This is a genomic window from Lentzea alba (assembly GCF_011067745.1).
Lineage (GTDB): Bacteria > Actinomycetota > Actinomycetes > Mycobacteriales > Pseudonocardiaceae > Lentzea > Lentzea alba.
Genome location: NZ_JAAMPJ010000005.1, coordinates 394,308 through 448,975 on the forward strand (window position 1 = coordinate 394,308; position 54,668 = coordinate 448,975).

The following is a 54,668-nucleotide window of genomic DNA, read 5'->3' on the forward strand; positions in this document are numbered from 1 at the left end:
CGTCGGTCTTGGTCGACGGCGGCGGGGTCTGCGGAGGCGTGGTCGGAGGCGTCTCGGCGGGCTTGCAGCCCGTGTGCGCCGGGTTCGAGCGGCCGATGCCGTGGTTGGCGTCGCACTCGTAGCCCTTGTTCGCGTCCGAGCCGCCGGGCAGCTGCCCCTGCGGATTCTTGTTGTCCGCCTTGCCGACGCAGCCGGCGCACGGCTTGCCGACGGCTTCGCCGGTGCCGTTGCCGTTCAGCGACGGCGAGCCGTCACGGGTCGAGTCGTACGGACCGTGCACATTCGCGCCGTTGCCGCTGAAGTCCGCGTCGGACGGCGGCTGAGGCACCGAAGTGTCCTGAGTGGACTGTCCCGGTGGGACCTGCGGGTTGTTCGTGATCCCGTTCCCCTTGCCGTTGCCGGGATCGGCGAGCCCCAGTCCGGGGGCCAGCACCAGCGCGGCGGCTGCGGCGAGGGCAGGGAGGAGCCGAGTTGCTTTCATAGATTCAATATAGGACGGTCTGTGAGCTGCGTTACATCGCTACCCACAGACCGTCCGGAAAAACACGTTACGAACAGGTGATCCGCGGAGACGCCCAGTCACCGTGGTCGGAATTGATGCCGTCACCGGCGTCTGTGACCACCAAGCGCAGGTTCTCGGCTTCACTGAGTGACGCGGTGAGTTTCTTCGCCGGATCGGTTCCGGTCAGCCGTCCGGAATCCGCGACCTTTGTTGAATCCGCGAACACCTCGAAGACCACGGATCCCCTGCCCGCGGCCACTTCGTCGTCGACACCGACGTCCACAGTGACCGATGAGCACTTCTTGCCGACGTAGAACTCGATGGTCGAGGCCGCGTGCGCGCCGAACCCCTTCGAGTGCGTCACCCCGTTGATCGTCAGGGTCTTGCCGTCACCGGCGGCCTGGCTGCCGACCGACTTGTCGATCTCCACCGGGCCCCAGCCGTTCGTGGACGACGTGGCCTCGAACTCAGACAGGTCGGTCGTGCCGGCGGGCGGGGTCGGGCGCGGGCCACCGTCCGACTTGGACACTCGGTAGACCACGGTGGCGTGGGACGGGACCGAGGCCGAGATCGCGCCGGTGGTGGTGCGGACGGACTTGGTCCACAGGTCCTTCAGCTGCGCCGGGCCGGAGAAGCCGATCTCGGACAGGGACGTCGAGATCGTCTGCGTCGAGCCGGACTTGTTGAACAGCGCCACGGCCTTGTCGCCGTTGGCCAGGGGCTTCACGATCACGTCCACCCCGCTCTTGCCGGTCGTGCGGATCCGCTTGCCCTGCTTGCCGAGCTTGTCCTGGTCGAGTGCGATGACGTCCTTGTTCTCCAGGATGGTGAACGTGTCCGCGCTGACCTTGCGCAGGTCCGAGCCGATCAACAGCGGCGCGGCCATGATGGCCCACAACGAGAAGTGGCTGCGGTACTGCGTGGCACTCATCTTGCCGTTGCCGACTTCGAGCATGTCGGGGTCGTTCCAGTGCCCAGGGCCGGCATAGGAATCCAGCACCACGTTCTTCTCGTAGATGTCCATGGTGCGCGGCCAGGTGTCGTTGATGTCGCCGGTCGTGCGCCACAGGTGGCCCGTGTCGGAAGCCCACTCCCACGGTTTGTTCTGACCCCACTCGCACAACGAGAAGACGATCGGGCGTCCGGTCTTCTTCAACGCGTCACGCATCTTGCGGTAGCGCTGCTTGGCGTCGACACCCTGGTTGTTGCAGTTGTCGTACTTCAGGTAGTCGACGCCCCACGACGCGAACTGCTGGGCGTCCGACTCCTCGTGGTTCAAGCCACCGGGGAACCCGTTGTCCTTGTTGCACGTCTTGGTGCCGGCCGAGGTGTAGATGCCGAACTTCAGGCCCTTGGAGTGCACGTAGTCCGCGACGGCCTTGATGCCGTTGGGGAACCGCGTCTTGTTCGGCACCAGCTTGCCCTGAGCGTCTCTGGACTTCTCGGCCCAGCAGTCGTCGATGTTGACGTACTCGTAGCCGGCGTCCTTGAGGCCCTTGTTCACGAAGATGTCAGCGATGCCCTTGACCATCGCCTCGTTGAACTCGGCGCGGCAAGCGGTGGTGTTCCAGTTGTTGAAGCCCATCGGAGGCGTCAACGCCAGACCGTCCGGTAACGCCTCCGCGGCCGGAGCGACCAGGACCGCACTGACCATTGTGGACAGCACCGCCAGAGCGAGTGTGCGCATGGGGCTTTCCTTTCCGAGCATCACGCGGGTAGACCCCAGGGCTTGCCCGGGGTCGTGATGGCGACCGGCCTGACGGCCAGGTCGGGGCGGCGGCCCCTGGGGTGCACCAGGACTTCCTGCCCGCGGCGCAACGGGATCTCCAGCGTCCCGTCGCCGCGGTCGTGGTACCGGACAGGGCTCACCACGGACACCGGGCCCGCGATGCCGTGCCGCAGCACCAACGGCTCGCCCGCGCGGCTGCGGACGAGCACGAACTCGGTCTTGCCACCGGAGCGCCGGGCCGTGACCGAGAACCCGCCCTCGCAGGAGTGGTCGGCGATCATGACGTCCGGCCACGCGGACGGCACCGCCGGGAACACCCGGACGACGCCGCCCCAGCTCTGGCAGACGAAGTCGTGGATCGTCTGCGCGCCGGACAGCGGGGTCTCCACGACCGGGCCCGCCTCGGTGTACATGGTGTTCTCGAGCACCGGGTAGCGCTTGGTGGTGTCGAACATCTTCACGAAGTACGCGTAGGCCTCGTCGCCGCGGAACATGCGCGCCGCGATCGAGCCCGACCCGGAGTAGCTGTAGCCGCGGTGCGCGGGTTCGAGGGACATCCAGTGCCGCAACGACTTCTCGATCAACGCGCGGTTCTCCGGCTGGTCCCAGTTCACGGTCATCAGCGGGAACGTCGCCAGCAGATGCGAGAAGTGCCGGTGGGAGTTCACGAACGGCACCCCGGCGCCGATCATGAACCCGTTCTCGTCGACCGGGTACGGCACGAGGTCCCGCAGCACTTCGGCCCACTTCGGTGCCAGCGGATCGTTGATCTTGAGCAACCGCGCCGAGTCGATCAGCGTCTGGCAGCCCCACCGGATCAGCTGCAGGTCGTAGTTGCAGTCGGGGGCGTCGCCGTACTCGGGCGAGGTCGTGACGTCGAGGTGCAGCTTGCCGTCGTTGCCCTTCTTGAGGAAATGCAGGTAGTAGTTGATCGACCGGCGCAGCAGGGGGAAGACGACGTCGGACAGGATCCTGATGTCCATGCTGTGGCGGTAGGACAGCCAGACGTTGTGCAGCGCCCACGTGAGGTTGCCGAGCTCCTTGACGCCGGTGCCGCCCGTGCCCGGCTCGTACAGCGTCCCCGCGTTGGACGTCGAAGCGTCCGTGCTGCGGCCGACGCCCGCCGAGTCGTGCCGGTACGGCTCCTTGACGTTGCGGACGAGCTGGTCCTGGTTGTCCTTCAGCGTGCTGGTGATCGAGTCCAGCTCCAGGTGGCCGGAGCCGTGGATCAGCCAGTACTCCAGCTGCACGTTGAGGTTCCACCAGGCGGCGGCCCACGGCGTCTTCTCCAGCCACGGGCCGGTCGTCGCCATCACCGGGCTGCCGGCCCGTGATCCGGACGCCACCTTGTACAGCTGGATCCAGTAGAACGCCTGCAACCGCTGGTCACCGAACGACAGGAAGCTCTTCCGGTAGAAGGCGTTCCACCACTTCCGGTGCGACCTGGGCAGCAGCCCGCCGAGCCCGGCGGCGTCGCGCACGGCCTTCAGCACGATCTTGTCCGCCGCCAGTTCGGGGTAGGTGTGCGCGACCGACAGCAGCAGGCGCTGCACCCGTCCGGCCGTGCTGAGCCGGAAAGCGGTTGCCGTCTGGCCGCCCACGTTCAGCGCCTGGGTCACCAGCGTCTCGCGGCCGTCGGCTTTCGTCACGGGGTCGGGGTTGAGGACGTACCCGTCCGGAAGCGGGTTGAAGTCCGCCCGGGGCGGAATCGCCTTGGACGGCACGAACTCCAGCACGGGCTTCTCGGTACCGGTCGCGGTGACCTGCAACGACAACACCGAACGGGTGGAGTGGACGTAGACCACGAACTTGATCACGCCCAAGGTCGTGGTCACGGTCCCACGCAGTTCCGCGTTCCACAGGTCCAGGCGCCAGTCGACGGCCGTGACGGTGCCCGCCGCGGTCATCTTCAGGTTGCCGACAGGAAGTCGGCACACACCGAACTGGCTGCCACCGGTGGTGCGGTGGTCCTGCACGTCGGCGTGCTGAACGGTGAACCGCACGGTGTTGCCTTCGGCGTACACGACGCTGCCGAGCCGGCCGTCACCGAGGAACGGAGCCTGCCCGTACTGGGCCGGAGGCTTCTGCCAAACGAGATCCTGCGCCCCGACGAACTTTTCCCAATCGCGTTCCGACATGCCTTCGCAGCCGAAAACATCCGAGGACACGGTCTCTTTCCCGGTCGCCACCCCCGTCTGGGCGAGCACCACCGCTGCCGTGGTTCCCCCAATGAAACCCCTCCTGCCAAAGACCATTTCCGCTCCTCGTCCGCGCATGACGACTACTCACGTCCTGCTGCGCGGCGGTGCAGCCTGGTCCAGACAACTTGGAAAGGTAGGAGTTCTAGGTCACATCGCGCAAGACCCAACCAACCGCAACACGAAGCAACAACCGGGTGCTGCTCACCCTGCGACATGGGTAAGACGCCTAGGATGTCCCGCCAAAGGGGCGGGGAGACACGCATGAGCCGTGCCCTTGTACGAGGAGGTGGCATGGCCGTGTCGACAACGGCGTTCAACGAGGGCAGGGTCCCCCAGCGGGGCCGTCCTCGCGACGCCAGCAGGGATGACGCATTACGTCAGGCAGCGCTCGAGGTGATGGCCGAGGTCGGGTACCGGGCCCTCACCATGGACGCCGTGGCGGCTCGCGCGAGAGCGGGCAAAGCCACGATCTACCGGCGCTGGGAGTCGAAGCTCGATCTGGTGATCGACACGTGCACCCAGCTCGCCACGCAGAACCTCGCGGCACCGGACACCGGCTCACTGGCCGGCGACCTGCGCGAGTTCCTCTCGTCGTTCGCCGCGTTCCTCTCCGGACCGATCGGCAAAGCCGCCCAGGCACTCGTCGGCGAACTGCCGCACGAACCCGAGCTGGCCGCGGCGTTCCGGGAGACGTTCCTGATCTCGCAGCGCGACGTGCTGCGCGGAATCCTGGACCGCGCCGCCGAACGGGGCGAGCTTCGCGCTGACGCCCCGCGCGGCATGGCGGTCGAGATCGCCGGAGCGGCGCTGATCTACCGGCTGATGCTCACCGGCGACCCGCTCGACGAGCCGTTCGTGGAGAAGGTCGTCGAGCAGGTGCTCCTACCGTTGGTGCACGCTTAACGGAACAGCTTGCGGACCAGCGCGAAGCCGACCACCGCGCCGACCGCGATCAGCGTGTACTTCACCTTGGGCTGGCTCAGCACGTCGAGCACGGACGACTTGCCCTGCTCGACGAGCTTCTGCGGATTGGCGCGCTCGCTGAGCTCGTCCAAGGTGGCGGCCAGCGCGATGCGAGCCTGTTCGATCTCGCGCTGGATGGTGTCGGGATCGCGAGCCACATGTCCTCCTAGCAGCGGTTCTGCCCGCAACCGTAGTGGACGGCCGGGACCGCGGCTTCGAGCGACCCACGTGCGCGCCCCGAGAGAGCGAGTACATGAGGGGCCTATAGGCTTCCACGCGAGGGGTCGTAGCCCAATTGGCAGAGGCACTGGGTTTAGGTCCCAGCCAGTGGGGGTTCGAGTCCCCCCGACCTCACTCGATGATGGGTGAGCCCTGCTCGCGGAGGGCGCTCGCCGGATCATCTCGCCGTGTCTTGTGGGGGCCGAGCCCCCACACCCCAGCCGGGGGCTGCGCCCCCGGACCCCCGGCCGTCTCGGCGCTTCGCGCCATCGCGGCCACTCCTCCAGCTGACTCGCCAACTGGCGCTGGTCTGACGTGGGACGGAGGGCCTGGCCTGGCCGAGCGGTAGCCCGGCGAAGGCCTGGCGATGGGCGGGCGTGGGCTTAGCGCTTGCCCGGCGTGGCCCAGCGAGGGCTTGGCGCTGGTTGGGTGGCGGGCATCCTCCGGGCCGGTTCTGGCGAGCGGCTCAGTTCGACAACTCCGCGACCTTTTCGCGGCCGCTCCTCCAGCTGACTCGCCTGGTGCTGGTCTGGCATGGCCGGGCGATGAGCTGACGCTGGACGGGCGAGGGCTTGGCGCTGGCAGGGCGGGGGTCTGCCGCTTGCCTGGTGTGGCCTGGCGAGGGCCTGGCGCTGGTTGGGTGGCGGGCATTCTTCTGGGCGGTTCTGGGCCAGCGGCTCAGGGCGACAGCTCGGCTACCTTTTCGCGGCCGTACAGGCGGACTGACTCCAGCTGTTCGAAGCGGCCGCCGCCGGCCGGCGTGAGCAGCGACTTGGTCACGAGCGCGGACAGCAGCGCCAGCACCCGGTCCGCGGGCAGACCGCAGGCGGCCACCGCGATGTCCAGCCCGAAGCCGCCGGGGAACTGCGAGAGACACCGGAACACGTGCTGCTCGTCGGCGCTGAGGTGGTCGTAGCTCCACTCGATCGCCGCGCGCAGGCTCTGGTGGCGTTCGGCGGCGGTGCGGTTGCCGCGGTTGAGCAGCTCCAGGCGGTCGTCCAGGCGCGCCAGCAGCTCCGGCACCGGCAGCACCGTCACCAGCCGCGCGGCGAGCTCGATGGCGAGTGGCAGCCGGTCCAGGCGTGCGCACAACGCGGCCAGCACCTCCGAGTTGTCGAGCCGCAGGCCCAGCTGGTTCGAACGGGCGCGGTCGGTGAAGAGCTCCACCGCGTAGTTGAGCGGCAACGGGCGCACCGCGAACAGCACCTCGCCCGGCACCCGCAACGGTTCCCGGCTCGTGGCGATCACCCGCACTTCCGGGCAGCCGAGCAGCAGCGGCTCCAGCACGGCGGCACACTCCGCCACGACGTGTTCGCAGTTGTCCAGCACTAGCAGCAGTTGTTTGTCCGCCAGCGCGTGCACCAGGGTGCTCAACGGGGGTTCGTCGGCGACCTCGCCGATGCCGAGCGCCGTCACGCAGGCCCGCGCCACGCCTCGGTCCACCGGCGCGAGCTCGACCCATGCCGCGTCGCCCGCGAACTCCTTGGCCAGCCTGGTCTTCCCGACACCAGCCGGGCCGATGAGCGTGAGCACGCGAGTGTCCTGGAGCGTGGTGAGACAGGACAGCTCGTCGCCGCGGCCGATGAAACTGTCCAGTGCCGTAACGGGTTCGTTCACCCGCTGCCGATAGGCGCGCTGCCGGCAGGCGTTCGAGCAGTACCGCGCGTGTTTGCGCCGGGAGGTGGCGGTCGCGGCGCCGCAGTTCGCACACGTTCCCACCGATTCGGCCATCGAACTCATCGTAGTCACCCGGTCACCGGCCGGAAAAGCCTTTCCGTCCGGGTTGTGGACCAATGGCGCCGCAGCGCGTATACATCGGATCTGTCGCCGCCGCGACCGACGTCTTGGAGGACTGGACATGCGATTGTCTACCGTGCGCCTGCGCGCGGCGGGAGCACTCGTCATCGCCCTGACAGCGGGCGTCACAACCCCAGTAGCAGCAGCGCAAACCGCCGTCTGGCCCAAGGCCGTGGTGACCGTGCCGAACGGGGTGCCGACGCTGTCGGTGACCCGTGGCGGCACCACCGTCCTGGAGCCGAGCCCCCTGGGCGTGGCGACGGAAAGAGCGGATCTTTCCACCGGTCTGCGGTTGACTGGACGGACCGAACGACGCGTGGTCGAGCACTACACGGCCTCGTCCGGCAAGCAACGTCAGCGCACGGTGATGCACAAAGAGGAGCGCTACAGGTTCGCCGGTGCCGCCCGTCTGGACCTCATCGTGCGGACCGCGCGTGACGGCGTCGCCTACCGCTACGAGCTGCCGGCGGGCCTGGGCAACGTGCTGCGCGAGACGTCCGCGTTCGTCGTGCCGTCGAGTGCCACCGCGTGGATCGCCAAGTACCGGCGTGACTACGAAAACCCGTTCGTGGAGACCAACGCGGTGAACGCCGAGACCGCGGAGTACCTGCATCCGGCGCTGTTCGAGACGAACGGCGTGTACTCACTGCTCACCGAGTCCGCTGTGGACGGTCGGCACTCCGGTGCGCGGCTCGTGCACACGGCTGGGTCGTCGTCGTACGCGATCAAGTACTGGGACGAGAAGGTGCTCGTTGACGGCGCGTGGCAATCGCCGTGGCGCACCGCTGTTGTCGGTTCCCTGGCAGACGTGTCGTCTTCGACTCTCGTGGACGACCTCGCACCGCGGTCAAAGGTGCGCGACACGTCGTGGATCGAGCCCGGCAAGGTGTTCTGGAGCTGGCTCGCCGGTGGCCGCGAGGCAGGTCAGAGCCTCGCGATGCAGAAGCAGTACGTGGACTACGCGGCTGCGCACGGCTGGCCGTACGCGCTGGTCGACGCCGGCTGGTACTTCGACCCGAACTGGGACTACGACCCGACGTGGGAGCAGACGTCGTGGATCCCGCAGCTGGTCTCCTACGCCCGCGCTCGCGGGGTGAAGATCCACCTCTGGATCCACTACGACGAGCTCGACACGCCCGCCGAGAGCGCCGCCCGGCTGGCGTTGTTCGAGAAGTGGGGCATCGCGGGCGTGAAGATCGACTTCATGGACTCCGACGGCCAGGACCGCTACCGCTGGTACGACCGGATTCTCGCGGAGACCGCCCAGCACCACCTGCTGGTCAACTTCCACGGCTCGACGATCCCGCACGGCATTCACCGCACGTGGCCGCACGTCATGACGATGGAGGCCGTACACGGCGGTGAGAAGTCTTCCGGCCTCACCGGAACACACCTGACCGCCTTGCCGTTCACGCGCGGTGTCGTCGGTGGCATGGACTACACGCCGTTGGCCTGGCACCGCCCGTCACGCACCACCTCCGACGCGCACGAGCTGGCGCTGACCGTGATCTACGAGTCGGGCCTCGCGAACCTCGCCGGACGTCCCGAGGACTACGCCGCACGACCTGTCGCCGAGCGGTTCGTCGACCAGGTGCCGACGGCCTGGGACGAGACCCGGTTGCTGTCCGGCCGTCCCGCGGACCACTCGGTGTTCGCGCGACGGTCCGGGGACCGGTGGTTCCTCGGCGGCGGCTACTCCGGTGCGGCGCGGACCGTTTCGGTGCCGTTCTCGCTGCCGTCCGGGCGCTGGCTGGTGGAGATCACGCGTGACGGTCCCTCCGGTCTCGTGCGCGAGTCACGGACCGTGCGTTCCGGGGACGTGCTGACGCTGGACGTGGCGGCCAACGGCGGTTTCGCCGCTATCGCCTGCCGTGCGGGCTCACGCACGTGTGAGCGGCCAGTGTCTGCTGTGCCTTCGACCTCGGTCTCGGCTTCCGCTCGTGGGTTCACCGTGACCGGACTCTTCACCACTCGCACGGACGTGCGCGGCGTGACGCTGGCGCCGCGCGTGCCCGCGGGGTGGTCGGTGCAGGGTTCTCCCGTCTCTGCCCGGGTCGTGCGTCCGGGGCAGGCGTTGTCGGGCTCCTGGACCGTCGTGCCGCCCGCTCAGCCTTCGTCGTACGGCTACTTCGACATCCCTGTGGTGGCGTCGTTCAACGGCGGTGTGGAGTCCGAGAAAACCGCTCGGGTGCACCTGGTGCGGCCGCTTTCGGACTCCTGGTCCTATTTGAGCGATCGACCGTGGGTGTCGGCGACCGGCGGTGACGGTCCCGTCGAGAAGGACCTGACGAACGGCGGCACCGCGGCCGGTGACGGCCGGGGCATCGCTCTTCGCCGGGTGACCTACGGCAAGGGCCTCGGTACTCATGCATCGTCCGAGATCACTTACGCACTGGGTTCTGGTTGCACCGGTTTCGCCGCATCGGTCGGCGTCGACGACGAGGCCGGCCTGGACGTCGCCCGGCAACGAGTCGGCGGCACGGTGTCGTTCCAGGTGCTCGGTGACGGCGTGGTCCTGGCCGACACGGGCCTGCTGGGCGTGCGCACCCCGGCCCGCGATCTGGCCGTGGACGTGACCGGCGTGAGCACTCTCACGCTGCGCGTTCTGGACGGCGGCGACGGCTCCCAGAACGACCACGCATCCTGGGCCGACGCAAGGATTCGCTGCTCCTAGTGGTTTTCCCCGGAGATGGGGTGGGGTTTTCCCCACCCCATCTCTGCGGTTCACCCCAATGTCCCCGGTCCGTCCAATCCGTACCTTGGACCCCATGAACTTGGTCGACTGGGTCACCGACCTGATGCAAACGGCCGGCGCACCCGGAGCGGCCCTGGCCATCGCTCTGGAAAACCTGTTCCCGCCGCTGCCGAGCGAGGTCTTCCTGCCCCTGGCCGGCTTCACCGCGGCCCAGGGCAAGATGTCGCTGCTGGCCGCCATCGGATGGACCACGTTCGGCTCCGTGGCGGGCGCGGTACTCCTGTACTGGCTCGGCGCCCTGCTCGGCCGCGACCGGGTTCGCCGCATCGCCTCCCGCATGCCCCTGGTCCGCGTGTCCGATGTGGACAAGACCGAGGCCTGGTTCCTGCGCAACGGTTACCGCGCCGTCTTCTTCGGCCGCATGATCCCGGTGTTCCGCAGCCTGATCTCGATCCCGGCCGGCATCGAACGAATGCGCTTAGCCCCGTTCCTCGCCTACACCACCGCGGGCAGCCTGATCTGGAACACCGCCCTGATCCTGGCGGGCTACCTGCTGGGCGACAACTGGCACCTGGTCGAGGACTACGTGGGCCTGGCCTCCAAGGCGGTCCTGGCACTCGCGGTGATCGTGGTGGCCGTCTTCGTGGTCACCCGCCTGTCGAAGCGCAAGACAGCCGCTACCAAGCGTCCTTGAGCAACGGCGGTCCTTCCTCGTCGTCCTCGTCCGCCACCGGCGTCACCGGTGCCGGCCGCGTCAGCACCGCCTCGATCGCCTCGACGTCGAGGGACGCGACACCGGCGAGATGCTGGTCCAGAAAGGCCTGCGCCTGCTCCAGCGACCACTCCTGCGCGGCCTCCGGGGAGTCGCGGAACCGCTCGGCCTCGGCCTGCAGCTCGTCGATCCAGCCCTCGACCACCCAGCCGGTCGTCAGCAGCTCGCGCGGTTCGGCACGGCCGGCCACGACCTCCTTGGCGAAGTCCGCGAGCACCCCGTCACCCGACGCCGCCAGGATCCGGAACTCGGTGAGGCGGGCCTGGCGGCCCACCGAGGTGTCGAACGGGTTCAGCACGACTCAGACCCCCGGATGGTCGTAAGGAGCACAAGGCCACCGCGCCGCCACGACCTCGCCCTGTCCCTTGGCCGCCGCCACGATCCCCGAGAACTCGTGGGCGGTGGCGAAGATCAGGTCGGTGAGGGCGGTCGCCTCCCCCGCCCACACCTTCACGGCCTTCAGGAGGTCCTTGAAGTCCCCGGTCCCCGTCGCGAAGTCGAGCGCCTCGTCGACAGCCGCGGCGATGGTCGCCCGGATCGAGTTGATCTTCTTCAGCGAGATCAGTTCGCCGACCAGGTCGACGAGCGTGCCGAGCGCGGTCTCCAGCGACTTGGCGCGGTGGTAGACGGCCTCGGCGAGGTTGCGGATCTTCTCGGCGGCCTCACGGCAGTACGTGGCGTGCTCGCGGCAGGCTCGGGCGTACTCGTCGAGCCAGTTCTCGGCGGCCGCGGCGGCGTTGCCGTCCCAGGCCGACTGGATGTTGAAGCGGCCGCGGTCGATGTTCGTGGCGATGTGGTCGAAGGCCTTGCCGGTGTCGGCGATGATGAGGCCCTCGCGGTGGATCGCGTTCCAGTCGCCGGACACGAGCAGCGCGGCGCGTTCGAACGGGTTCCAGTGCGTGACGGTCTCGAGGAGCATGCCGATCTTCGCGCCGGTCGAGACGAGGTCGCCGAGGGCGTCGAGCCGCTCCTCCAGGTCCACTGGCCAGCCCAGGTCCTGTTCGAGGTCCACCGAGGTCGGCGGTTGGTAACCGCTCACGTCGTGCACGTCGCCGAAACCGCTCTGGGTCACCTCGCACGGCAGCGAGGAGCGCTCGCGGTCGACCGACGTGACAGGCCGGTACGTGCCGTCGAGGCGTGCTTCGACCGAGTTGTCGGTCGCCACGTAGAACGCGGCGGTGTCGCGCAGCTGCAGAGCCGAGTTCCCCGCCAGGCTCAGCGCCTGCCGGGTGTTGGCGTGGGCGTAGTAGCGCAGGTAGACGAGCTGGTTGCTGATCAGCTCGAAGAAGCCGTCACCCTGGTCGGAGAGCGCGTTGTGCTCCAGTGCCGTCAGGTAGCCGGCGATGCCCTGGCTTTGCCGTTGCACCAACTGCCCCAGCCCGGCGACGGCCGCGGGATCGACCTTGAAAGAGCCCACCGCCGCATCCTGGCACCCCGAACGGCGTCAGGTGGCGGAAACCCGTTGACCCAGGTAGCCCATCAGCTCGCGCACCGCGCTGCGTCCGGCCCGGTTCGCGCCGATCGTGCTGGCGGAAGGCCCGTAGCCGACGAGGTGGATGCGTGGATCGGCGACCACGCGCGTGCCGTCGACCTGGATGCCGCCGCCAGGAGCACGCAGGTGCAACGGCGCGAGGTGGTCCAGGTCGTGCCGGAACCCGGTGGCCCACAGGATGACGTCGGCGTCGAAGTGCTCACCGGAAGCCCAGACGACACCATCACGCGTGATCCGGTCGAACATCGGCTTGCGGTCCAGCACACCGGACGCGATGGCGACGCGCGTCGCCTCGTTCAGCGCCAGCCCGGTCACGCTCACCACGCTGCGCGGGATCAGCCCGGCGCGGACGCGTTCCTCGACCATGCCGACGACCCAGCGGCCGTAGTCCTCGGTGAACGGTCCCTCGCGCCACACCGGCTCGTGGCGGGTCACCCACCGCGTCTCCTGTGCAACTGGGGCGATCTCCATGAGCAACTGCGTCGCCGACGCACCACCGCCCACGACCACGACCCGCCGGCCGGCGAACGACTCGGGCCCCTGGTAGTCGGCGGTGTGCACCTGACGGCCCCGGAACGTCTCCTGGCCGGGGTAGTACGGCCAGAACGGGCGGCGCCACGTGCCGGTCGCGTTGATCAGGCCCCGCGTGGTCCAGACGCCGTCGGAGGTCTCGACCTTCAGCAACGCGCCGTCGTCCAGCACCTGCGTGACGTTCACCGGCCGCACCACCGGCAGGTCGAACAGTTGCTCGTAGCGGGCGAAGTAGGACGGGATCGCCTCGTTCGCGCGCTCTTCCGGCGCCGGCTGCTCGAACGGCATGCCGGGCAGCTCGTGAATGCCGTGCACGGTCCTCATCCGCAGCGAGGGCCAGCGGTGCAGCCACGCGCCACCGGGCGAGGAGTTCGCGTCCAGCACGACGTGGTCGACGTCGCGCTTGCGCAGGAAGTACGAGGCGGACAGGCCTGCCTGTCCGGCGCCGATCACCACCACATCCGTCACGTCATGGTCAACCGAAAGCGCGCTCCGGTCCGTGCCCCCGTGTGACGAACGAGTCATTCACCGCTAACTTCCGGCAGCGTGCACCTAATCCTGACGCTGGCGATGATCGCCGGAGCGCCCGCACCCGTCGAACCCGCGCCCACCCCGTCCGAGTCCTACGCGGTCTACGACCGGATCACCCACCGCCTCACCGGCAAAGATGTGCACAAGCCGATCAGGTCCGCCTCGCTGGTGAAGATCCTGATCGCGATCGAGCAGTTGGAGACGCGCGGTGACGACCCGCGCATCGAACCGATGCTGCGCTCCAGTGACGACAACGCGGCGAGCGAGCTGTGGGTCGAGAACGGCTGGGAACAGCTTGTCGTGCGCACGGCCGAACGCATCGGCCTTGAGGACACGCGTCCGCCGGAGCGGCGCGGCATGTGGGGCTACACGGCCGTGAGCGCGTCCGACGTCGTGAAGACCTATCGCTACGTGCTGGAGAAGGCGAAGCCGTCGGTCCGGCGCACGATCATGGGGCACCTGCAGCGAGCGACGAAGTGCGCCTCTGACGGTTTCGACCAGTCGTTCGGGCTGCCGTCGGCCACCTTCAAGCCTGCGTTCAAGCAGGGCTGGTCGGGCTTCGGCGACCCGGAGGAGCCGTGCGTCGCGAAGCGACGCCCGCGCCTGCTGCTGGACGCGGACGAGCCGGAGCTGGACCTGAAGTCGCCTGCCATGCACACGTCCGGGACGTGCCTGTTCAGCATCGTCGCGGTGCTGACCCTGCACCCGGAGGGCACCACCTGGCAGCAGGCCTCGAAACGAGTTACCCGGGTCACGGAAGAAGTCACCAAGTATCGGTGTTGATCGATGCATGAGCCGTCTGAGTGAGATCCCGCTGTCCGTTCTCGACCTCGCCCCGATCACGTCGGGATCGGACGCCACGACCGCGCTGCGGAACTCGCGGGAACTCGCTCAGCAGGCCGAACGACTCGGCTACCACCGCTACTGGTTCGCCGAGCACCACAACATGCCCGGCATTGCGTCCTCCGCGCCCGCCGTCCTGATCGGGCACATCGCGGACGCGACGTCGACCATCCGCGTCGGTTCGGGCGGCGTCATGCTGCCCAACCACGCCCCTCTGGTGGTCGCCGAGCAGTTCGGCATGCTCGAGGCGCTGCACCCCGGCCGCATCGACCTCGGTATCGGCCGCGCGCCCGGCACCGACCAGAAGACCGCGCGGGCGCTGCGGCGCACCGAGGCCGGTCTCTCCGCGGAGAACTTCCCGCAGGAGCTGACCGAGTTGATCAAGTACTTCGAGGGCACCGCGGAGCTCAACGCCGTGCCCGCCGCCGGCAACAAGCCGCCGATCTGGCTGCTCGGCTCGTCCGGCTACAGCGCGCAGGCCGCCGGGATGCTCGGCCTGCCGTTCGCGTTCGCCCACCACTTCAGTGCGCAGAACACGCTGCCGGCGCTGGAGCTGTACCGGCGGCACTTCCGGCCGTCCGAGGTCCTCCAGGAGCCCTACGCGATGGTGTGCGCCTCGGTGATCGTGGCCGACACCGACGAGCACGCCCGCTACATCGCGGGCCCCGGCGCGCTCTCGTTCGTGCGGCTGCGCCAGGGCCGCCCGGCGCCACTGGCCACGCCGCAGGAGGCCGCGGACTACCCGTACACCGAGATCGACGAGCTGGTGATCGAGGACCGGATGGCCACCCAGATCATCGGGTCCCCCTCAACGGTCCGCGCCGGACTCGACGAGTTGATGGAGTCGACGGCCGCCGACGAGCTCATGGTGACGACGATCGTGCACGGGCACGAGGACCGGCTCCGTTCCTTCGAACTGCTCAGCGATGTGGCCGAACGGATGCCGTCGATGGGCCGTTCAGCCGCACATACGTGAGTCGGCCAGGCGTGACCTTCACGTTTCGTACGACTGACGCTGGTCTGAACGGGTGATAAACAGCTCCGCTTGTAGCGCCAGACACACCGTGGGCGATGATCGGTGTGAGCGCGCACGCCCCCCGACGCGCTCCCTAGCTTCTCCAAGCGGAAGAAGCCGCTGGACGGCGTGGGGCCGGCGCACTCTGTGGCGCCGCCCACGCCGCCCATCACGAGACGGCCACGGCCTGGCACCAGGTCCGCGTCAAGGCCCCTTTTCGGTCCCCACCACCCCTTCGGCACCGTCACAGTTGACGGGAGTCGTTCACACCCACCGCCGGGGTGGGAAAGGGGAGTTCGTGAAGTTCGCCAAATCGGCCGCGGGCCTGTGCCTGCTGCTGGCCGTGGCGGGATGTGCGGGCCCCAGCGTCGCCGTCACCACGGACGAGAACCTGACCGTCGAACAACGTGCCGAGACGCCCAGCGCGTCCGGCGCCGCCGCTTTCGGCACCCAGCGCGTGTGGGCCTCGGGCCTGTCCGTCGTGGTGTCCGCGCCCAGATCCCTGTCACCGTCCGAGACGGCCATCCCGCCCGCCAAGCGCACCGCGGTCTTCACCATCACGGTCTACAACGGTTCCAAGGCGTCCTACCGCCCGTCCCAGCTCTCCGTGCGCGCGACGGCGAACGGCGACCCGGTCCCCGAACTGGTCGACTCCGTGCAGGGCCTCAACGGCCTCGCCGCGGCCGTGGCGGAACTGCCGCCGGGCCGCGACACCCAGATCCAGCTGGCGTTCGCGGTGTCCGAGCAGCCGGTGCAGATCCAGCTGAGCATCCAGCCCGGTGGACAGGGGCAGGACGCCGCCACGCTCTTCGAGGGCCAGGCCTAGTCTCTTCAGGCATGACCAGTCGTCTCGAGCCCGGCGACACCGCGCCCGCGTTCACGCTGCCCGACAGCGAGGGCAAGCCGGTGTCCCTGTCCGACTACCTCGGCAAGTCCGTGGTCGTGTACTTCTACCCGGCCGCGAGCACGCCGGGGTGCACCAAGCAGGCCTGCGACTTCCGCGACAGCCTCGCACAGCTGGGCGACCTCGGCTACGCCGTCGTCGGCATCTCGCCCGACAAGCAGGAGAAGCTCGCCAAGTTCCGCGACGCGGAGGGCCTGACCTTCCCGCTGCTCGGCGACCCGGACAAGTCCGTCCTGGTCGAGTGGGGCGCGTTCGGCGAGAAGCAGAACTACGGCAGGACCGTGCAGGGCGTGATCCGCTCGACGTTCCTCGTCGGCCCCGACGGCAAGATCGTCAAGGCCATGTACAACGTCCGCGCCACCGGCCACGTCGCCAAGCTGTTGCGCGAACTCCCGGCCTGAATTTCCACCGAACGTGATGCCGCCCGCCGCAAGTCTTGCGGCGGCGGCCCCTTCCTCGGGTATGGTCGAGGTGAGGGCGTGCAACAAATGCCGCCCCTTGTTCCGGTGAGGGTGATACACCGTGTGTCGCTTGACGGCACCTCGCGGTCCCGACATCCCGTCTGATTTCGTCTTGCGCGTCCACTTTCCCACGCGCGGCGGTTGACCTGGGCGTTTGAGCCCTGTCGTCCGTTCGTACTCAAACACGCATGCGTCCGGCTGCGTGCATTTCGTGCTGGGAAAATTCAATGCTCAAATGGATGTTGCTGACCGTGGCCGTGGGCGCGGAAGTTTTCGCAACCCTTTGTCTGAAGTACTCCGACGGTTTCACGAAACCGTGGCCGGTCGTCGGTCTCGGCGCCGGGTTCCTCACCGCTCTGTACCTGGAGTCGGTGGTGATCCGGATGGGCCTGCCGGTCGCCATCACGTACGCGATCTGGGCCGGCGCGGGCATCGCGCTGGTCGCCATCACCAGCCGGGTGCTGTTCTCCGACCCGCTGAACCTCGCGATGCTGGGCGGCATGGCCCTGATCGCGGCGGGCGTGTGCGTGGTGTCGGTCGCGTCCCACGCACACGCCGCAGCGTGAACTAACCCAGCTTGCGCAGGTACGGGACCAGCAGCTTCAACGCGCGGCCGCGGTGCGACTCCGCGTCCTTCTCCTCGGGCGTCATCTCCGCCGAGGTGATCTCGTAGCCCTCGGGCACGAAGATCGGGTCGTAGCCGAAGCCGCCGGTCCCGCGCCGCGCGCGCAGCAACGTGCCGCGCCACTCACCGCGCACGACGACCTCCTCGCCGCCGGGCACGACCATCGCCACGACCGACACGAACGCCGCACCACGGCGTTCGTCCGGCACGTCGCCGAGCTGGCCGAGCAGCAGGTCCAGGTTGGCGTCGTCGTCGCCGTGCTTGCCGGACCACCGCGCGGACAGCACGCCGGGCATGCCGTTCAGCTCGTCGACGGCGAGCCCTGAGTCGTCCGCGACCGACACGAGGCCGGTGGCCGCGGCGGCGTCGCGGGCCTTGGCCAGCGCGTTGCCCTCGAAGTCGGGCGCGGTCTCGGGCGCCTCGGGGAACTCCGGCACGTCGGACAGCGACAGCACCTCGATGCCGTCGAGGCCCTCGGCGACCACGATGCGCTGCAGCTCGCGCAGCTTCTTCGCGTTGCGCGAGGCCAGCAGCAGCTTCATCGCTTGCTCGCCTTGGGCTCCGGCAGCACGCCGGGGTACGGCTCGGCCAGCGCGGCGGCCTGCAGGCGGTTGAGCTCGGCGCACCCGAGCAGCGCCACGTCCAGCATGCGGTCCAAAGTAGACCGGGCGAACGTCGCGCCCTCACCGGTGCCCTGGACCTCGATCAACGTGCCGGCGTCGGTGGCGACGACGTTCATGTCGACCTCGGCCCGCGAGTCCTCTTCGTACGGCAGGTCGAGCCGCACCCGTCCGTCGACCACGCCGACGGACACGGCGGACACCGCGCACGACAGCGGCGACGGGTCGGCCAGGCGTCCGGCCGCGCCCAGGTACGTCACCGCGTCGGCCAGCGCCACGTAGGCACCGGTGATCGCGGCGGTGCGGGTGCCGCCGTCGGCCTGGATGACGTCGCAGTCGATGACGATGGTGTTCTCACCGAGCGCCGCCAGGTCGATGCAGGCCCGCAACGAGCGCCCGATCAGGCGCGAGATCTCGTGCGTGCGGCCACCGATGCGGCCCTTCACCGACTCGCGGTCGCTGCGGGAGTGCGTGGCGGACGGCAGCATCGCGTACTCGGCGGTCACCCAGCCGAGACCCGAGCCCTGACGCCAGCGGGGAACGCCTTCGGTGACACTCGCGGCGCACAGCACGCGGGTGTTCCCGAACTCGATCAGGACCGAGCCCGCGGGCCAGGTCTGATATCCACGCGTGATCCGGATGTCACGCAACACGTCATCGTTTCGGCCGTCGCTTCGCACCACGGGCCCTACCCTAATGAACCCTGCGGAGCGTGATGGCGTAGGGAGAGACATGCTGACGATCGACGGTATTCCGCTTCATCCGTTGCTGGTCCACGCGGTGGTCGTGCTGCTGCCGCTCGCGGCGCTCAGCTCGGTCGCGATCGCGCTGGTTCCGAGCTGGCGGCGCAAGTACGCGTGGCCCGTGCTCGGCGTGACCCTGGCGGGCGTCGCGGCGGTTCCGGTGGCCAAGCAGGCCGGTGAGGATCTGATGGCCACGCTCGAAAGCCGGGTCGGGCCCAACCCGGCCATCCAGACGCACGCCGACCTCGGCACCACGCTGCTGCCCATCGCCCTCGGCTTCGGGGTCGCGGTGATCGCGTTGCTGGTCGCGGGTCGGCTCGCGGACCGGGAGCGCGGGGCCGAGGCACCCACCACGAAGACGTGGCGGGTGATCTCAGTCGTGGTGTCCGTGCTGGTGGTGCTGCTCGCGATCGGCACCGTTTACCAGACCGTGCGCGCCGGTCACAGCGGGTCGGAAGCGGTCTGGAGCGGCATCGGCAGCTGAAGTGGTGCCGTCGCCGACTGCTTCAACGTCCGCGTGACCGTGCAGAACTGCTCCACGGCGCGCCGGACGACGGTTTCGAGTGCCTCCGGGTCGTCCACGGAGGACAGGTCGTACGAGAGCGTCACCGGGATGGAGATCACCTCGTTGCCGCTCTCGGACTGAACCGCGTCCGCGACGGCGGTGAGCTGATCACCGCCCGTCCGGCGCAGGATCAGGGTTTCCGACGTCACCATCGCGCACCCCGCGGCGGCCGCGACGAGCAGTTCGACCGGGCTGAACGAGCCCTCCTGACCCTTGCGCCCGATCCGGACCGACGCGCCACGCTCGTTGGAAGCGACGAACTCGTGCTCGCCGACGCGCTCCAGCTTGATCATGCCTGCTCCCCCACCTCGTACCGGCCGCCTTCTACGACCAGCTCACACGGCCCGCCGAACGCCGACTTGGCCTCCCTCAGCACGTCCTCGCGCGACGTCCACGGCGGCACGTGCGTGATCAACAGCCGACCGGCACCCGCCCGCGCGGCGAGTTCGCCCGCTTCCAACCCGGACATGTGCAGGCCTTCCACCCGATCGGGGGCATGCGTCCAGCTCGCCTCGCTCAGCAGAACGTCGACGCCGGACGCCAGCTCGTCCAGCGCGGGGCACGGCCCGCTGTCCCCGGTGTAGGCCAGCGACACGTCACCGCAGGAGATCCGGAACCCGTAAGCCTCGCAAGGGTGCGCCACCAGAGCGGACTCGACGGTGAACGGTCCGATTCGGACGGTGGACCCCAGCTCGTGGAAGTCGAAGACGTCGGCGAAGTCCAGCGACGAACGTTCCACCTCGTTGGGCGCGTAGGCGGCGACGAACCGCGACGGGGCCTCGGCGGGCGCGTAGACCGGCAGCACCTCGGCCGGCGGCGACGGGTGGTACTTCCTGGCCACGTAGAGGGAGGACACGTCGATGCAGTGGTCCGGGTGCAGGTGCGACAACACCAAGGCGTCCATCGAGAACAGCGGGCGTTCCTCCTGGAACCGCGACAGCACCCCGTTCCCGAACTCCAGCGCCAGCGTGAACCCGTCGGCATCGAGGAGATAACCCGACGCCGCGGCGCCGGGTCCGGGAATGCTGCCGGAGCAGCCGAGCACGGTCAGCAGCACATCAGCCCCATTGTTCAAAGGTAGGCAGGAACCGGGCCGCCAGCTTCGCGAACCGCTCGGGCGGACCAGTGCACGTCACCCGGTGGACGGGTGGGTCGGCGGCGAAGTCGTCGCGCTCGGTCAGCAACCGCACGACGTCCTTCACCGTCTCCTCCGCGCTCGACACCAATGTCACAGCCTCGCCCATGACGATCTGGATCACGCCCGTCAGCAACGGGTAGTGCGTGCAGCCCAGGACCACCGTGTCGACCTCGGCGCGTTGCAACGGCTCCAGGTACGCCTGCGCCAGCCCGAGCACCTGCCGTCCGGACGTGATGCCGCGCTCGACGAAGTCGACGAACCGGGGGCACGCCGCCGCCGTCACCGTGACGTCGCGCGCTGCCTGGAAAGCGTCTTGATAGGCGTGCGAGTTGATCGTGCCGACCGTGGCGATCACGCCGACGCGTCCGCTGTGGGTGGTCCGCACCGCTCGGCGCACGGCGGGCAGGATCACCTCGACCACCGGGACGTCGTAGCGCTCACGGGCGTCGCGGAAGCACGCGGCGGACGCGGTGTTGCACGCGATCACGAGCATCTTCGCGCCCTCGTCGACCAACCGGTCGCAGATCTCCAGCGCGTGCTTGCGCGCCTGTGCGATCGGAAGTGGCCCATAGGGACCGTTCGCCGTGTCGCCGATGTAGTGCACCGACTCGCCCGGCAACTGGTCCATGATCGCGCGGGCGACGGTGAGGCCGCCGACGCCCGAGTCCATGATCCCGATCGTCACGGCGTGAATGTAGCCGGTGCTCTGCTGGTGCGGCGGTTGTCCCTCGACACGCCCCACGCGGCCAGAACGCCACCGATCGCGCCGAACAGGTGGCCTTCCCACGACACGCCCGGCTGACCGGGCAGCACACCCCACAGCGCCGCGCCGTACAGGGCGAACACGCCGACCGCGATCAGCAGTTGCAGCCACGACCGCGCGAAGATCCCGCGCACCAGCAGGAACGCGAGGAACCCGAACACCAGCCCGGACGCACCGATGTGGCTGCCGGGGCTGCCGAACACCCACACGCCCAGCGCACTCGTCAACCAGACGACCACGGTGACCTGGAAGAACTGCTTGAGCCCACCCGAATTCGCGAGGAACCCCAGCAGCAGCAACGGAACCGCGTTGCCGGTGAGGTGGCTCCAGTCGCCGTGGATCAACGGCATCCACAGCAGGTTGTCCCACTCGCTGAAGTCGCGCGGCCGTACGCCGTCGCCCTCCAGCGAGCCACCGGTCGCGACGTCGAAGGCCTCCACGACGTAGAGGAAACCGACGAACCCGAAGACGACCAGCAACGACAGCACTGGATGCGGCGGAATGACCCGTTTCGCGAGGGCGGTGCGGTCCACGCCTCCAGCGTACGTGGCCATAAGCTGATGTGGTGTCGATCGAAGTAGCGGTACGCGCATCGGCCCAGCTCGGCGAGGGGCCGACGTGGGACCACAGCAGCTCCACGTTGCTGTGGGTGGACATCCTGGCGTCCGAAGTGCATCGGTACGCCCCCGCGCGTGACGACGACGCCGTGCTCGTGCTGCCTCAGCACGTGGGCGCCGCGAAACCGCGCGCGATGGGCGGCATCGTCTGCAACCTGCGCGACGGCATCGCCCTGGTCGACCGCGACGGCACCAAGAGCTGGCTCGTCTACTGGGCTCGCGAGGGCGTGCGCGGCAACGACGCGGGCGTCGACCCGTCGGGCCGGCTGTGGGCCGGCACCATGCGCTACGACCAGGCCGCGGACGAGGGCTGGCTCGCCAGGATCACCGGCGAGGGCGCCGCGAAGGTCATGGTGGACAAGGTGAACACCAGCAACGGCGTCGGCTGGAGCCCGGACGCCACGCTGATGTACTACGTCGACACCCCGACGCGGCGCATCGACGTCCTCGACTTCGACAACGCCACCGGCACCGTCGCGAACCGCCGCCCGCTCGCCCACGTCGGCAACACCGACGGCTGGCCGGACGGACTCTGCGTGGACGCCGACGGTTGCGTGTGGGTCGCGCTGTGGGGTGGCCGCGCCGTGCGTCGCTACACGCCGTCCGGTGAGCTCGACCGCGAGATCGAACTGCCGGTGGACAACCCGACCGCGTGTTGCTTCGGCGGTCAGGACTTCACCGACCTCTACGTCACGTCCGCGCGTGTCGGGCTGTCCGACCAGGCGTTGATGGACCGGCAGCTGAACGGCTCGGTCCTGGTGCTCCCGGCTCTGGGCGCAGGCCTTCCGGGCGTCGCCTTCAACGGCTGACCGTTCCCGTCACGGGCTGTTCAGCTGGGCTCCGTCGCGCAGATAGGTGAGTGTCGCGAGCACCCGCCGGTTGCGATCATCACCAGGCGTGAATCCCAGCTTGGTGAAGATGTTGCCGACGTGTTTGTTCACGGCGGCCTCGGAGACCACGAGTTTCCCGGCGATCGCGGCGTTGGAGTACCCCTCCGCCACCAGGCCGAGGACCTCGCGCTCGCGGTTCGACAAGGTCGCCAGTGGGGTGCGGCCGCGTTTCAGCAGTTTGCGCACGACCTCCGGGTCGATGACCGTCTCGCCCGCCGCTACCCGGTGCAGGACGGAGACGAACTCACCGACGTCTCCGACCCTGTCCTTCAGCAGGTAACCGACGCCGCTTCCGCCGCCGGAGTCCAGCAGGTCGGAGGCGTAGCTGGGCTCCACGAACTGGCTCAGTGCCACCACCGGGAGGTCCGGGCGGTCCTGGCGCAGCTGCACCGCTGCCCGCAGGCCCTCGTCGGAGAAGCCGGGAGGCATCCGGATGTCGGTGACGACGAGGTCGGGGGCGTGTTCCGCGACCGCCGCGACCAGCGCTTCCGCATCGCCCACGGCGGCCACCACGTGGAAGCCGAATCTGTCGAGCAGGGCGGAGAGTCCTTCCCGCAGCAGCGCGCCGTCCTCGGCCAGGACCGTGCGGATCACCTCTTGCCGGGACCGCATGGGAACTCCGCTCGCACGATGGTCGGTCCGCCGACGGGACTGGACAGGGACAAGGTGCCACCGATGGCCGCGACCCGGTCTGCCAGGCCGGTGAGGCCGGTGCCACCGCCGACGTCCGCACCGCCGCAGCCGTTGTCGGTGACCTCCACGGTGAGGACGTCGCGCCGGACCTTCGCCGCGACCTGGATTTCGGTGGCACCGCTGTGTTTGCTCGAGTTGCTCAGCGACTCGGCGACTACGAAGTAGCCCGCGCTTTCCACTGCCGCCGACGGTCGCTGCGGGATGGCGCAGTCCACCCTCACCGGGGTCACCGAACGATCCGCCAGCTCCTGCAACGCGGCCGGCAGCCCCAGATCCGACAACGCCTGCGGGTGAATCCCGTGGATGAACTCCCGCAGCTCCGTCAGCAGCAGCTGGGCCTGCTCGTGAGCGTTGGCCACCGATTCGGTGCCGGGAGCGTCCGGCGGCATCTCCACCTTGGCCAGGCCCAGCTGCAGGATGAGACTGGTCAGGCGTTGCTGAGCGCCGTCGTGGAGGTCCCGCTCGATCCGCCGTCGTTCCGCCTCGAACGCGTCGACCAGTCGTCGCCGCGACTGGGACACCTCCACCAGCTCGGTTCTCAGCTGGTTGCCGCCGGACAGCAGCCTTCTGGCCGCCGCTGCCTGGAGTCCGGCCGCGCCGGCGACCAGGTACAACGTCACGGGGAACAGCGCCACGCCCAGGAGTGAGTACGGCAGCGCTTCTCCCACCGTGCTCGCCTGTCCGAAGCCGAGTGCGAGGGGCCTGTCCGGCCTGACCAGCAGCGGGCTGATGATCAGTGAGATCACCGTCGTCATGGCCAGGACGAGCGCCGCGTTCGGCAGCGCCGCCAGCGTCACGACGGCCAGGTAGGCGAGTTCCCGCCAGGTCGCCGGCTCGGTGTACCGGCGGTGCAGCCAGCCGATCCAGCCTCCTCGCGTGGTGACGTGCGGGCTGGGCGCCGGTTCGGCGTGCACCAGCAGCAGGCGCAGCCGTTCCACCTGCGCCACGGGCAGCGCCACCAGCGGTCCCGCCGCCACGATCAGCACCAGCCCGCTCAGCCCCGCCAGCACCACCTCGCCCAGCGCGACCGGCTCGGGTCCGGGCAACCGGAGAACCAGGTACACCCAGGGCAGGCACAACGCGGCGACCGGAACGCCGGCCAGCATCGCCACGACCGGCGTGCTCAGCACGTACGACAGGCCGCGCCACGGCCAGCCGGTCAGCAGAAACCGGCGGAGCGCCATCGACTCCCAGATGGTGCGCACGGACACGACGTCCACCGTAGCCAAGATCGACACCGGAGACCGGAGGTAGAGGTTCTGCTACCTCCAGCACGGCAGTTGAGAGCAGTGACGGCAGCTGCCTCGCGCGGTTGGCTGGTGACCGTGTTGGATCACAGACTCGCGACCCGTTCGGCCGTGGAACTGCATCAGGTGACGCGGCTCTACGGAGCCGAGGACACCGGCGTGGCCGCGCTCGACAACGTCAGCCTGAGCTGCCCGGCTGGTACGTGGACCGCCGTCATGGGCCCGTCGGGTTCCGGCAAGTCCACGCTGCTGCACTGCGCCGCCGGTCTCGACCGGGTCACCAGCGGTCGTGTCCTGCTCGCCGGCCGTGACATCACCGCGGCACCGGACAGCACGCTCACCGAGCTGCGCCGCCGCACGATCGGCTTCGTGTTCCAGAACTTCAACCTGATCAGCTCGCTCAGCGCCGAGCAGAACGTCGCGTTCCCCTTGAAGCTCGCCGGGGCGCGAGTGTCCAAAAGCGACGTTCGCCGGGTCCTGGCCGGCGTCGGGCTCGCCGACCGTGCGGGTCACAAGCCGCGCGAACTCTCCGGTGGCCAGCAGCAGCGGGTCGCCATCGCTCGCGCGATGATCTCGCGTCCCGCCGTGTTGTTCGCCGACGAACCCACCGGCGCGCTGGACTCCCACTCCGCGAAGGTGGTCCTCGAGTTGCTGCGCGACCTGGTGCGGACGGCAGGCCAGAGCATCGTCATGGTGACCCACGACCCCGCGGTCGCGGCCGGCGCCGACACGGTGGTGTTCCTGGCCGACGGCCGGATCGTCGACCGTGTGGACAGGCCGACCACCTGGGACGTCGCCGAACGGCTCGCGCGGCTGGAGAGCTGAACCGTGTTCCAGATGTCGTTCAGCACGTTCCGGGAACGGTGGGAACTGTTCATCGGAGCCGTTCTCAGCGTGGCCGTCGGTGTCGCTCTCGTGCAGGCCTCGCTGCTGGTGCTGGCGGCCACGGGCGAACCTCGGATCCCCGCCGGGTTGTCCCGCCAGGCCGAGGACAAGATCCGTGAGGGGTTCGTCGCCGCCGCGACCGTCATGGGCATGACCGCGTTCCTCGCCATGTTCCTCGCGGTCTTCATCGTGAGCTCCACGTTCAGCTTCACCGTCGCGCAGCGCCGCCGCGACCTCGCCCTGCTTCGTCTCACCGGTGGCAGCCGCACCCAGCTGCGAGTGTTGCTGCTGTCGGAGTCCCTTCTGCTCGGCCTGGTGGGATCCGCGCTGGGCGTGCCGTTCGGGGTGCTCGCGAAGTCCGCACAGACGTGGCTGCTCGTCGAGATCGGCCTGGTGCCGGAAGGTTTCACCGCTCCGTGGCGACTGTGGGCCGTGATCGTCTCCGGTGTCGTCGGCGTCGGCGTGGCCCTGACGGGCGTGTTCACCGCCTCGCTGCGAGCGGCGCGGATCCTGCCGCTGGAGGCGTTGCGGGAGACGGGCGAGGCCGCCAGGGTGATGACCCCGTCGCGGTGGTTCTTCGGCTTGTCCTTCGCGGCCTGCACCCTCGCCGTGGTGACGTGGGCACAGGGCGCCAACCTGATCGGCGCGATGATGGCGGCCCTCGGCATCTCGATGTTCGGCGCGGTCGCCATGAGCTTGCTGAGTCCTCTGGTCGTGCCGTTCCTGGCGTGGCTGTTCGGGGTGCTCGTGCCCGGCAGCACCCTGGTCGGGCTGGCGCGGGCCAACCTGCGGGACGGGGTGCGGCGCAGTGCCGCGACCGCCTCCCCGTTGATCGTGCTGGTCTCGCTGCTGCTCGGGCTGGCCGGCACCTTCGGCTCGCTCTCCGCCGCCGGCGGTGAAGAGGCGAAGCGATCCCTGAACGCCCACCTCGTGGTGACCTCGACCGGCGAGGAGGCGGAACGGCTGCCGGGAATCGAGGGCGTGGCCGTCGCGTCCCGGCAGAACGCCGTGGACATCACGATCACCACGCAGAAGACGCGAAACCAGCGAGTGATCACCAGGAACTTCTACAGCGGGATCGTCGCGGTGGACGCGGCCGACTACGCCCGCACGCACACCTTGCCCCCGGCGAGAGGCGACCTCACGGCGCTGACCGGCGACACCGTGTTCACCGGTCCTGCCCGCAACGCCGACCGGATCGACCCCGGCGAGGTGCTCCTGGCCGAGGCAGGCGGACAGCCGCTGCGGCTGACCGTGGTCGGCGGCCTGCCGGAGACGCTCGAGACGGGGGACAGCTTCCTGGTCCCGCGCCAGGCGTTGCCCAGGCAGGTGTGGGCGGGCGCGCCGACCGAGACCGTCGTCCAGCTCGCGCCGGGGCAGGACCCCGACGACGTCGCGAAACGGATCGAGCAGGCGGGCTTCGGTCAGGTTCGGACGGTGTCCGACTGGGCGGTCGCCCGTGCCGGCGACGCCCAGGACGGCAACGTCAAGATCCTCACGGTGCTGATGGGACTCGCCGGCCTCTACGCGCTGATGGCCGTGGTGAACGCGGTGGTCATCGCCGGTGCCGAACGCCGCCACGAGTTCGCGGTCGCGAGGGTGACTGGGCTGACCAGGCCGCAGGTGGTCCGCTCGGCGGTGGTCGAGGCCGTCGCGGTGGCGCTGATCGGCCTGGTGCTCGGGTGCGTGGTGGCCGGAGCGGGCCTGGTCGGGATCGGCGGCGCCGTGCGCAAGACGATCGGCACCACAGTGGTGTTCGTCCCCTGGCTCCTGCTGACCATCACTGCGATCGGCGCGATCGCCGTCGTCGCGGTGACGTCCGCGATCACCGCGGCCATGGCGACCACGGCCCGACCCGTATCCCAGGTCACGACGAAAGAGTGATGAGGGGAGCTTTCATAAACCTGAGGTTTATGAAAGCTCCCCTCATCAAGAACGCAGGAGGGTGGGTTACGCCCAGAGGTGGCCGTCCAGCCGGGCCGCCGCCTCGTCCAGGGTCCCCGCGTAGGCGCCGGTGGACAGGTACTTCCACCCGGCGTCCGCCACGATGAACACGATGTCGGCGCTCTTCCCCGCCGTCTCGGCCTTCTGCGCCGCGGCCAGCGCGGCGTGCAGGATCGCGCCGGTCGAGATGCCGGCGAAGATCCCCTCGCTCTCCAGCAGCTGCCGGGTGCGGCGCAACGCGTCGTAGGAACCGACCGAGTACCGCCCGGTCAGCACCGACTCGTCGTACAGCTCCGGCACGAAGCCCTCGTCCAGGTTCCGCAGGCCGTAGACCAGCTCGCCGTAGCGGGGTTCGGCGGCGATGATCTGCACGTCCGGCTTGGCCTCGCGCAGGTACCGGCCGACGCCGACCAGTGTGCCGGTGGTGCCCAGGCCCGCGACGAAGTGCGTGATCGTCGGCAGGTCCTTGAGGATCTCCGGGCCGGTGCCGCGGAAGTGCGCGTCCGCGTTCGCCGGGTTCCCGTACTGGTAGAGCATGATCCAGTCCGGGTTCTGCTTGGCGAGCTCCTTGGCCGTGGCGACGGCCTGGTTCGACCCTCCGGCGGCGGGCGAGAACACGATCCGCGCGCCGTACGCCTGCAGCAGCTGACGCCGCTCGGTCGAAGTGTTCTCCGGCATCACGCACACCAGGCCGTAGCCCTTGAGCTTCGCGGCCATCGCCAGCGAGATACCGGTGTTGCCGGACGTCGGCTCCAGGATCGTCGCGCCGGGACGCAGCACGCCGTCCCGCTCCGCCGCCTCGATCATGGCCAGCGCGGGCCGGTCCTTGATCGAGCCGGTCGGGTTGCGGTCCTCGAGCTTCGCCCAGATGCGCACGTTCTCGGACGGCGACAGCCGCGGCAGGCCCACCAGCGGTGTCCCGCCGAGCGCGTCCAGGAGCGAGTCGTAGCGGGCCATCGGAAGATCAGCCGCCCGCGACGGCCGGGAGGATGGTGACGTTGTCGCCGTCCTTCACCGCGGCCTCGAGGCCACCGGAGAAGCGCACGTCCTCGTCGTTGACGTAGACGTTGACGAAGCGGTGCAGCGCACCCTCCTTGACCAGGCGGGCCTTGAGGCCGCCGTGGTTGTTCTCCAGGTCGTCGATGACCTCGGCGAGCGTCGCGCCGCTGGCGGACACCGACTTCTCGCCCCCGGTGTGGGTGCGCAGGATGGTCGGGATCGACACGGTGACGGCCATGATGGTTCTACCTCCGGGGAAATGCGACTCAGGACTCGATGATCTTGACCGGTTCCTCGGTCACGACACCGTCGACGATGCGGTACGACCGCAGCTCGTACTCGATCGGATCACGCGTGGAGACCAGCACGTAGTGCGCCTGGGGCTCGTTCGCGAACTTGATGTCCGTGCGGGACGGATAGGCCTCCGTCGCGGTGTGCGAGTGGTAGATGACCACCGCTTCCTCGTCGTTGGCCTGCATCTCGCGGTACACCTTGAGCTGCTCGGCGGCGTCGAACCGGTAGAACGTCGGCGACCGCTCCGCGTTCTCCATCTCGATGATGCGCTCAGGGCGATCGGAGCCCTCCGGCCCCGCGATCTGCCCGCACGCCTCGTCGGGATGGTCACGGCGCGCGTGAGCCACCATCGCGTCCACCAGGTCACGGCGAATCACCAGCACGTGCTCAATCCTACGGGCTGGCGGAAGTTGTCTCGGTATGCGAGATAACACCGAACGCACCTGGTTTAACCTGGCCAAATGCGGTTCACGAAGGAGATTGTGCTCAACCAGCCGATCGAGCGCGTGCGGGTGCTCACGTCCGACCCGGCGCACGTCCACGAGTGGCAGCCGGACCTGGTCAGCATCACCCAGCACAGCGACACTCCGGGCGCGGCGGGCTCCACCGCGACGCTCACGTACCGGAAGTTCACGCTGGAAGAGACCGTGCTCACCGCGAACGCCGACGAGCGGACGTCCCGCTACGAGACGCGCCGCATGATCCACACGATCACCAACCGCTACCGCGCGATCGACGACCGGCACACGTTGCTGGTGTGCGACAGCGAGATCGAACTCACCGGTCTGCTCAAGCTCGGCCGGAAGGTCCTGGAGAAGTCGCTGCGCGAGCAGTCCGAGCGCAACCTCGACAACTTCAAGGCCTTCATCGACAGCGCAACGCCCTGACCAGGCACCACGTCGCGGCAGCCAGTGCGCCGAGCCGGAACACTCCTCCACGGCGTTCCTGCTCGGACAGGGAGGCCCACTCGGCGACTTCCACCGCGGCCGCCACCGTGGTGGCGCCGAGGGCGACGCGCAGCAACGCGGTGTTGCGGCCGTGCAGCGGATGACGGCGGACGGGCGGCGGCACGAGTTCGGCGACGACTCCGGCCGCCTGGTCGATCACATCGGTCATGCCGGGCGGGTACCCCGGCTCACAGGTCGCGGAACGCCGTGACCCCGCCCAGCGAGGTGGCTTCGCGGGCACCGGACACCACGGCCTCCGCGAACATCTCGGCAGCGGCCGCGCACAGGGCGTCCAAAGCGAACGGTCGTGGCTCGGCCAGCGGCACGGCACCGGTGGCCAGCGCGAACACCGTGTCACCGTCGAACATGGAATGAGCGGGCCGCACCGCGCGGGCGAGCCCGTCCTGCGCGGCCATCGCGAGCCGCTGACACTCCGCTTTGGACAGTGCCGCGTCCACCGCGACCACACCGATGGTGGTGTTGAGGCCTTCCGGCTTGCGTTCGGGCAACGTGACAGCGGTCGTGCCCAGCGCCGGCAGCCACGGCAGACCCGTTGTGCGGTCGACGACTTCGCCGGCCGCGTTCACCACGGCCAGCGCGCCGACCTGGTGCTCGCCGACCTTCGTGGTCGCCGTGCCGACGCCGCCCTTCAGCGAACCGACCCGCGCACCGGCGCCCGCGCCGACGCAGCCGAGGGCGAAGTCCTCCGCCGCGGCCTCACAAGCCGCGTAGCCGAACGACGCGTCCGGCCGGTTTCCCCACTCCGACATGGGCAGATCGAAGATCACCGCGCCCGGCACGATCGGCACGACGTGGTGCGGTCGAGCACCCACCTGGAAGCCGATCGAACGTTCCGAGAGCCACCGCATGACGCCGTCCGCGGCCGCCAACCCGTAGGCCGAGCCGCCGGACAGGCAGATCGCGTGCACCTGCTGCACCAGGTTGGCCGGGTCCAGCAGGTCGGTCTCCCGTGTGCCGGGCGCGCCACCACGTCCGTCGACCGCCCCGACCGCGCCCTGTGGCACGAGCACGACGGTCGTGCCGGTGGCCCAGCCGGGTTCGACGCGGTGGTGGTGGCCGACGAGCACACCGGGAATCACAGCGCCACCGCGATCACGGCATCATCGCTTCGACCAGGGTGTCCTGCACCCAGGTCAGCCAGTGGTACACGCCGAGATGGGGCGACCGCGGGTCCTCCGGCGGCAGCTCGTCCGGCATGTCCTCGGTGACGTCCAAGGCAGTCCCGAGGGCCAGACGCACGTCGTTCAACGACGACAGCCACGCCTCGGCCTCACCGATGCTGAGTCTGATCTCGCCGCCGTCCGGTGAGCACGTTTGCAGCACGATCTCCGCCGCGCCCGTCTTCTGGTCGAGCAGCTCCGGTTCGTGCAGCGAGCGCAACGCCGCGGCCGAGTTGACCTCGTCCGGGTCCGGCGCGTCGTCGTCCAGCCGGTGGAAGTCCGGGAGCAGCCGGCCGAGGATCGGGTCGTCGGGAGCTTCCGACGACCCGGTCCGGATGCCGGTCAGCTCGGCCAGTTCGTCCTGCGGTGCTTCCTCGGCGCGAGCCAGCAGCATGTCCTGGATCTGGCTGACCAGACCGCGCACGACCGCGGCCTCCTGGCGGTCGAGCCTGCCGACGACGACGTCACCGTCGCGGATCCACCGCTTCACGAGGCCCGCTGCATGGTCGCCCAGAGCCCTGCCGCGTGGAGCTTCGCCACGTCGGCCTCCACCTTGTCCTTGGTGCCCGATGTCACGATCGCCTTGCCCTTGTGGTGCACGTCGAGCATCAGCTTGGTCGCCTTGTCCCTGCTGAAGCCGAACAGCTTCTGGAAGACGTACGTCACGTACGACATGAGGTTGACCGGGTCGTTCCAGACCACGGTCTGCCAGGGTCGGTCCTCGGCTGCGATCTCCGCGCCTACGGCCTCCGGCTGCGTCCGTTCCTGTTCGACGGGCGTGGTCATACCGCCAATGGTGTCATGTTCGCCGCAGTGGCGGAGACCGCATGCGGCTAAACCGGATGCGACCTTAGGGTTGGCGACCATGAACTCGACGGCGTTGCTGACCGACCACTACGAGCTGACCATGCTCGCGGCCGCGCTGCGTGACGGGACTGGTGACCGTCCGTGCGTGTTCGAGGTCTTCGCCCGCAGACTCCCGGACGGGCGTCGCTACGGCGTCGTCGCGGGTGTGAACAGGCTGCTGGACGCGATCGCGGACTTCCGCTTCGGCGAGGAGGAGATCGACCAGCTGCGCCGCAACGCCGTGGTCGACGATTCGACTTTGGCATGGCTCGCGAACTACCGGTTCTCCGGCGAGATCGACGGCTACCCCGAGGGTGAGCTGTACTTCCCCGGATCGCCGGTGCTGACGGTCCGGGCGTCCTTCGCGGAGGGAGTCGTGCTGGAGACGCTCGCGCTCTCGATCCTCAACCACGACAGCGCGATCGCGTCCGCCGCCGCCCGCATGGTCACCGCGGCGAACGGCCGTCGCATGATCGAGATGGGCTCGCGCCGCACGCACGAGGAAGCCGCCGTGGCGTGTGCCCGCGCGGCGTACCTGGCGGGCTTCACCGCGACGTCCAACCTCGAAGCGGGCCGCCGGCACGGGATTCCGACGGCGGGCACGTGCGCGCACGCGTTCACGTTGCTGCACGACTCCGAGGAAGAGGCGTTCCGCAGCCAGATCGAGGCGTTGGGCGTCGGCACGACGTTGCTGGTCGACACCTACGACATCACCGAGGGCATCAAGACGGCCGTGGCGGTGGCGGGGCCCGATCTCGGCGCGATCCGGATCGACTCGGGCGATCTCGGCGTGATGGCGAGGCAGGCACGTGACCTGCTCGACTCGCTGGGCGCCCGCAACACCCGGATCGTCGTGTCCAGCGACCTCGACGAGTACGCGATCGCCGCCCTGCGCGCGGAGCCCGTCGACGCCTACGGCGTGGGCACGTCGGTCGTGACCGGTTCCGGTGCGCCGACCGCCGGCATGGTTTACAAGCTGGTCGAGGTCGACGGCCGGCACGTCGAGAAGCGCAGCACGTCCAAGCAGTCGCGCGGCGGCTGGAAGAAGGCGTTGCGACGACACAAGGACACCGGCACGGCACTGGAAGAGATCGTGTTCCAGGCTTCGTCCGAACCCGAGCTCGGCCAGTACGACCGGCTGGTGCAGATTCCGCTGATGCGCGCCGGCCGGCTCACCGACGAGGTCCCCACGCTGGAGCAGAGCCGCGAACGCCTGCGCGCGGCCCTGGTGAGCGTTCCGTGGGAGGGCCTCAAGCTCTCGCGCGGTGAGCCCGCGATCCCGACGACCTACCTGGAGAGCTGACATGACCAAGGCACTGATCGTCGTGGACGTGCAGAACGACTTCTGCGAGGGCGGTTCGCTGGCCGTCACCGGTGGCGCGGCCGTCGCGGCGGCCATCTCCCGGCACATCGCTTCCTCGTCGTACGACCACGTCGTGGCGACCCGGGACTACCACGTGGATCCCGGCGCGCACTTCTCCGAGACGCCGGACTTCATCGACTCGTGGCCCGTGCACTGCGTGGCCGGGACGCCCGGTGCGTCGTTCCACCCGGAGCTCGACGTGTCGGCCGTCGAGCAGGTCTTCTCGAAGGGCCGGTTCGCCGCCGCCTACTCGGGTTTCGAGGCGGAGAACGACCTCGCGGGGTGGCTGACGGACAGGGGGGTGACCGAAGTGGACGTCGTCGGCATCGCGACCGACCACTGCGTTCGCGCCACCGCCCTCGACGCGCAACGGAACGGCTTCCGCACGACGGTCCTCGTCGAGCTGACGGCGGCCGTCGCCCCGACCACCCGCGACGCCGCTGTCGAGGAGCTGCGCGCCGCGGGTGTCGGTGTCGCGTAACGGTTTGCGGCCTTACGGCGTCGGCGTGCAGGCCACGCTGCCGAGGGTGATGCTGCCCGTGTAGCCGGACGGCGGCTCGAACGAGATCTTCAGCAACGTCATGCTGAGGCTGCCGTCGTTCGGCACCGGGAACACGGTGTCGGTGAACTTGGCCTTGGCGAGCACGGTTCCGTTGCTCGCCTTGATGTCGTGCACGTACCCGGACGGGATGGTCTGCGGCAGCCCGGTCCAGCCGGACATGCCCTTGAGCACCCAGCCCGCCTGCGTGCCCAACTCGTCGGCGTCGCAGTTGATCTTCCACTCGGCGATCTTGAGCCGCGGTCCCTTCGCGGCGACGAGCGCGGACAGCTCGAACGCCGTGCCCGAGGCCGAGGACTTGGTCTTCGTGATGAACTCGTCCGGGTTCACCACCTCGGTCGTGCACGCCGACGACGTCTCACCGATCTTGAGCCCGCTCCTGCTCACGGCGGGGCTGGCCGCGGTCACGGTGCCCGCGGCGTCCGGGTTGACGTTGCACACGGCGAGCGGCTCGACCTTGTACGTCTGGTCCGCCTTGGCGAACTCGGCGGATCCGGAGCTCGCGGTGCCGGGCGGGTTCGCGGCCAGCGCGGGGACCGCGGTCGCGAACGCCAACGCGGCCACGGCTCCGGCGATCACACACTTGCGCACTTTGTGCCCTCTCCCCATTGCCTTGATTACCACCGACCGATAATGGGTGTGATGCGCGGCGGTGATAACCGCTCAGCGCCCAAGTCACCCGTTCGTGTAGTCCTCAGCGGACACCCACAAGGGTGGCGAACGGCTCCCGGCGCGGCAGAGCGGTCGGGAGGCCTGCCAGCCTCTCCAACGCGGAGCACACCCGCACCGCGGCACGCCCGTCGCCGAACGGGTTGCGCCCCAGGGGAAGCCGCAACCGGGAGCCGAGCACCCAGCCCGCCTCGGCGAGGATGCGGGTGGTGTCGGTGCCGACGAGCCAGGCGCACCCGGCGTCGACGGCGAGCATGCGTTCGGTCGTCTCGCGCAGCACCAGCACCGGCACGCCGAACGTGGGCGCCTCCTCCTGGATGCCGCCGGAGTCGGTCAGCACGAGGGCCGCGCGCTTGAGGACCCGCACCAGGTCCGGGTAGTCCAACGGATCGGTGATGACGACTCGTTCGTGTCCGCCCAACAGCGACACGACCTGTTCGCGCACACCGGGGTTCGGGTGCGCGGGGATCAACACGTGCAGATCGGGGTGCCGGTCGGCGATGGAGCGCACGGCGTTGAGCACGCGCATGAGCGGACGACCCCACGACTCACGGCGGTGCACCGTGACGAGCATGAGCCGGCCACCGTTGGCGTCGAGGCTGCGTTCCAGGGCGACCAGGTCCGGGCTGGACGCGGGGACGTCGGCGGCCGCGACGCGCTGCACGGCGTCCACGACGGTGTTGCCGGTGACGACGATGTGGCTGTCCGGCAGGGATTCCGTGTTCAACGCGTTGGCGGCGTCGTCGGTCGGCGCGAGGTGCAGCGAGGTGATGCGGGAGATCATCTGCCGGGTCCCCTCTTCGGGGAACGGGCCGTAGAGGTCACCGGTGCGCAGACCGGCTTCGAGGTGCGCCACGGGGATTCCGCGCCAGAAGGAGGCGAGCGCCGCGGCCAGCGTGGTGGTGGTGTCGCCCTGCACGAGGGTGACGGCGGGGTCGCGCTCCTCCAGCACGGCGTCGAACTCGGGCAACAGCCGGGAGACCAGCTCGGCCTGCGTTCCGGTGTGCCGCGGCACGTCCAGCCGCAGGTCGGGCACCAGGTCGAACGCGTCCAGCGCCTGCTCGACCATGCCGGAGTGCTGTCCGCTGTGGACGATCGTGGGACGGAGGCCGGGGTGCCCCCTCAACGCGATCGCGACGGGGGCGATCTTCACGGCTTCCGGCCTCGTGCCGGCCACCAGCAGAACTTCTTTCCTCACCGTTGTCCTCTTCTCGCAGGAGACCGGGAGGCTCGCCCGGGAGCGGGGGCAATCCCGGGCGAGCCGTGTCAGCCGGCTCGGTTCGGTCTGGTCTTGACGGGGACCGCACGGCGCCTCTTCCGCGTCGAGTGCAGGAGGAACGCACCCGCGACGAGGAGGACGATTCCCGCGACGATCCACCACGTCACGTCCGCGCCGGTGACCGCGAGGGCACCCACGCCCGTGCCGACACCGATGCCGGTACCGGGGACCTTGTACATCTGCCGCTCCTTAAGCCGCGTTCAGCGACGCGCGGCGGCGCAGCGCCACGAAAGCGACCGGAGCGGAGACGACTCCGAGCAGGCCGAGGCCGATCCACAGGCCCGCGCCCGACGCCATCGGGATGGGCAGGCCGGCGGGGCCGCACGTGGCGGACGAGATGATCACGTCGCCGGTGCCGATGGAGCCGAGCACGCCCTGCAGCAGCTTGATGTGAATCGCGTTCACGGTGAGGCTGCCGTCGTTGTTCTTGATCTGCTCGTTGAAGATCACTTCAGCGATCTTGATGCCGGCCAGCTGGACGTCGAGCTTGGTGTTGGCCGCTGGATCGGCGTTGACCTGGCCGAGCTTGCCGAGGTTGACGCCCGCGAGCTTGGACTTGCCGACGAGACCCTTCTGGGTCGCCGCGCACTCCGCCTCCACCAGTTCGGCGGAGATCTTCCCGGTGACCTTGGAGAGCAGGTCGACCCGGACGTCCGCGGTGCTCGCCCGCGAGTACACGCCGCCGGACTTCTCGTCCCGCGACGCGGAGGCGTTGATCAGGCCGGTCTTCAGAATCCCGGTGAGATCGACGCCGGCGAACGTGTTCTGCGTCGGCCCGTTCGCGTTGGCGGCGGCGAACGGTTCCGCGTTGACCGCGGGGTTGCCGAGCAGCGTCACGTTGAGCCTCGCACCGTACGCCGAGGCGTCCCCCGGAGCGGCCGAAGCAGGTGCGGCACCGACCAGGAGTGCGGCAATCGCGATGACCCCAGCCAGTCCCGTCATTCGGACACGCATGAAACTCCTTCCCTTGATTCCTCCGGCCCCAGGGCACGCTGATACCACTGTGGTTTCACGCTTTCCGGGGGCAATTACCGGCATCGGCTTTCTTTCGAGGGAACTGAGGGTTACTCCCCGTATCGGGCGACACGACCACTCGACTCGCCCAATCGGCGCCACTCATCGTGGGTTTTTAGATCAATTTCCGGTTACGGCGTCACCCGATCCGGGGGTGAGGTCTGACGTTCCGTCTACCGATGGAACGTCAAGTAGCCCGTCTGGGCGCTCCCTCATCGGTGGAAAGGATCCTCGGGTGACGCTTGCCGTGCGCCGCACCGCATTCCCGAGCCGGGTGACGGTGGTCGTCCTGCTCGCCGTTGCCGCGGGACTCGTGTTCGCACACCGCCTGTACCGCACGGCGGAGATCTCGCTGTCCGGCGCGGTCCTCAGCGTCATCAGCTCCTACGGCGTGGACGTGGTCCCCGAACGGCAGACCGTCTACTTCGGACTGGGCTCGGACACGCCGCTGGGTCTGCGCATGACACCGGAGTGCACGTCCGCGTTCCTGGTGCTGCCGTTGATCGTGGTGGGAGCGGTGATGATCGCCCTGCGCCCGCGCATCCAGTCGCGCGTGCTGTTCGCGTTGGGGGTCGCGGCGCTCGCTGTCGTGATCGTGAACCAGTTCCGGGTGTTGACTCTCGTCGGGCTGGTGCAGTGGCTGGGTGTCGACACGGGTTACTACTGGGGCCACACGCTGCTCGGGTCGATGGTGAGCGTGTTCGGTGGCGCGGCCGCGTTGGTCGCGTTCGTCTGGCTGGCCACGCGCAAGTGAGCCTCGACCTCGTTCTCGGGTTCACGCAGGCACTCGCTCTGACGATGAGCGTCGCCTTCGTGACGTACGTGTTCGTGATCGTGGTGCCGTACTTGCGACGCAAACCGGCACCTCTTGGCGAGCCTTCGTCGTTGGAGTGGCACTTCTTCGTGCCGTGCCGCGACGAAGAGGCAGTCATCGGCGACACGATCCGGTACCTGCGCGAGACGTTCCCCATCGCGCACGTGTGGGTCATCGACGACGACTCCGACGATCGCACTGCCGGAGTCGTACGGACGTTGAAGCGCAACGGCGGTGTGCGAGATCCTCAGATTCATCTCGTGCAGCGCCAACGCCCGTATGCCCGTACTGGCAAGGGCAACGCGTTGAACGATGCCTACCGCACGCTGAAGATGTGGATGGGCCGACGCGCGGACGCCGACCGTGCGATCGTCGTGGTGGTGGACGCGGACGGTCGTCCGGCTCCCAACTGCCTGGAAGTCTGTGCGGCCGCTCATCTTTTCGGCAATCCGCGGATCGGTGCCGTGCAGGTGGACGTGCGGATGATCAACGCGGGTCAGCGGCAGCCGGGTGTGTCGTGGTGGCGGCGCGCGTTCGGTGCCGGCCTGGTGCGAATGCAGGACCTGGAGTTCCGCACGGCCATCGCGGCGATCCAGATGTCGCGCGGCGCCACCGGCACGATCTCCATGGGCGGCAACGGTCAGTTCACCCGGCTGTCCGCTTTGGACTCGATCGCCGGGCCGACCGGCAGTCCGTGGCGCGGGTCGTTGCTGGAGGACTTCGAACTCGGCGTGCACCTGTTGACCGCGGGTTGGCACACGGGGTTTTCGTTGGACACTCACGTGAACCAGGAGGCGTTGTACTCGTTGCGCCGCTTCTTGGCCCAACGCACCCGTTGGGGCCAGGGAACCATGCAGTGCATGCGTTATCTGAGGCGCATCTGGGACTCCGAGCACCTGACGACTCTTGGTGCCGCGGAGATGATGTACTACCTCGCACAACCGTGGATGCAGTTGCTCGGCACGCTGATCTACCCGATCCCGATGGCCATGATGGCGTACCGGTTCGTCGTGTCGCCGTCCGAAGTCGTGGCGTGGTTCTTTGACGGCGCGTGGATCCTGTTCACCGTGTACGGCGCGTTCGGGCTCTTGCCGTTCGTCCTGTGGGGACCGGTCTACCGTGCACGCTGTGTGCCCGTTGGGTTCTGGAAGAGCATTGGGTACGGGTTCGGCTACGCGCTGTACATCTACACCTTCTACATCACGTCGTGGCGCGCACTGATCCGCTTGGTGCGCGGCAACAACGGCTGGACCAAGACCCGTCGCAACGAGGAGCGCACGGCCGGCAAGGTCGCACTCGATGTGTAACCGGTCACTTTGTAGAGATCGAACAAAGACGTTCTCGAGTTTCCATGGTTAACCTCAGGTCCTCTCGATTCCGCCTGGGAGGGACCGTGACTCTCGCACTAGCGCCTCGTCGCACCGTGCTCGCCGACTTCGTGCCGGGCGCCCTCGTCCGCGACCTGACCCTGGTGGTCGCCGGCGCCGCGCTCACCGGCCTCGCCGCACAGGTGGCGCTGCCGATCCCCGGCAGCCCCGTGCCGCTGACCGGCCAGACGTTCGCGGCGTTGCTCGTCGGCGCTGCCCTGGGTTGGCAGCGCGGCGCCACCTCGATGCTCCTGTACTTGATCGCGGGCGTCGCGGGCGTGCCGTGGTTCCAGGGCGGTACGTCCGGTGCGCCCGTGTCGCTCGGTTACGTCGTTGGCTTCGTGTTCGCGGGTGCGCTCGTGGGCGCGTTGGCCGGACGTGGTGGTGACCGCACGCCTCTGCGCGTGGTGGGCACGATGGCCCTGGGCAACCTGGCGATCTACTCGGTCGGCGTGCCCTGGCTGATGGCGGCGACGGGCATGTCGTTGTCGAAGGCCGTTGCCGTTGGCGTGCTGCCGTTCCTGCTCGGCGACGCGCTGAAGATCGCGTTGGCCGCGGGCGTGCTGCCGGGCACCTGGGCGTTGCTGCGCCGTCGGTAGCTTGGGCGCGCACGTTTATGGCTCGTGCGTGATGTGAGGTCTCGTCCTACTGCCGTGACAACCTCGTCAGTTGCTGGAAGCCCTTGTTCGACCGAATCCTGGCTGACGTAACGACGTGAGCCCGGCGGTCGAGAATTCCACGTGACCCCTGAGGAGCTGGGCTGCCTGGCGGGCGGCCCGGCCCGCGCCGCCGAGGTGGCGCTGGCCAGACTGCTGCACGCCGGCCTGGTCCGGATCTCGCGCGACGGCGTGGCGAGCGCCGTGAACGTGCCGGGCCGCGGCCCTTCCTCGCCCCTGGAAGCCCAGATCCTGAACGGCCTGCGCTACGGCCGCCCGCTGAACGACGTCCTGCACAGCGCGGCGGTCTCCCCCGAGGCAGCGGGCCTGCGCGCCCACCTGGCCGACCGCGGCCTGCTCCGGCGCCGCCGCTCGTGGCGCCCGAGGCTGTACCCGTGGCTGTTCCTGCTGGGCGCCGGCCTCGTGCTGGCCGGGGTCCTCCGCCTCGTGGCCGCGGAGCTCCTGCTGGAACTCCCCGTGCCACGAGTGACCGAGCACCCGTTCTGGTACTTCTTCGCGGCCGGGGCACTGGTGTTCGTCTGGGCCTCGGTGCTGAGCGCGCGCGATCCCGGCCGCCTGCGGACCCGATCCGGCTACCGCCTGGTGAAGCGCACGCAACGACGGGTGAGCCCGCAGGACCCGTTGGGCGCGGTCGCGTCGAGGGGGCTGCGGGGCCGCGCCGGCGGTCTCGCGATCGCCGGGATGTTCGGCCTGACCCCGGTGATGGTCGGAATGGTGCCGCATCGCGACACGTCGTCCAGCAGCAGCTGCGGGAGTGGCTGTTCGTCGAGTTCGTGCGGCAGTGACGGCGGCGGCGACAGCGGCGGTGGTTGTGGTGGCGGGTGCGGCGGAGGCGGGGGCGACTGAGCCGTCAGCGGCGCGCGGCGGCGGCCCGTGCGTGCGACACCATCAACCGTGTGGCGGCCAACTAGGCGTCGACCCGCGTGATCAGAGACGGCTCACACCGCCTCACGCCGTCCGCCGCCTCGCCCACCCCAGGGCCCCGGCAAAGTCGTTTCTGCTGGTGGGGCGTCTGCAAGTACTACCAACCCTTGATCAAATCGCCGTCAACTACACCCAACATGTTCGACAGTTACCGAACATGGCTAAGCCGGGCGCTGCGTGGGGGCGAGATGAGCAAGACCAGTTTGCAGTAGCAAAGTGCTTGTTGATGTTGAGTTGGTGGTACTTGCAGACGCCATTGGCAGGCAGATGGCCTGACGGGACTTTGCCGGGGTCCTGCCATACACACACCGGACCTGCCAGCTCGCCGGTGGCGCGGACCGGTCCGCGACGCCTGACGGGGACTGTCGGACCTGCCGGGTACGGTCTGTCTCGTGCCTGAAGTTCCCCCCACCCTGAGCCTGCTCGAAACCGCCGTCCACGCCGTCGGCGGCGCGGAGCGTCCCGGTCAGGTGGAGATGGCCGAGGCCGTCGACCACTCCATCCGCACGGGCGAGCATCTCGCGGTGCAGGCGGGCACGGGCACGGGCAAGTCGTTGGCGTACCTGGTGCCGTCGATCCGGCACGCGGTGGCGGAGGACGAGACGGTGGTGGTCTCCACGGCCACCATCGCGCTGCAGCGGCAGCTCGTCGACCGGGATCTGCCGCGGCTGGCCAAGGCCCTGAAGAAGGATCTGGGGCGGGAGCCCACGTTCGCCATCCTCAAGGGGCGGCGCAACTACCTGTGCATGCACCGGGTGCACAACGGCGCGCCCGAGGAGCCGGACGACGCGGCGCTGTTCGACCCGTTCGCGGTCTCGAAGATGGGGCGCGAGGTCAAGCGGCTGCACCAGTGGTCGTCGGACACCGAGACCGGCGACCGCGACGAGTTGGTGCCCGGCGTCAGCGAGCAGGCGTGGCGGCAGGTCAGCGTCACGGCCCGGGAGTGTCTGGGCGTGTCGAAGTGCCCGATCGGGTCCGACTGCTTCGCCGAACGGGCGCGGGCCGAGGCGGGCAAGGCGGACGTGGTGGTCACGAACCACGCGATGCTCGCCATCGACGCGTTGGAGGGCTACCAGGTTCTGCCGGACCACGACGTGGTGGTGATCGACGAGGCGCACGACCTCGTCGACCGCATCACGTCGGTGGCCACCGAGGAGCTGAGCGGGGCGTCGGTCGCGATCGCGGCCAGGCGCTGCGGAAGGCTCATCGACCAGGACATCGCGGACCGGCTCGCCGAGGCCGGTGACGGACTGGCGATGATCCTCGAGGACATGCCGGCGGGCCGCCTCGATGCGCTGCCCAGGGCACTCGCGGGCGCGCTCGCCGCCACCCGCGACGCCTCGCACAACTGCATGTCGGCGATGGGGCCGGAGCGCAAGGAGGACCCGGACGGGGCGACGGCGCGCAAGCTCGCGCTGGCGTTGCTGGAGGAGGTCCACGACTGCGCGGTGCGCATCCTCGAAGCGTTCGACGAGGAGCGCGACGTCGTGTGGGTGTCGGGCGACTTCAACCAGAAGGCGCCAACGCTCCGTGTCGCACCTCTGGGCGTGGGCGGGTTGCTCAGAGAACGGCTGTTCGCCAAGCGCACCACCGTGTTGACGTCTGCGACGCTCACGCTCGGCGGCGCCTTCGACACGATGGCGCGGCAGTGGGGGCTGCCACCGTCGGAGAAGGTCAAGAAGATCGAGGGCGCGGCGACGGACAAGGACATCGACGGTCCGAAGTGGTCGGGGCTCGACGTCGGCAGCCCGTTCCAGCACGGGTCGAGCGGCATCCTCTACGTGGCGAGGCATCTGCCTCAGCCGGGGCGCGACGGGTTGCCGCCGGAGTACCTCGACGAGATCGAGGGCCTGGTGAACGCGGCCGGCGGCCGGGCGCTCGGGCTGTTCTCGTCGACGCGCGCGGCCAAGGCGGCCACGGAAGCGTTGCGGGACAAGCTCGACCACCCGATCCTCTGCCAGGGCGACGACGCGACGGGCCTGCTGGTCAAGAAGTTCAGCGAGGACGAGCGCACGTGCCTGTTCGGCACGCTGTCGCTGTGGCAGGGCGTGGACGTGCCGGGCCCCAGCCTGCAGCTCGTGATCATGGACCGGATCCCGTTCCCGCGCCCGGACGACCCGCTGGCCTCCGCGCGCCAGAAAGCCGTCAACTCGCGTGGCGGCAACGGCTTCCTGACGGTCGCGGCCACCCACGCGGCGCTGCTGCTCGCCCAGGGCGCCGGCCGGTTGCTGCGGTCGATGTCGGACAAGGGCGTGGTGGCCATCCTCGACCCGAGGCTGGCCACGGCCCGTTACGGCGGCTTCCTGCGCGCCTCACTGCCCCCGTTCTGGACGACCTACGACCCCGAGGTGGTCAGGGCCGCGCTCAAGCGGTTGGACGCGGCCCAGACTCCTCAGACCCCTTGATCCGCTCGTTCAACTCGTCGCGGTACCCCTGGGCTTCCACGAGCCCGGGATCGGCCGCGTCAGCGCGACGAAGCGCGCCTTCCAAGATCTTCAACGCCTGACGCTCGTCACCGCGCGCGTCAGCCTGCCGCGCGGCGTCCTCCATGGCCTTGGCGAGCTTCGAAGTCGCTTCAGGCTCCTGAACCGCCTTGTTGATCCGGATCCAGTTGCCGCCCGGATCGACCACGGTGAACCCGGTGTACCTGTCGTTGCGCAGCCGCGGCCGGGTCATCCGCGGAATGCCGGACATGAGCAATTTGCCGTGGACAGAACGCATCCCCGCCGCGAACGCCTCGAACAGCGGGCCGGTGTCCTGCACGATGATCACGCACGTGCTGTACGACTGCGCCGGGTCGTAGTCGTCCATCCCGAAAAAGTGCAGATTGATGTCTTCACGCCGTAGAGCGACATACGGGTTCGGCCGCGTCTGCCGGTAGGTGACCGAGAAGCCGAGCATCTCGTAGAACGACGCGATCTCGTCGATGGAAGGACAGGGCAGGAGCGGAATTGTCAGTTCGTTCGCCACCGCCCGAAGCTAAGCCCGGTCCCGCCGAAACGACACCGAGCAATTTGCTCAAGCAAACAACATGACAACGCCGCCCAGCAACAACAACGCCGACACAACAGCAATGGCGAGCACACGCCCACGCGACGTGCCGGCGTGCTTCAACGCCATGCCCAACGGGCCAATCCCAGCCACAGCAACCCCTTTCGAAGGCATGGAAACGACAGCGCGCAACGCCCCGAACGCCACCCCCAACGGCGACATGCCGAGCCCGCGCGCCCCGACAACATCCGCTTCCCACTGCTCGCGATAGCGGTCATCACCCACAACCGCCGCCGCGAACCGCACCAACAACAACGCGCCTCTCATTGCGCCGCCCTGGGCACGAACCGAGGCGCCGGAGCAGCCCGCGCCACGACCTTGCGAGCCTCCGCGGCCCCCTCGGCCGTCAGCCGGTACATCCGTCGGCGCGGCCCACGCCGTTCGGCGTCGTCATCCCACGTCGACGTCACCCAACCGGCCCGCTCCAGCCGGTCCAGCAACGGATAAACGCTGCCCGACGGCCGCCCGGTCAGCTTGATGATCTCCAGCCCCCAGCGCGGCTCGTCGGTGCCGAGCAGCACCTCGAGCACGTCAACGGTGGCCTTGCCGATGCGTTGCAGTGGCTCCACGCCACCAATACTACCTATGTAGATTAAGCCGTGGCAACATCGACGACGACCTTCTCCGCCCCGATCCGCCGGATGCGTTCAGCACCCCACTCCCCCAGAGCGGCGAGCGCGGCGTTGAGAGAGACACCGTGCTCCGTCAGGGAGTACTCGACCCTGGGCGGCACCTCGGCGTACACCTCGCGGTGCAGGAGGCCGTCCTCCTCCATCTCCCGCAGGTGCTGGATCAGCATCTTCTCGCTGACGCCCGGCAGCCCGCGCCGGAGCTCGGCGAACCGGCGGGTGCCGTAGTGGTGCAACTCCCACAGGATCAGCGACTTCCACTTGCCGGAGACGACGTCCATCGCGGCGTCGATGCCACAGATGTAAGGACCACGTCGTGCTGCCATTCCAACCCCCAAGACTTACTCGCTGGTGCGTACCCCACTAAATAGTCCGTACTGGTCAACGCTTTCCGTGCCGGAGAGGATTCCTCCGAACGACGAACACGAGGGGAAATCCGGAAAATGACAGCGGACAACAGCGTCCAGGTGAGCGTTCTCGGGCTGGGCGCGATGGGCAGCGCCCTCGCTACCGCCCTGGTCGAGGCAGGACATCCGACGACGGTCTGGAACCGTTCACCGGGCAGGGCGGACGCCCTCGTCGCGCTCGGCGCCAACGCCGTGGCCACGGCCCGTGACGCGGTTCGGGACAGCCAGGTGGTGATCGCCTGCCTGTTCGACGACGCTTCCGTGCACGAGGTGCTCGATCCGCTCACCGACGAGCTCGCCGGACGAGTGTTGATCAACGTGACCACGACGACGCCGGCCCAGTCACGGAAGGCAGCCGTCTGGGCGGCGGACGCCGGGATCGCTTACCTGGACGGCGGCATCATGGCCGTGCCGCACATGATCGGCCAGCCGGGGTCGTCGATCCTCTACAGCGGGTCGGCCGAGGTGTTCCACGAGTACCAGCCGTTGCTCGACCTGTGGGGCACCAGCACCTACTTCGGTGAGGACGCCGGGCTGGCCTCCCTGTACGACCTCGCCCTGCTCTCGGGCATGTACGTCATGTTCGCCGGGTTCCTGCACGGCGCCGCCATGGTGGCGCCGGCCGGCATCACAGCGCGCGAGTTCGCCTCGGCGGCCGCACCCTGGCTGACCGCCATGACCGGCGGCTTCCACGGGTTCGCCGAGGTCGTCGACGGCGGCGACTACACCGTCCCAGGGCAGCAGAGCCTGGAGTTCTCCGACCTCGGCAACATCCTGGCCGCCAGCGCCGACCAGGGCATCAGCACCGAGATGGTCGCCGCGGTCCAGCGGCTCATCCAGCGTCAGATCGACGCGGGCCGCGGCAAGGAAGGCTTCGCGCGGATCATCGAAAGCATCAAGCAGCCGGTCTAATACCTGAGCCCGAGGCGTTCGAGCAGTTCGTCGCGGAACTCCAGCGCCGACTCCCGTTCCTCCTCCGAGGCGTGCACCTCCCGCACCAACGCCCCTTCGAGGATCTTCAACGCCTGCCGCTCCGCCCCGTGCGACCCGGCCAACGTCACCGCGCTGTCCAACGCGCGCGTCAGCCCGTTGCTCGACACGGGCTCCCGCATCGCCGGCACCACCCGGATCCAGTTCCCGCCGGGGTCGACCATCAGGAACCCGTCGCGGCGTGGCCGGGTCATCCGCGGAATCCCCGTGAGCAGCACCTGCCCGTACACCGCGCGCATGCCGTGGGCGAACGCGTCGTACAGCTCCCGCACGTCCTCCACCTGCACCAGACACGAGCTGTACGACGCAGACGGGTCGTAGCCCGGTATGCCGAAGAAATGGAGGTTGATCTCCTCGCGTTGCACCGACAGATAGGCGTTCGGCCGGTACTGCCGATACGTGACCGTGAACCCGAGCATCACGTAGAACTCGGCGACCTCGTCGATGGAGGCGCACGGCAACAGCGGGATCGTCACCTCGTTGGCCACGTCGCCAAACTAGCCCCAGAGATCAGCCGTCGACCAGCAATCCACGTAACGGTCCTTGCAACCTTCCGGATCGCCGCGACACCCCGGGCAGCGGCATCACCCGCGAACGCCCCTCCAAGGCGGGTCTCCACACGCCGTCCACCACCTCGTCGACCGGCCCCGACACGTCGGCGCCGAGGTGCTCCGACCACAACCGCAGCCGGGTCGACCGAGCGACCTCCGGGTCGTCGGTCACCACGTTGACCTCGGTGTCGTTGAACAGCGAGTGCTCGTTGAGGTTCGCCGAGCCGACCGAGAGCCATTCATCGTCCACAATGGCCAGCTTGGCGTGTACGTAGACCGGAGCATCGCCGTGTGCGACAAGGGTTGCAGCGACGAGCCGCCGATCGACGTCGGCGTCGAGCAACCGGCCGAGCTGACCGCGCGTGGTGTCGGCGCCGTTGCTGGGTTTCTGCGGCAGCACCAGCACCATCCGGAACTCCGGTGTCGGCGGCCGGCACAGCTTCTCGATCAGCACCTCGGTGATCTCCGGCGACCACAAGAACTGGTTCTCCACGTAGATCAACGACTTGGCCGACCGCAACGCCCGCAGGTACGAGTCGAGCAGGCTGAAGTCGCCGTGCGGGGCGAAACCGTAGGTCCGTTCCGGAATCGTGCGCACCAGCTGCACCGACGACGGTCCGGCCTCGGGCGGCACCTCGGGTGCGGGCAGGGTCTCGCCCGCGATCTCCAGCCACCGCGCGGCGAAGTGTCCCGCCACCTCGGCCACCACCGGGCCCTCCAGCCGCGCCACGTGGTCGTGCCAGCCGAGGTCGCGCGGCGGGTGCTCCGGCGAGTCGTGCCGGTCGCCCTCCACCGCGGTCATGTCGAGACCGCCGACAAACGCCACGTCGTCGACGATCACGATCTTCTCGTGGTGGCAGTGCAGGGTTCGTTCCCGCGCGTCCAGCTCGCACCGGACGGCACCGCACTCCCAGAACGCCTTCTGCGCCGCCAGAGCGCGCTTGCGGGTCGGTTCGAAGAACGGGATCGGCGGGCCCGCCCACAGCAGCACGCGCACCGGAACCCGTTCCGCGGCAGCCGAAAGCAGCTCGCGCAGCTGCGGCGCGCCCGGCTCGCGGGTCAGCCGGAAGTCCGGCGAAGCGTGCCAGTTCGCGATGTGGACGTACTTCTGCGCGTTCTCGATCGCCTGCGCCACAACGGGAAACGCCGTGGCGCCGTCGATCAGGACCTCGATCTTGCTGCCGTGCTGGACAGTCCGGCGCGGGGTGAACCACCCCGTCGCATCGCCGTCCATCACCTCGCCCCACCCGAGCCGCCGCAGCCGGCGGGCGTGGTGGGAGCACAGCACGTTCTCCAGCCCGTCACCGAGCCTCGCGTCGAGCACGTCGAGTAAGCCCACGAGCCGGGGATTTACCCGATCAGGCCCATCTCAAACAGCAAGTACCGTCGTCGTGCCCGGCTCGACCTCCGTGAACCCCGCGTCCCGCACGGCCACGACGTCGCCGCGGTGGATCAGCGAGTCCCATTCGGCCACGGACGGTGTCCGCACGGCACACCGGTAGTCCAGCGCGGCCCACGCCTTCAGCTCGGACACCGAGAGGTGCGGCGCCAGCAACATCGACGCGTGCCCCACCTGTGCCGCGAGCTTGCCCGCGGACATCTCGACCCGCGGGTTCACGTACAGCAGCCGCGCTCCCTCAGGAACCGCCCCTGGCTCGTCCGCCGGCAGGTCGGAGCCGGAGATCTGCAGCTTCGCGACCTCCCGAGGCGTCTCGGACACCAGCACGGGCAGCAACGACCGCACCGACGCACTGTCCACGGTGATCGTCACGCCCGGCAGCTCCTGCACCGCGTCCCACTGCACGCCACGGGCCCGCCGCGACACCTTGCGAATCCGCCCGGCCACCCACGCGCGCACGGCCTCGTGCCACTCCCCGCCGACGTCGGCACGCGGGTCGAGGCACACCGCGACCGCCGAAGCGGCCGCGGCCTCCAGCAACGCCGTCCGGGAAGGCGGATCCACGCGTTCGATGCGCAACACCATCGGCATCGCGCGGACTTCCGACTCCTCGGCGTAGTTCCGGGAGGCGATCAGGTCGAGAATCATCACAGCCGGGTCAGCTCCAGGCCGTCGGCGGCGTCCGCGGCCTCCACCTCGGCCCGCGTGACGCCGAGGATGAACAGCACGGCGTCCAGGAACGGGTGCGACAACGCGGTGTCGGCCACCTCGCGCAGCGCGGGCTTGGCGTTGAACGCGATGCCCAGACCGGCCGCGTTCAGCATGTCGATGTCGTTCGCGCCGTCACCGACCGCCACGCACTGCGCCAGCGACACGCCGGCCTCCTGCGCGAACCGGCGCAGCGCCACGGCCTTGCCCGGCCGGTCGACGATCTCGCCGACCACCTTGCCGGTCAGCTTGCCGTCGACGATCTCCAGCGTGTTCGCCGCGCAGAAGTCGAGCTCCAGCTCGTCGGCGAGTCCCGTGATCACCGACGTGAAGCCGCCGGAGACGACACCGCAGAAGAACCCGAGGCGCTTGAGCGTCCGGATCGTCGTGCGCGCGCCGGCCGTGAGCTCGAGCGAGGCGCCGACCTCGTCCAGCACCTTGGCGTCGAGTCCCTCCAGCAACGCCACGCGGCGGCGCAGCGACTCGGCGAAGTCCAGCTCGCCCCGCATCGCGGCCTCGGTGATCTCGCGCACCTGCTCCTCGCACCCGACGTGCGCGGCCAGCATCTCGATCACCTCGCCCTGGATCAGCGTGGAGTCGACGTCGAACACCACCAGGCGCTTCGCCCGGCGGGTCAGGCCGGCCCGCTCGACCGCGATGTCGAGGCCCACCCGCACCGACACGTCGGCCAGCGCGGACCGCAGTTCCGCGTCGTTCTCCAGCGTGTCGTCGGCGACGGAAACCCGCAGCTCAAGGCCCGTGACGGGGTAGTCGGCGACACCGCGGATCGCGTCGATGTTCACGCCGAGCGACGCAAGCCGGCGCGCCACCTCGGTGAACGCCTTCGCCGTCACCGGGCGGCCGAGCACGATCAGCACGTGCGACGACTCCAGGCGCGCGGTGCGCTTCGAGTCGGCGCCGATCTCGATCTCCACGTGCATCGCGACGGTGGCCATGGCCTGCTCGACCGACTCCTGCAGGCCCTCCGGGTCGTGGTCGGTCGAGACCAGCGCGCCGAGCACCAGCCGTCCCCTGATCACGACCTGCTCCACGTCGAGCACCTCGACGCCGTGCCTGGTCAGCACGGCGAAGAGCACCGAGGAGACACCCGGCTTGTCGGGGCCGGTCACGGTGATGAGCACGGGCGTTTTCACGTCGTCGTCTCCTCGTAAGACGCAACGAGCCCCGGCAGCGCGCAGCGGCCGGGGCTCGTCGTTGAACCTGTGAACTGCAGGTTACTTGTCGTGCTCCGCGTCGTCCTTCTCGGACGCCGTACCCGACTTGATGGCCGCGGCCGCCAGCTCCGAGGGAGCGGGCTTGGCGTCCTTGTGCGCGATCGTCTTGCCGGTGAAGGTCACGTGACCCTCGTTCCGGATGCGCTCGATCATGTGCGGGTAGTGCAGCTCGAACGCCGGGCGCTCCGAACGGATCCGGGGCAGCTCGGTGAAGTTGTGCCGCGGCGGCGGGGACGACGTGGCCCACTCGAGCGAGTTGCCGTAGCCCCACGGGTCGTCCGCCGTGACGACCTCACCGAAGCGGTAGCTCCGGAAGACGTTCCAGATGAACGGCAGCGTCGACGCGCCCAGGATGTAGGCGCCGATCGTCGAGATCATGTTCAGCGTCGTGAAGCCGTCGGACGCGAGGTAGTCGGCGTACCGGCGCGGCATGCCCTCGTTGCCCAGCCAGTGCTGGACGAGGAACGTCGCGTGGAAGCCGAGGAACGTCGTCCAGAAGTGCAGCTTGCCGAGCGGCTCGTCCATGAAGCGGCCGGTGATCTTCGGGAACCAGAAGTAGATACCCGCGAAGGTCGCGAACACGATCGTGCCGTAGAGCACGTAGTGGAAGTGCGCCACGACGAAGTACGTGTCGGACACGTGGAAGTCGATCGCGGGCGCGGCCAGCAGGATGCCGGACAGACCACCGAAGAGGAACGTGACGATGAAGCCGATCGAGAACAGCATCGGCGTCTCGAACGTCAGCTGGCCCTTCCACATCGTGCCGATCCAGTTGAAGAACTTCACACCGGTCGGAACAGCGATGAGGAACGTCATGAAGGCGAAGAACGGCAGCAGCACGGCGCCGGTCGCGTACATGTGGTGCGCCCACACCGCGACGGACAGGGCCGCGATGCCGAGCGTCGCGTAGACCAGGCCGTTGTAACCGAAGATCGGCTTGCGGCTGAACACCGGGAAGATCTCCGACACGATGCCGAAGAACGGCAGGGCGACGATGTAGACCTCGGGGTGTCCGAAGAACCAGAAGAGGTGCTGCCACAGGATCACGCCGCCGTTGGCGGGGTCGAACACGTGCGCACCGAGATGGCGGTCGGCCAGCAGGCCGAGCAGCGCCGCGGTGAGGATCGGGAACGCGAGCAGCACCAGCACCGACGTCACCAGGATGTTCCAGGTGAAGATCGGCATCCGGAACATCGTCATGCCGGGCGCGCGCAGGCAGACCACGGTGGTGATCATGTTCACCGCGCCGAGGATGGTGCCGAGACCACCGACCACCAGGCCGGAGATCCACAAGTCGGCACCCGCGCCGGGCGAGTGGATGGCGCTCGACAGCGGCGTGTACGCGAACCAGCCGAAGTCGGCGGCGCCACCGGGGGTGACGAAGCCCGCCATCACGATCAGGCCACCGAAGAGGTAGAGCCAGTACGAGAAGGCGTTCAGCCGCGGGAACGCCACGTCGGGCGAGCCGATCTGCAGCGGGAGCACGAAGTTCGCGAAGCCGAACACGATCGGGGTCGCGTACAGCAGCAGCATCACGGTGCCGTGCATCGTGAAGAGCTGGTTGAACTGCTCCTGGCTGAGGAACTGCATGCCGGGCCGGGCCAGCTCGGTCCGCATCAGCATGGCCATCGCGCCGCCGACCATGAAGAAGGCGAACGAGGTGACCAGGTACATGATGCCGATTTGCTTGTGGTCCGTGGTGCGGAACATCCGCAGCAGGAAGGACCCCTTGACCGCAGTGCGCGTCGGATAAGGACGCGTTGCGATCGGCTGCGGGGCTACGGCCGTCACGGTGCCTCCAGGCCTTGGTGGGACCAGTTCGTTCGGGAAACTCCGAGGGATATTAGACGGAGCCGATCAGCTCCATTCGGGTGGGCCATGCCCGGTGGCCAGCGGCGTAGCGCAGGTCACACGTATTCTGCCGCCGTGCTCCGATTGTCCGCTGCCGCCGCAGTCCTGATGTTGGCCGCCTGTGGTTCCCCCGCCACGCACAACTCGGCGGACGTCGCGTTCGCCCAGGGCATGGTCCCCCACCACGAGCAGGCGCTGGAGATGAGCGACCTGGTCGCCTCCCGCACCGAGAACCCGCACGTGATCGACCTGGCCAAGCGCATCGCGGGCGCGCAGAAGCCCGAGATCGACCGCATGAACGGCTGGCTCCGCACGTGGAACGCCCCCGTGCAGGCCTCCTCACACACCTCGCACGGCCACTCCGAGTCGCACGGCATGGTCGACCTCGGCAACCTCGCCGACCTGGACGGCACCGAGTTCGACCGCCAGTGGCTCTCGCTGATGATCCAGCACCACCGCGGCGCCGTGGAGATGGCGCAGAAGCACCTCTCCGCGGGCACCGACCCGGAGACCCGCAAGCTCGCGCAGGACGTCGTCAGCCACCAGGAGAAGGAGATAGCGGAAATGGAGTCGCTCCTCCCACAGGGCTGATGCCAGCCTTCTTGCCGTGAGCACCTCTGCAGCCGTGCGCGTCGCAGTGTCGTTGGCGGCCTCTCACGGCGTGGTCTGCACAGACCCGGTCGTCCTGAAAGACGGCAGCAACGTCATCGTGCACCTGCGCCCGGCACCGGTCGTCGCCAGAATCGCGCGCCGCACGGCCCTGGTGCGCCCGTCCGTGGCCTCACACCTGGCCCGCGACCTCTCGGTGTCAGCCTTCTTGGCCTCACGCGGCGTACCCGTCGTGACGCCTTCTAAGGAACTGCCTGCGGGGCCTCACACGGTGGACGGCTTCGTGCTCACGTTCAGCACGTACGTCCCGCACGATCCCTCTGTCGAGCTGAGCCGTCCGGACGTGCTCAAGCTCCTGCCCGACCTGCACGCCGAACTGCGCCTCTACGAGGGTGACCTACCTGTCCGCGGCCCTCTCGACGACGTCGAGAACACGCTCGCCCACCTGGAGAGCATCGGCGTCCCCGAGCTGGCGCCGTTCCGCGAACGACACGCCGAGCTGCTGGCGGAGTGGGACGCGCACTACAACGACGTCCAACCGCTGCACGGCGACTCGCACTACGGCAACGTGCTGATGACCGCCGCCGGCCCGGTCTGGAACGACTTCGAGGACACCTGGCGCGGCCCCGTGGCGTGGGACCTGGCCTGCCTGGCCGGCGCCAGAGGCGCAGAAGCCGCCCAGCGCGCCGTGGAAACCTACGGCGGCGGGGCGGCTCCTGAAGACGTGGAGTTCCACGTCGAAACCCGCATCAACTTCGGCACGCTCTGGGGCGTGCTGATGGAGAACTCCTAGACGCGACGCCTGCGCAGCACCAGCAGCACGGCGGCACCGGCGGCCAGCAGCGCCGCACCGAGCCCGACCAGCCAGGCGGACCCGAACCCGGTCGACGCCAGACTCTCACCCGCGGCCACGGCCGCGGCGGTGGTCGTCGTGGTCGCGGCAACCTGCGACGACGTCGTAGCCGTCTCGGTGGCGCTGGTGGTGGTCGTGGTGGTCGTGGTCTCGGACCCCGACGTGGTGGTCGTCGTCGTGGTGGTGGTCGTGGTGGTCGACGTGTCCTTCTTGACGCCGCAGCCGTACCAGTGGCTGATCTCCGGCTGCTGGCCACCGTCGTTGAACGGAGCGCGCAGCTCGTTCCACGGCAGGGCGCCGAGGTCCTTGGCGAGGTAGACGTTGAAGTTGGGCCCACCCTTGACGACCACACCGGTGATCGTCTTGTCGGAGAGCACCGCCGTGATGTTGAGGTGGATCTGGTTGTCCCCGCCGGTGTAGGTGAACTCGTTCGGGTGGATCGTCTCGCCGGTCAACCCACCGACGGTGCAGGCCTCGGGGTGCCTGATGTCGATGTTCTTGGTGTACGGGGTCGCGCGCTTGTCGTCCGTCGTCGGCTCGTCAGCGGACGCGGTGCTCGACAGGGCGAGCGTGGCCACAGCGGCCACCGCGGCGGAAGCGAGCAGGCCGGCTCTTCTGAGGGGCGTCAAGCGCATGGTGTTACTCCGTGGGGGTGATCGGCGGGATGCCGCGATCTAAGACGATCGACGTCCCCCGAACGGCTTAGGTGACGATCAACAGTGCCCCTTGTGGCCTAGTTGTTATGCGTCTGTGAAGTCGTATCCCCAAACGACCAAACGCCGAAGGGGCCGGCGAACCGGCCCCTTCGGCAACACTGGAGCACGAAGCTCAGGCGTTCCGCTCGCCCTCGGAGGGCTTGAGGAACACCGTGCCACCGTTCGGCATGCGCCGGAACCAGTCAACGGGGGTGACCGGCTGCCCGATCACCGGGCCCGCCCCGGTGGGGAGGTGGGGAACAGGCACGCCGGCACCGCGGGGGAAGTCTGGCCGACGAAGAGGCTGGTTCGGGGTGGTCATGGTTCCTTCTCGATGTGGGGAGCCCGAGAACGCACGACACCCGGAGCATTCTGCGCGACCCCCACAGCACGGCGTCGACGACTTGCCAATTCCCGGATGCCTGAAGTACGAGCTCGAACCGATGGTGATTGATCAATCGTGACACGCCGACCTCGAACACGACCAGGGCGACCGTCCAAAGCAGACGATAGCGATCCAGGCGAACTCGAGGGCAACTGCGCGTCAACAGGCATCCCGGCAAGCCGGGATGCGGAAGTGTACAACCCCTCTTCACCTGCAACTACTCAGCAGTCGCACAGTACAAGCGTTCTGGAAACACTTCTGCGAACTAGCTCTGTCTATAAGAAGTTTCAATGCTTCAAGGCGACAAGCATGAAAACTTCCACACTCAGGAAAGTCGCGTGTAGACGGTTCCCCCGTTCGGCATACGCCGGAACCAGTCCACCGGAACCACCGGCCGTTGCACGGGTACCCCCGTCGGCGGCACGGGAAGCCGCACAACTGCACCCGTTCTGGAGCGCGACAGACGTACCGGCCGAGTTGGTTTGATCATCGGATGTCCCCCAGAAGTGAAGCCGGCGCTCATGACATCGGCTCGATGATCGAGGCCGCCATGAGCGAGTGGAGTGCGACGGTGAGACGGTGTGCGGCAGAGCCGGACTCCACTCCCCACTCGTCCACAGCGCTCGCCAGCACGTGGTCGAACGACGTCTCCCGCCCGTCCCCGAGCAGCGCCAGCACCCAGCCGGCGTCGGAGTCGAGCCAGTAGATCTCCGGCGGTTGCCCGAAACGGCCCACCACCACGCGCCCCGTTGTCGAGCGCTCGAACCGCACGTCCGGCAGAACGCGGAAGCGGACGTGATGCGCGATCGACGCGCCTCGGTTCAGATCGGCGTGCTCGGCGGCGGTCGACTGGCCGGTGAGCTCTCGCAACAGCCATCGCGCGTCGGCACGCAGATCGGCCTCGTGGGAGATCAGCCAGCGGCCGATCTCGTCGGCCCGCTCCCGCGCCTTGGGCAGCAGGGAGAACGGGCCCAGCGGCTCGTCATC

General features: G+C 68.9%; 62 protein-coding genes and 1 tRNA gene (2 of these 63 cut by a window edge). 24 read left to right on the plus strand and 39 right to left on the minus strand.

Going from position 1 to position 54,668, the window contains the following annotated elements; all coding sequences use genetic code 11:
• The 3 genes from G7043_RS20860 to G7043_RS20870 all read right to left on the minus strand — a co-directional run.
• Positions 1 to 481 carry the 5' portion of a hypothetical protein gene (locus tag G7043_RS20860; RefSeq protein WP_166047772.1) on the minus strand. 185 nt of this gene lie to the left of the window's left edge, so only the first 481 of its 666 coding nucleotides appear in the window; it begins with the start codon at positions 479 to 481; its stop codon lies beyond the left edge, outside the window.
• Between the two features lie 67 nt (positions 482 to 548).
• Positions 549 to 2,189, minus strand: a complete 1,641-nt coding sequence (locus G7043_RS20865; protein WP_207311444.1) for an NPCBM/NEW2 domain-containing protein — start codon at positions 2,187 to 2,189, stop codon at positions 549 to 551.
• Between the two features lie 20 nt (positions 2,190 to 2,209).
• Complete coding sequence (locus tag G7043_RS20870) at positions 2,210 to 4,369, minus strand: glycosyl hydrolase family 95 catalytic domain-containing protein (protein WP_242642469.1); 2,160 nt, start codon at positions 4,367 to 4,369, stop codon at positions 2,210 to 2,212.
• A gap of 354 nt (positions 4,370 to 4,723) precedes the next feature.
• On the opposite strand from G7043_RS20870, the gene G7043_RS20875 reads away from it, so the two are divergent.
• Positions 4,724 to 5,335, plus strand: coding sequence for a TetR/AcrR family transcriptional regulator (locus G7043_RS20875; RefSeq protein ID WP_207311445.1), 612 nt, complete (start codon positions 4,724 to 4,726; stop codon positions 5,333 to 5,335).
• Here G7043_RS20875 and G7043_RS20880 read toward each other — a convergent pair.
• Positions 5,332 to 5,553 carry a DUF3618 domain-containing protein gene (locus G7043_RS20880; RefSeq protein WP_166047776.1) on the minus strand — a complete coding sequence of 74 codons (222 nt, stop codon included), beginning with the start codon at positions 5,551 to 5,553 and terminating at the stop codon, positions 5,332 to 5,334. The two genes, G7043_RS20875 and G7043_RS20880, sit on opposite strands and share 4 nt — an antisense overlap.
• Before the next feature lie 122 nt (positions 5,554 to 5,675).
• On the opposite strand from G7043_RS20880, the gene G7043_RS20885 reads away from it, so the two are divergent.
• Positions 5,676 to 5,749 (plus strand) — tRNA-Leu (locus G7043_RS20885).
• A gap of 543 nt (positions 5,750 to 6,292) precedes the next feature.
• Here G7043_RS20885 and G7043_RS20890 read toward each other — a convergent pair.
• Positions 6,293 to 7,345: an ATP-binding protein gene (locus G7043_RS20890; RefSeq protein ID WP_166047778.1), complete on the minus strand. Its 1,053-nt coding sequence runs from the start codon at positions 7,343 to 7,345 to the stop codon at positions 6,293 to 6,295.
• Between the two features lie 127 nt (positions 7,346 to 7,472).
• Here G7043_RS20890 and G7043_RS20895 point away from each other — a divergent pair, with 127 nt between their 5' ends.
• The gene (locus tag G7043_RS20895; RefSeq protein WP_166047780.1) at positions 7,473 to 10,085 is read left to right on the plus strand and encodes a glycoside hydrolase family 97 catalytic domain-containing protein; all 2,613 of its coding nucleotides are present in this window, start codon (positions 7,473 to 7,475) and stop codon (positions 10,083 to 10,085) included.
• Positions 10,086 to 10,179: 94 nt separating this feature from the next.
• Positions 10,180 to 10,800, plus strand: a complete 621-nt coding sequence (locus G7043_RS20900) for a DedA family protein (RefSeq protein ID WP_242642470.1) — start codon at positions 10,180 to 10,182, stop codon at positions 10,798 to 10,800.
• Here G7043_RS20900 and G7043_RS20905 read toward each other — a convergent pair.
• The 3 genes from G7043_RS20905 to G7043_RS20915 are packed head-to-tail and all read right to left on the minus strand — an operon-like array spanning position 10,784 to position 13,426.
• Positions 10,784 to 11,176: a hypothetical protein gene (locus tag G7043_RS20905; RefSeq protein WP_166047784.1), complete on the minus strand. Its 393-nt coding sequence runs from the start codon at positions 11,174 to 11,176 to the stop codon at positions 10,784 to 10,786. The two genes, G7043_RS20900 and G7043_RS20905, sit on opposite strands and share 17 nt — an antisense overlap.
• A 3-nt stretch (positions 11,177 to 11,179) precedes the next feature.
• Entirely contained in the window at positions 11,180 to 12,295 is a 1,116-nt protein-coding gene (locus G7043_RS20910; protein ID WP_166047786.1) for a hypothetical protein, read from the minus strand.
• A gap of 27 nt (positions 12,296 to 12,322) precedes the next feature.
• Positions 12,323 to 13,426, minus strand: coding sequence for an NAD(P)-binding domain-containing protein (locus tag G7043_RS20915; RefSeq protein WP_166047788.1), 1,104 nt, complete (start codon positions 13,424 to 13,426; stop codon positions 12,323 to 12,325).
• 21 nt (positions 13,427 to 13,447) lie between these two features.
• Here G7043_RS20915 and G7043_RS20920 point away from each other — a divergent pair, with 21 nt between their 5' ends.
• The 5 genes from G7043_RS20920 (at position 13,448) to G7043_RS20940 (ending at position 17,221) form a co-directional block, all read left to right on the plus strand.
• A complete protein-coding gene (locus tag G7043_RS20920) occupies positions 13,448 to 14,215 on the plus strand; it encodes a hypothetical protein (RefSeq protein ID WP_207311446.1) in 768 nt (255 codons plus the stop codon).
• Between the two features lie 7 nt (positions 14,216 to 14,222).
• A complete protein-coding gene (locus G7043_RS20925; RefSeq protein ID WP_166047790.1) occupies positions 14,223 to 15,251 on the plus strand; it encodes an LLM class flavin-dependent oxidoreductase in 1,029 nt (342 codons plus the stop codon).
• A 337-nt stretch (positions 15,252 to 15,588) separates the two neighbouring features.
• On the plus strand, positions 15,589 to 16,116 hold the full coding sequence (locus G7043_RS20930; RefSeq protein ID WP_166047792.1) for a hypothetical protein: 528 nt from the start codon (positions 15,589 to 15,591) through the stop codon (positions 16,114 to 16,116).
• Positions 16,117 to 16,127: 11 nt separating this feature from the next.
• Positions 16,128 to 16,595 (plus strand): thioredoxin-dependent thiol peroxidase, encoded by a 468-nt coding sequence (gene bcp / locus G7043_RS20935; RefSeq protein WP_166047794.1) that lies wholly within the window; start codon positions 16,128 to 16,130, stop codon positions 16,593 to 16,595.
• A gap of 299 nt (positions 16,596 to 16,894) precedes the next feature.
• A complete protein-coding gene (locus tag G7043_RS20940) occupies positions 16,895 to 17,221 on the plus strand; it encodes a DMT family transporter (RefSeq protein WP_242642471.1) in 327 nt (108 codons plus the stop codon).
• A gap of 1 nt (position 17,222) precedes the next feature.
• Here G7043_RS20940 and rdgB read toward each other — a convergent pair whose 3' ends face one another.
• Positions 17,223 to 17,822, minus strand: a complete 600-nt coding sequence (rdgB, locus tag G7043_RS20945; RefSeq protein WP_166047798.1) for an RdgB/HAM1 family non-canonical purine NTP pyrophosphatase — start codon at positions 17,820 to 17,822, stop codon at positions 17,223 to 17,225.
• Positions 17,819 to 18,583, minus strand: coding sequence for a ribonuclease PH (rph, locus tag G7043_RS20950; RefSeq protein ID WP_166047800.1), 765 nt, complete (start codon positions 18,581 to 18,583; stop codon positions 17,819 to 17,821). Before rph ends, rdgB begins: the two co-directional genes overlap by 4 nt.
• A gap of 49 nt (positions 18,584 to 18,632) precedes the next feature.
• Here rph and G7043_RS20955 point away from each other — a divergent pair, with 49 nt between their 5' ends.
• Positions 18,633 to 19,127 carry a DUF2231 domain-containing protein gene (locus G7043_RS20955; RefSeq protein ID WP_242642472.1) on the plus strand — a complete coding sequence of 165 codons (495 nt, stop codon included), beginning with the start codon at positions 18,633 to 18,635 and terminating at the stop codon, positions 19,125 to 19,127.
• Here the strand turns inward: G7043_RS20955 and G7043_RS20960 are convergent.
• From G7043_RS20960 to G7043_RS20975, 4 genes are read right to left on the minus strand one after another with little or no spacing between them, the layout of a single operon-like run.
• On the minus strand, positions 19,085 to 19,501 hold the full coding sequence (locus G7043_RS20960) for an OsmC family protein (RefSeq protein WP_166047804.1): 417 nt from the start codon (positions 19,499 to 19,501) through the stop codon (positions 19,085 to 19,087). The two genes, G7043_RS20955 and G7043_RS20960, sit on opposite strands and share 43 nt — an antisense overlap.
• Positions 19,498 to 20,265, minus strand: a complete 768-nt coding sequence (locus tag G7043_RS20965; protein ID WP_166047806.1) for an MBL fold metallo-hydrolase — start codon at positions 20,263 to 20,265, stop codon at positions 19,498 to 19,500. The genes G7043_RS20960 and G7043_RS20965 overlap by 4 nt, the downstream gene beginning before the upstream one ends.
• A gap of 1 nt (position 20,266) precedes the next feature.
• Positions 20,267 to 21,016, minus strand: coding sequence for a glutamate racemase (gene murI, locus G7043_RS20970; protein ID WP_166048264.1), 750 nt, complete (start codon positions 21,014 to 21,016; stop codon positions 20,267 to 20,269).
• A gap of 11 nt (positions 21,017 to 21,027) precedes the next feature.
• Complete coding sequence (locus tag G7043_RS20975; protein ID WP_313887995.1) at positions 21,028 to 21,642, minus strand: rhomboid family intramembrane serine protease; 615 nt, start codon at positions 21,640 to 21,642, stop codon at positions 21,028 to 21,030.
• 32 nt (positions 21,643 to 21,674) lie between these two features.
• Between G7043_RS20975 and G7043_RS20980 the strand changes: the two genes are divergently transcribed.
• Entirely contained in the window at positions 21,675 to 22,535 is an 861-nt protein-coding gene (locus tag G7043_RS20980; RefSeq protein WP_313887996.1) for an SMP-30/gluconolactonase/LRE family protein, read from the plus strand.
• 9 nt (positions 22,536 to 22,544) lie between these two features.
• On the opposite strand, the gene G7043_RS20985 is transcribed toward G7043_RS20980, so the two are convergent.
• Both G7043_RS20985 and G7043_RS20990 read right to left on the minus strand, forming a co-directional pair.
• The gene (locus tag G7043_RS20985) at positions 22,545 to 23,228 is read right to left on the minus strand and encodes a response regulator (protein ID WP_166047812.1); all 684 of its coding nucleotides are present in this window, start codon (positions 23,226 to 23,228) and stop codon (positions 22,545 to 22,547) included.
• Positions 23,207 to 24,520, minus strand: coding sequence for a sensor histidine kinase (locus G7043_RS20990; protein WP_313887997.1), 1,314 nt, complete (start codon positions 24,518 to 24,520; stop codon positions 23,207 to 23,209). Before G7043_RS20990 ends, G7043_RS20985 begins: the two co-directional genes overlap by 22 nt.
• 114 nt (positions 24,521 to 24,634) lie before the next feature.
• On the opposite strand from G7043_RS20990, the gene G7043_RS20995 reads away from it, so the two are divergent.
• Both G7043_RS20995 and G7043_RS21000 read left to right on the plus strand, forming a co-directional pair.
• Complete coding sequence (locus tag G7043_RS20995; RefSeq protein ID WP_313887998.1) at positions 24,635 to 25,381, plus strand: ABC transporter ATP-binding protein; 747 nt, start codon at positions 24,635 to 24,637, stop codon at positions 25,379 to 25,381.
• Between the two features lie 12 nt (positions 25,382 to 25,393).
• Positions 25,394 to 27,325, plus strand: coding sequence for an FtsX-like permease family protein (locus tag G7043_RS21000; protein WP_166047815.1), 1,932 nt, complete (start codon positions 25,394 to 25,396; stop codon positions 27,323 to 27,325).
• Between the two features lie 66 nt (positions 27,326 to 27,391).
• On the opposite strand, the gene G7043_RS21005 is transcribed toward G7043_RS21000, so the two are convergent.
• From G7043_RS21005 to G7043_RS21015, 3 genes are read right to left on the minus strand one after another with little or no spacing between them, the layout of a single operon-like run.
• Positions 27,392 to 28,342 (minus strand): PLP-dependent cysteine synthase family protein, encoded by a 951-nt coding sequence (locus tag G7043_RS21005; protein WP_166047817.1) that lies wholly within the window; start codon positions 28,340 to 28,342, stop codon positions 27,392 to 27,394.
• Between the two features lie 7 nt (positions 28,343 to 28,349).
• Positions 28,350 to 28,622: a MoaD/ThiS family protein gene (locus tag G7043_RS21010; RefSeq protein WP_086661215.1), complete on the minus strand. Its 273-nt coding sequence runs from the start codon at positions 28,620 to 28,622 to the stop codon at positions 28,350 to 28,352.
• 28 nt (positions 28,623 to 28,650) lie between these two features.
• The gene (locus tag G7043_RS21015) at positions 28,651 to 29,061 is read right to left on the minus strand and encodes a Mov34/MPN/PAD-1 family protein (protein ID WP_045310223.1); all 411 of its coding nucleotides are present in this window, start codon (positions 29,059 to 29,061) and stop codon (positions 28,651 to 28,653) included.
• Between the two features lie 78 nt (positions 29,062 to 29,139).
• Here G7043_RS21015 and G7043_RS21020 point away from each other — a divergent pair, with 78 nt between their 5' ends.
• Positions 29,140 to 29,565 carry an SRPBCC family protein gene (locus G7043_RS21020; RefSeq protein WP_166047819.1) on the plus strand — a complete coding sequence of 142 codons (426 nt, stop codon included), beginning with the start codon at positions 29,140 to 29,142 and terminating at the stop codon, positions 29,563 to 29,565.
• On the opposite strand, the gene G7043_RS21025 is transcribed toward G7043_RS21020, so the two are convergent.
• From G7043_RS21025 to clpS, 4 genes are read right to left on the minus strand one after another with little or no spacing between them, the layout of a single operon-like run.
• Positions 29,543 to 29,794: a hypothetical protein gene (locus G7043_RS21025; RefSeq protein WP_166047821.1), complete on the minus strand. Its 252-nt coding sequence runs from the start codon at positions 29,792 to 29,794 to the stop codon at positions 29,543 to 29,545. The genes G7043_RS21020 and G7043_RS21025 overlap by 23 nt on opposite strands.
• Before the next feature lie 19 nt (positions 29,795 to 29,813).
• Positions 29,814 to 30,725, minus strand: coding sequence for a P1 family peptidase (locus tag G7043_RS21030; RefSeq protein ID WP_166047823.1), 912 nt, complete (start codon positions 30,723 to 30,725; stop codon positions 29,814 to 29,816).
• A gap of 13 nt (positions 30,726 to 30,738) precedes the next feature.
• Positions 30,739 to 31,296, minus strand: coding sequence for a DUF2017 domain-containing protein (locus tag G7043_RS21035; RefSeq protein ID WP_313887999.1), 558 nt, complete (start codon positions 31,294 to 31,296; stop codon positions 30,739 to 30,741).
• On the minus strand, positions 31,293 to 31,592 hold the full coding sequence (clpS, locus tag G7043_RS21040; RefSeq protein ID WP_030469591.1) for an ATP-dependent Clp protease adapter ClpS: 300 nt from the start codon (positions 31,590 to 31,592) through the stop codon (positions 31,293 to 31,295). Before clpS ends, G7043_RS21035 begins: the two co-directional genes overlap by 4 nt.
• Positions 31,593 to 31,671: 79 nt before the next feature.
• On the opposite strand from clpS, the gene G7043_RS21045 reads away from it, so the two are divergent.
• A complete protein-coding gene (locus tag G7043_RS21045; protein WP_207311450.1) occupies positions 31,672 to 32,955 on the plus strand; it encodes a nicotinate phosphoribosyltransferase in 1,284 nt (427 codons plus the stop codon).
• Position 32,956: 1 nt separating this feature from the next.
• Positions 32,957 to 33,496, plus strand: a complete 540-nt coding sequence (locus tag G7043_RS21050) for an isochorismatase family protein (RefSeq protein WP_166047827.1) — start codon at positions 32,957 to 32,959, stop codon at positions 33,494 to 33,496.
• A 12-nt stretch (positions 33,497 to 33,508) separates the two neighbouring features.
• Here the strand turns inward: G7043_RS21050 and G7043_RS21055 are convergent, their stop codons facing one another.
• The 4 genes from G7043_RS21055 to G7043_RS21070 form a co-directional block, all read right to left on the minus strand.
• Positions 33,509 to 34,165, minus strand: a complete 657-nt coding sequence (locus G7043_RS21055) for a hypothetical protein (RefSeq protein WP_166047829.1) — start codon at positions 34,163 to 34,165, stop codon at positions 33,509 to 33,511.
• 103 nt (positions 34,166 to 34,268) lie between these two features.
• Complete coding sequence (gene wecB, locus G7043_RS21060) at positions 34,269 to 35,441, minus strand: non-hydrolyzing UDP-N-acetylglucosamine 2-epimerase (RefSeq protein ID WP_166047831.1); 1,173 nt, start codon at positions 35,439 to 35,441, stop codon at positions 34,269 to 34,271.
• 68 nt (positions 35,442 to 35,509) lie between these two features.
• Positions 35,510 to 35,701, minus strand: a complete 192-nt coding sequence (locus G7043_RS21065) for an LPXTG cell wall anchor domain-containing protein (RefSeq protein ID WP_166047833.1) — start codon at positions 35,699 to 35,701, stop codon at positions 35,510 to 35,512.
• Between the two features lie 10 nt (positions 35,702 to 35,711).
• Positions 35,712 to 36,476 carry a choice-of-anchor P family protein gene (locus tag G7043_RS21070; RefSeq protein ID WP_166047835.1) on the minus strand — a complete coding sequence of 255 codons (765 nt, stop codon included), beginning with the start codon at positions 36,474 to 36,476 and terminating at the stop codon, positions 35,712 to 35,714.
• 295 nt (positions 36,477 to 36,771) lie between these two features.
• Here G7043_RS21070 and xrtP point away from each other — a divergent pair, with 295 nt between their 5' ends.
• The 5 genes from xrtP (at position 36,772) to G7043_RS21095 (ending at position 42,723) form a co-directional block, all read left to right on the plus strand.
• Positions 36,772 to 37,290: an exosortase P gene (gene xrtP / locus G7043_RS48435; protein WP_313888000.1), complete on the plus strand. Its 519-nt coding sequence runs from the start codon at positions 36,772 to 36,774 to the stop codon at positions 37,288 to 37,290.
• Between the two features lie 44 nt (positions 37,291 to 37,334).
• Complete coding sequence (locus tag G7043_RS21080; RefSeq protein ID WP_166048272.1) at positions 37,335 to 38,657, plus strand: glycosyltransferase; 1,323 nt, start codon at positions 37,335 to 37,337, stop codon at positions 38,655 to 38,657.
• A gap of 44 nt (positions 38,658 to 38,701) precedes the next feature.
• Entirely contained in the window at positions 38,702 to 39,316 is a 615-nt protein-coding gene (locus G7043_RS21085; protein ID WP_166047839.1) for a biotin transporter BioY, read from the plus strand.
• Between the two features lie 141 nt (positions 39,317 to 39,457).
• Positions 39,458 to 40,240 carry a TIGR04222 domain-containing membrane protein gene (locus G7043_RS21090; protein ID WP_166047841.1) on the plus strand — a complete coding sequence of 261 codons (783 nt, stop codon included), beginning with the start codon at positions 39,458 to 39,460 and terminating at the stop codon, positions 40,238 to 40,240.
• Positions 40,241 to 40,794: 554 nt separating this feature from the next.
• Complete coding sequence (locus tag G7043_RS21095; protein ID WP_166048273.1) at positions 40,795 to 42,723, plus strand: ATP-dependent DNA helicase; 1,929 nt, start codon at positions 40,795 to 40,797, stop codon at positions 42,721 to 42,723.
• On the opposite strand, the gene G7043_RS21100 is transcribed toward G7043_RS21095, so the two are convergent.
• From G7043_RS21100 to G7043_RS21115, 4 genes are read right to left on the minus strand one after another with little or no spacing between them, the layout of a single operon-like run.
• Entirely contained in the window at positions 42,683 to 43,288 is a 606-nt protein-coding gene (locus G7043_RS21100) for a hypothetical protein (RefSeq protein ID WP_166047843.1), read from the minus strand. The two genes, G7043_RS21095 and G7043_RS21100, sit on opposite strands and share 41 nt — an antisense overlap.
• Positions 43,289 to 43,336: 48 nt before the next feature.
• Entirely contained in the window at positions 43,337 to 43,636 is a 300-nt protein-coding gene (locus G7043_RS21105) for a hypothetical protein (protein ID WP_166047845.1), read from the minus strand.
• Positions 43,633 to 43,938 (minus strand): helix-turn-helix transcriptional regulator, encoded by a 306-nt coding sequence (locus G7043_RS21110; protein WP_166047847.1) that lies wholly within the window; start codon positions 43,936 to 43,938, stop codon positions 43,633 to 43,635. The genes G7043_RS21105 and G7043_RS21110 overlap by 4 nt, the downstream gene beginning before the upstream one ends.
• 23 nt (positions 43,939 to 43,961) lie before the next feature.
• Positions 43,962 to 44,324, minus strand: a complete 363-nt coding sequence (locus G7043_RS21115; protein ID WP_166047849.1) for a winged helix-turn-helix transcriptional regulator — start codon at positions 44,322 to 44,324, stop codon at positions 43,962 to 43,964.
• Positions 44,325 to 44,441: 117 nt separating this feature from the next.
• Here G7043_RS21115 and G7043_RS21120 point away from each other — a divergent pair, with 117 nt between their 5' ends.
• Positions 44,442 to 45,317, plus strand: coding sequence for an NAD(P)-dependent oxidoreductase (locus G7043_RS21120; RefSeq protein WP_166047851.1), 876 nt, complete (start codon positions 44,442 to 44,444; stop codon positions 45,315 to 45,317).
• On the opposite strand, the gene G7043_RS21125 is transcribed toward G7043_RS21120, so the two are convergent.
• The 5 genes from G7043_RS21125 to ctaD all read right to left on the minus strand — a co-directional run bounded on the left by G7043_RS21125 (position 45,314) and on the right by ctaD (position 51,079).
• Positions 45,314 to 45,883 carry a bleomycin resistance protein gene (locus G7043_RS21125; protein WP_166047852.1) on the minus strand — a complete coding sequence of 190 codons (570 nt, stop codon included), beginning with the start codon at positions 45,881 to 45,883 and terminating at the stop codon, positions 45,314 to 45,316. The two genes, G7043_RS21120 and G7043_RS21125, sit on opposite strands and share 4 nt — an antisense overlap.
• Before the next feature lie 22 nt (positions 45,884 to 45,905).
• Positions 45,906 to 47,285, minus strand: a complete 1,380-nt coding sequence (locus G7043_RS21130) for a phospholipase D-like domain-containing protein (protein ID WP_166047854.1) — start codon at positions 47,283 to 47,285, stop codon at positions 45,906 to 45,908.
• 30 nt (positions 47,286 to 47,315) lie between these two features.
• Entirely contained in the window at positions 47,316 to 47,993 is a 678-nt protein-coding gene (locus G7043_RS21135) for a peptidyl-tRNA hydrolase (RefSeq protein WP_166047856.1), read from the minus strand.
• On the minus strand, positions 47,993 to 49,207 hold the full coding sequence (gene serB, locus G7043_RS21140; protein WP_166047858.1) for a phosphoserine phosphatase SerB: 1,215 nt from the start codon (positions 49,205 to 49,207) through the stop codon (positions 47,993 to 47,995). Before serB ends, G7043_RS21135 begins: the two co-directional genes overlap by 1 nt.
• Before the next feature lie 81 nt (positions 49,208 to 49,288).
• Positions 49,289 to 51,079: an aa3-type cytochrome oxidase subunit I gene (gene ctaD / locus G7043_RS21145; protein WP_166047860.1), complete on the minus strand. Its 1,791-nt coding sequence runs from the start codon at positions 51,077 to 51,079 to the stop codon at positions 49,289 to 49,291.
• Between the two features lie 135 nt (positions 51,080 to 51,214).
• On the opposite strand from ctaD, the gene G7043_RS21150 reads away from it, so the two are divergent.
• Both G7043_RS21150 and G7043_RS21155 read left to right on the plus strand, forming a co-directional pair.
• Positions 51,215 to 51,730 carry a DUF305 domain-containing protein gene (locus G7043_RS21150; RefSeq protein WP_166047862.1) on the plus strand — a complete coding sequence of 172 codons (516 nt, stop codon included), beginning with the start codon at positions 51,215 to 51,217 and terminating at the stop codon, positions 51,728 to 51,730.
• A 16-nt stretch (positions 51,731 to 51,746) separates the two neighbouring features.
• Entirely contained in the window at positions 51,747 to 52,541 is a 795-nt protein-coding gene (locus G7043_RS21155) for a phosphotransferase family protein (protein ID WP_166047864.1), read from the plus strand.
• Here G7043_RS21155 and G7043_RS21160 read toward each other — a convergent pair.
• From G7043_RS21160 to G7043_RS21165, 3 genes are all read right to left on the minus strand, one after another.
• A complete protein-coding gene (locus G7043_RS21160) occupies positions 52,538 to 53,236 on the minus strand; it encodes an LPXTG cell wall anchor domain-containing protein (RefSeq protein ID WP_166047866.1) in 699 nt (232 codons plus the stop codon). The two genes, G7043_RS21155 and G7043_RS21160, sit on opposite strands and share 4 nt — an antisense overlap.
• A gap of 193 nt (positions 53,237 to 53,429) precedes the next feature.
• Positions 53,430 to 53,564 (minus strand): hypothetical protein, encoded by a 135-nt coding sequence (locus tag G7043_RS49435; RefSeq protein WP_278185804.1) that lies wholly within the window; start codon positions 53,562 to 53,564, stop codon positions 53,430 to 53,432.
• Between the two features lie 636 nt (positions 53,565 to 54,200).
• Positions 54,201 to 54,668 carry the end of an aKG-HExxH-type peptide beta-hydroxylase gene (locus G7043_RS21165; protein WP_166047868.1) on the minus strand. It continues 753 nt past the right edge of the window, so 468 of the gene's 1,221 nt are visible here — the last part of the coding sequence; the start codon falls outside the window, past its right edge; it ends in the stop codon at positions 54,201 to 54,203.

What these genes read in the sequence shown, in the direction of transcription:
- G7043_RS20890 (WP_166047778.1), bottom strand. Translation starts at nt 7,345, where the DNA reads ATGGCCGAATCGGTGGGAACGTGTGCGAACTGCGGCGCCGCGACCGCC.
- G7043_RS20985 (WP_166047812.1), bottom strand. Translation starts at nt 23,228, where the DNA reads ATGCGGTCCCGGCAAGAGGTGATCCGCACGGTCCTGGCCGAGGACGGC.
- clpS (WP_030469591.1), bottom strand. Translation starts at nt 31,592, where the DNA reads ATGACCACGCCCGTCGAACAGGAACGGACGCAGCCGGAGGCCGTAGGC.
- G7043_RS20955 (WP_242642472.1), top strand. Translation starts at nt 18,633, where the DNA reads ATGCTGACGATCGACGGTATTCCGCTTCATCCGTTGCTGGTCCACGCG.
- G7043_RS21025 (WP_166047821.1), bottom strand. Translation starts at nt 29,794, where the DNA reads ATGACCGATGTGATCGACCAGGCGGCCGGAGTCGTCGCCGAACTCGTG.
- G7043_RS21045 (WP_207311450.1), top strand. Translation starts at nt 31,672, where the DNA reads ATGAACTCGACGGCGTTGCTGACCGACCACTACGAGCTGACCATGCTC.
- G7043_RS21010 (WP_086661215.1), bottom strand. Translation starts at nt 28,622, where the DNA reads ATGGCCGTCACCGTGTCGATCCCGACCATCCTGCGCACCCACACCGGG.
- G7043_RS21105 (WP_166047845.1), bottom strand. Translation starts at nt 43,636, where the DNA reads ATGAGAGGCGCGTTGTTGTTGGTGCGGTTCGCGGCGGCGGTTGTGGGT.
- G7043_RS20870 (WP_242642469.1), bottom strand. Translation starts at nt 4,369, where the DNA reads ATGTCGGAACGCGATTGGGAAAAGTTCGTCGGGGCGCAGGATCTCGTT.
- G7043_RS21005 (WP_166047817.1), bottom strand. Translation starts at nt 28,342, where the DNA reads ATGGCCCGCTACGACTCGCTCCTGGACGCGCTCGGCGGGACACCGCTG.
- G7043_RS21080 (WP_166048272.1), top strand. Translation starts at nt 37,335, where the DNA reads ATGAGCGTCGCCTTCGTGACGTACGTGTTCGTGATCGTGGTGCCGTAC.
- bcp (WP_166047794.1), top strand. Translation starts at nt 16,128, where the DNA reads ATGACCAGTCGTCTCGAGCCCGGCGACACCGCGCCCGCGTTCACGCTG.
- G7043_RS21095 (WP_166048273.1), top strand. Translation starts at nt 40,795, where the DNA reads ATGGCCGAGGCCGTCGACCACTCCATCCGCACGGGCGAGCATCTCGCG.
- G7043_RS20960 (WP_166047804.1), bottom strand. Translation starts at nt 19,501, where the DNA reads ATGATCAAGCTGGAGCGCGTCGGCGAGCACGAGTTCGTCGCTTCCAAC.
- G7043_RS21160 (WP_166047866.1), bottom strand. Translation starts at nt 53,236, where the DNA reads ATGCGCTTGACGCCCCTCAGAAGAGCCGGCCTGCTCGCTTCCGCCGCG.
- G7043_RS20925 (WP_166047790.1), top strand. Translation starts at nt 14,223, where the DNA reads ATGAGCCGTCTGAGTGAGATCCCGCTGTCCGTTCTCGACCTCGCCCCG.
- G7043_RS21135 (WP_166047856.1), bottom strand. Translation starts at nt 47,993, where the DNA reads ATGATTCTCGACCTGATCGCCTCCCGGAACTACGCCGAGGAGTCGGAA.
- G7043_RS20940 (WP_242642471.1), top strand. Translation starts at nt 16,895, where the DNA reads ATGTTGCTGACCGTGGCCGTGGGCGCGGAAGTTTTCGCAACCCTTTGT.
- G7043_RS20865 (WP_207311444.1), bottom strand. Translation starts at nt 2,189, where the DNA reads ATGCGCACACTCGCTCTGGCGGTGCTGTCCACAATGGTCAGTGCGGTC.
- G7043_RS21085 (WP_166047839.1), top strand. Translation starts at nt 38,702, where the DNA reads ATGGTTAACCTCAGGTCCTCTCGATTCCGCCTGGGAGGGACCGTGACT.
- G7043_RS21115 (WP_166047849.1), bottom strand. Translation starts at nt 44,324, where the DNA reads ATGGCAGCACGACGTGGTCCTTACATCTGTGGCATCGACGCCGCGATG.
- G7043_RS21065 (WP_166047833.1), bottom strand. Translation starts at nt 35,701, where the DNA reads ATGTACAAGGTCCCCGGTACCGGCATCGGTGTCGGCACGGGCGTGGGT.
- G7043_RS20900 (WP_242642470.1), top strand. Translation starts at nt 10,180, where the DNA reads ATGAACTTGGTCGACTGGGTCACCGACCTGATGCAAACGGCCGGCGCA.
- G7043_RS20915 (WP_166047788.1), bottom strand. Translation starts at nt 13,426, where the DNA reads ATGACTCGTTCGTCACACGGGGGCACGGACCGGAGCGCGCTTTCGGTT.
- G7043_RS21070 (WP_166047835.1), bottom strand. Translation starts at nt 36,476, where the DNA reads ATGCGTGTCCGAATGACGGGACTGGCTGGGGTCATCGCGATTGCCGCA.
- G7043_RS21000 (WP_166047815.1), top strand. Translation starts at nt 25,394, where the DNA reads ATGTCGTTCAGCACGTTCCGGGAACGGTGGGAACTGTTCATCGGAGCC.
- murI (WP_166048264.1), bottom strand. Translation starts at nt 21,016, where the DNA reads ATGGACTCGGGCGTCGGCGGCCTCACCGTCGCCCGCGCGATCATGGAC.
- G7043_RS21050 (WP_166047827.1), top strand. Translation starts at nt 32,957, where the DNA reads ATGACCAAGGCACTGATCGTCGTGGACGTGCAGAACGACTTCTGCGAG.
- rdgB (WP_166047798.1), bottom strand. Translation starts at nt 17,822, where the DNA reads ATGAAGCTGCTGCTGGCCTCGCGCAACGCGAAGAAGCTGCGCGAGCTG.
- G7043_RS21020 (WP_166047819.1), top strand. Translation starts at nt 29,140, where the DNA reads ATGCGGTTCACGAAGGAGATTGTGCTCAACCAGCCGATCGAGCGCGTG.
- G7043_RS20875 (WP_207311445.1), top strand. Translation starts at nt 4,724, where the DNA reads ATGGCCGTGTCGACAACGGCGTTCAACGAGGGCAGGGTCCCCCAGCGG.
- G7043_RS20895 (WP_166047780.1), top strand. Translation starts at nt 7,473, where the DNA reads ATGCGATTGTCTACCGTGCGCCTGCGCGCGGCGGGAGCACTCGTCATC.
- G7043_RS21120 (WP_166047851.1), top strand. Translation starts at nt 44,442, where the DNA reads ATGACAGCGGACAACAGCGTCCAGGTGAGCGTTCTCGGGCTGGGCGCG.